Origin of the sequence: Devosia soli (assembly GCF_000970455.1) — a bacterium.
In the GTDB taxonomy this organism is placed as follows: domain Bacteria; phylum Pseudomonadota; class Alphaproteobacteria; order Rhizobiales; family Devosiaceae; genus Devosia; species Devosia soli.
On record NZ_LAJG01000014.1, the window covers coordinates 566,357 to 622,061 of the forward strand.

Consider the following 55,705-nt stretch of genomic DNA (forward strand, 5'->3'; position numbering starts at 1 on the left):
AATTATGACGCCGCCAGTGTCGAGGCAGCTGCGCAGGCGGCAACCAAAGCAGGCCTTAAACCGGCCATCATGATCGATGCGAGCCACGCCAATTCGTCCAAGAAGCCGGAAAACCAGCCCCTCGTCCTCGCCGATATCGGCGCTCAGATGGCTTCTGGCGACAAACGCATTATCGGCGTCATGATCGAATCTAACCTCGTCGCCGGCCGTCAGGACCTCGTCCCCGGCCAGGATCTGGTCTACGGCCAATCGATCACCGATGGTTGCATCGATTGGGAGACGACCGTCACGACGCTCGAAGCTCTCGCTGACGCAGTTGAAAAGCGCAGTGCAGCGACCAATCAGGCTGTCGCGTAGTTTCTCCCGCGCACGCACTGCACCTCCCCTTGGATGGGGGTGGTTGGAAGGGGGTGAACGGCGATCTCCCTTGACCCCCCGTCCCCATTCCTGTTCTCTCCGCGCATGGCCAGAAACCCGCTCACGCTTGTCCCGAACGTCATCACCATCGCCCGGATCGCATCCATCATCCCAATTGTCGGGTTGGTGATGAGCGGCGACAGCACAATGCGCATTGTGGCCGTGTTGATCTACGTCGTCGCGGCGGCGAGCGACTGGGTAGATGGCTATCTCGCGCGCGCCTGGAATCAGTATTCCGACCTGGGGCGCATGCTTGATCCCATTGCCGACAAGTTGCTGGTTGGCATCCTGATCACGGCGCTTGCCTGGAGCGGCAGTTTTTCTGGCTGGGACATGGTCCCGGTGGTCGCCATTCTCTTCCGCGAATTCTTCATTTCCGGGCTCCGCGAATTTCTTGGCAGCACCGCCGTGGTTCTGCCGGTCAGCAAGCTGGCGAAATGGAAGACGACAATCCAGCTCGTCGCCCTTGCGGTCGTGCTGGTCGAGCCGCTGATTTCTGGCATCGGTCTTGTCTCGGATCTCATCCTCTGGGTCGCAGGCGCCATCACTCTCTGGACTGGGTGGAACTATCTGCGGGCGTCCTGGCCCAATCTGTCCGGCACCACCGCCAAATGAAAGTCCTTTACTTCGCGTGGCTTCGCGAACGCCTCAATCGCGCGAGCGATGATATCAACCTGCCCGACGATATCACCACCCTGACCGAGTTGGTCGCCTGGCTCCGCGCCAACGACGAAGCCCTCGACTTGGCCATGGATAATCCCAAGCAGTTCAAGCTCTCGCGAAACGCCCGCATCGTTTCGTGGGACACCGCCATTACCGATGACGATACGATTGCAATCCTGCCGCCGATGACCGGTGGGTGAGCATGATCGTCATCTCTTCCCTGCCCTTCGATCCCGGCAAACTCCTGCACGATTTTCAGTCCGATCACCCCGATGCCGGCGCCGCTGTCACCTTCACGGGCATGGTGCGATCGACAAAAGACCGGCCAATTTCGGCGCTGATCCTTGAATGCTACCCGGAGCTGGCGGAAAACGAGATCGCCGCGATCCGTACTGCTGCAGTCGACCGCTTTAGCCTTATCGATGCGGCGATCGTGCACCGCTACGGTCGGTTGGTGCCTGGAGAGCCGATCATGCAGGTGATGACTCTCGCTTCGCATCGTCAGGCGGCTTTTGACGGTGCTCAGTTCCTGATGGATTACCTCAAGACCGACGCGCCCTTCTGGAAGCAGGAAGAAACAGAGGCGGGCACGGCATGGGTCGAGGCCAAGGCAGCAGACGACGCAGCGCGCGAACGCTGGACGTGAAAAAGGCCGGGTCTTGAACCCGGCCTTCGTACTTTAGCTATACTTATTCAGCTGCGGCGCGCTTTGGCTGCACGGCCACCGAATAGGCATCGATCAACGTGCGGCAGCCTTCGCCTGGCGTGAAGACATTGTCGCCGATCAGCGAAACGGGTGTGACCTCGGCGGCAGTGCCGGTGAGGAAACATTCGTCGAACTGTCCAAGCTCTTCTGGACCGATATGCCGCTCGGTAACGGTAAAGCCGTTCTCCTTGGCCAGCGCAATCAGCGTTTGGCGCGTAATGCCGTTGAGGAAGCAATCGGGCGTCGGGGTCGTAATGTCCTTGCCCTTGATGAAGAACACATTGGCGCCAGTGGCTTCAGCCACATAGCCGCGATAATCCAGCATCAGCGCGTCGGCATAGCCATTGGCCATCGCGTGGTCCTTGGAAAGCGTGCAGATCATGTAAAGACCCGCAGCCTTGGCGGAGGACGGAATCGTCTCGGGCGACGGGCGCTTCCACTTGCTCCATTCGAGGCGAATGCCCTTGAGCTTTTCCTCGACCGAGAAATAGCTTGGCCAGACCCATGCGGCGATCGCGACATGAACCTTGTTGTTGCGCGCCGGTACGGACAACTCTTCCGAACCGCGCCAGGCGACCGGACGCACATAGGCGTCAACGAGGCCATTCTTGTCGAGCAAGAGGCGCTTGGCCGCTTCGATCTCATCGACCGAATAGGGGAAAGGCATGTCGAGCGTTGCCGCCGAGCGGATCATGCGTTCGGTGTGCTCGCGCGACTTGAAAATTTCGCCGCCATAAGCGCGCTCGCCTTCGAATACCGAGCTGGCGTAATGAAGCCCGTGCGTCAGCACGTGAATCTTCGCGTCCTTCCACGGTATGAGTTCGCCGTCGAACCAAATCCAGCCATCGCGCTGGTCCATGGGCACGCCTGCCATGATCCTCTCCAAAGTCTTATTGCCGTTCTCACACGTAACATGCGTCCATTCGATCATGCCCCAAGGGCCATGCCCTTGGCAAACCACAATGTCTTTGGGATAAGACGGAACGCCGGTGTGATGGAGCGACAATGCCAGAGAACCAAAAAAATGTCAACAAGGCTGACATAAATTCTGGTCATCTGGCACAGTCTGGTTTGCCACTTGATATCATGGGGCTCTTCTTCTTCGCCTATCGCGACTTCACTGGAGACGCGGACGCTCTCCTCGAGCGACAAGGCTTCGGAAGGGCGCACCACCGCGTGCTTTACTTCGTTAATCTTCGTCCAGGCATGCCCGTCGCGGACCTACTGGACATCCTAAAAATCACCAAGCAAAGTCTGGCCCGCGTCCTCCGGCAATTGCTCGACAACGGGTATGTCGAGCAAAAGACCGGCCATTCCGATCGCCGGCAGCGACTCCTGTTTGCGACGGACAAGGGCCGTACATTCTTTGCAACGCTCTCGGCGACGCAGGCTAGCCGCATCGACGCGGCGATCGGGGCACTGCCGCCTGAGGGTGCAAGAATGGTCCGTCAGTTCCTCGTGGCGATGGTCGACCCAAGCGATCACGCTGTGCTCGACCGCTTGAGCCTGACGATCAATCTTCAGTCACCACTGACGAAATAGGCTTGTCCATCAGCACCTTGTTCGGCACTCTTTCCAAGTTGCGACGTCTTTCTCAGGGCGCAACGTTAAGGAGTTGTCTATTTTTAGTCTGGACGAGTACTTGAATGAGGCGCATCGCCTTGAAGACCAGGGCGAAATAGTCGAGGCAATCTGGAGCTACGAAACGGTCCTGCGGGATCCGGCCATCAAGCAAAACCTGCAAATCCTGCGCGCCGCAAGTCTTGGGCTAGGCGCTTTGCTGCTCAGTGAAACAAAGACGGGCGATGACACGCAACGCATTGATCGCTTGATCAATCGAGCGATCAACATTCTCACCTTTGCCGATGCGCATTATCCGACAGATGCGTCCATCGGTTTGGCGCTGGCCCACGCGCACGCCGAGCGGTTCGAACTGAGGCGGCGCCCAGCGGATCTGCTGGCTGCCAACATGCTGCTCGACACCATTCCCAACCGGACCGATGGCCGCGAGCCGCTGGTGATCCAGCATATGGAAGCGCTGCGCACGCGGCTTGCTAACCAGCGAAACGCCAAGCCGCGAGCTTAGCCCCTGCCGAGCTCTTCGCTGCGCAACCGCGCCGCCGTAACTGCGCGCTCCATGAGCGGCGCGAGCCCGTCCGGCGCCATCAACACCGCCAATGCCGCGGCGGTTGTGCCGTTGGGCGAGGTGACGTTTTGCCGAAGCGTACTGGCCGGGGCGGGATCAGCTTCCAGCAAAGCCGCCGAGCCGATCACCGTTTGCCGTGCCAAAATCATCGCGACACCCGCCTCGAGCCCCTGCGCGACGCCGGCGGCGGCAAGAGCCTCTACGAGATTGAACACATAGGCCGGACCCGATCCTGAGACGGCGGTCACCGCATCGAGATCGCCTTCCTTTTCAAACCATACGACGCTTCCGGCCGCCTTGAGCAGGGCTTCTGCAGCGCCCTTGCCCGCACTATCGACCCCTGCTCCCGAAACGACGCCCGTAATGCCCTTGCCGACCTGTGCCGGCGTATTGGGCATGCTCCGAACGACGCGATCGGTCCCCGTCCCTGCCGCCAATTGCGCCAACGAAATGCCGGCCGCAATGGAAACGATGAGCGTCTTGGGGCCGATGACGGATTTCAACCCCGCCATGACCTCGTTGATCACTTGCGGCTTGACGGCGAGCACCAGGACATTTGGCATAAGTCCCACTGCTTCGGGGTGGATAGTCAGCTCATAGTCGGCCGCGAAGTTCTTTGCGTCTTCGGTCGGCCGCGGATCGACTAATACGAGATTGGTTGGCGGCAAACCAGCATCGAGCCATCCTGCAGCGAGAGCCGTACCCATCTTGCCCGCGCCAACCAGCATGACCGGGCCAATCGATCGCAGATCAGTCATCAGGCTTCGCCCACCGTTTCGAACATGACATGGCTCAGCGCATCGGCAGCCGATTTACCGGCCCAGACGACGAACTGAAACGCCTGGTAGTAAAGATCGCAGCTATCGGTGGCTGAACGCAAGAGCGCCTCGCACTGGAGCGGCGAGACATCCGCCCCGCCGGTCAGGAGGTGCGAATTGCGGAAGAGCACGACGCCTTCCTTGTTCCAGATATCGAAATGCCCGATCCAGAGCTGTTCGTTGATAAGGCTGATCAGCTGCCGCACTTCATTGCGCCGCCCGTCAGGCACTTTAAGATCGAAGGCGCAGGCGATGTGGAGGGATTCGAGATCCTCCATCCAGTTGAACGAGACATGGTAATCGCTCCAGCCGCCACGCACGGAGATGGAAATCTCATCGGCGTCCTGTCGCTCAAAGGTCCAGTCGTTGATCGAAGCGATATGCTCGACCAGGTCCACCGGGTGGGACAAACGATCGGGCTCGAATTCAATCAGGGACATGGGCCGGTTCCGTGCTGGCAAGCGGACCTCGCTCGAGCGCCCTCCCGGCCTTCGAATCGTCCACTCCCAGAAGCCTACACGTCATTGATGATTCAGGGAGCGGTGCGGGGCAATCTCCTGTGGATGATGGTAACCATCCGTTAACCATAATTGTGGCGAGGGGAGCGCTGAGCCCAAACTGTCCGGACGAACTCAGCCACGTGAAAGAGCGCACGAGGTCATCAAGGACGGCTCCGTGCGACAGAAGGCTTCGACATCCGCAAGGATCGGAGAATTAGGCGGGCTTGGCAGCCTTGAGCGTAGCGATTTCCTGCCGCAGAGCATCGATCTCTTCGCCTTGCACCTGCACGAGTTCGCGAAGCGCGTCAAAATCCTCGCGCTTGACCAATTCCATGTCAGCAACAATGCGCTGGGCCTGGGACTTTGCAACGGTCTCGACTTCACGCCGCACGCCATCGGCGACACCCGCAGCTTCGTTCATGATCCGGCCGATGCCGTCGAAAATCCTGCTGGTGCTCTGCGTCATGGCTCTATCCGGTTTTGCTTTTGCCGATGGCTTCTATGTAAGGCAGCTTGCTCGACTTGACCAGTGCAGCGAATGGCCGCGGCTGGACCGAGACTTGTATTCTAGCCCCTCCTCGGCCATCAACTTCTGGGGAGAAACGACATGCCGATCATCATCACCGACGCAAATCCTTCATGGCCCGACGAGTTTCTGGCGCTGAAGCCCAAACTCCTGACCCTCGCGCCTCAAGGAGCCTATTTGCATCACATTGGCTCCACGGCCGTGCCAGGCCTAGCCGCCAAGGACGTGATCGATATCCAGATAACCGTCGAGGATCTAGAACGCGTCGATTTCGCGGCTTTTGTCGGTGCAGGATTTCGCCGGGGCGGGCACACGTCCGATCATTGCCCGCCATTTATGGATTTGCCTGCGGCGCAACTGAGCAAATGGCTTTTCGTGTCTGAGGAGCCACGGCGCGCCCATATCCACATTCGGCGGCGAGGCGCTTTCAATCAGCAGTTCCCCCTCCTCTGCCGCGATTATCTCCGCTGTCATCCCGTAAGCGCGGGAGCTTATGAACTGATCAAGCAGCGGCTAGCGGGTTTCTTCCCGGAAGACCAGGGCGCCTATTATGACATCAAGGACCCGGTCTTCGATCTGATCTACGAGGCTGCGCTGGAATGGAAACAGCGGACATGCTGGACCGAACCGAGTCCCGATTAGCCTGCCTCTGAACCGAAACGTTTCGCCATCCGTAGCTTCGGTAAGCGGAGGTAGCAATGAGCGAAACGATTATCATCGTCGGCGGCACAGGCGGCATCGGTTCTGCGCTTGCCCGCAAGGTTGCAGCCCGAGGACAGTCGCCTCATCTGATCGGCCGCAAGACCGACCAGCTCGCTAGTCTTGCTAGCGAGTTAGATGGCACGTGGTCTGAGGCAGATGTCACAGATGTGCAGGCCCTGACGAGCGCGGTTCAGGAAGCGTCCGGTCCGGTTGCGGGCCTTGCCTATTGCGTCGGCACGATCAATCTCAAGCCTTTGGCGCGCCTTAACGCAGACGAATTCGCTCGGGATTTCAGCATCAATGCGCAAGGCGCAGCGATCGCCATTCAAGCGGCGCTGCCAGCCCTCAAAGTGTATGACGGCATTTGCTCCATTGTATTGTTCTCGAGCGTCGCCGTAGCGCAGGGTTTTAGCGGTCATGCGTCCATCTCCATGGCCAAAGGAGCGGTTGAAGGGCTAACCGTAGCACTCGCGGCGGAGCTAGCTCCCAAAATCCGCGTCAACGCGATTGCGCCGTCCTTGACGGCAACTCCACTGGCCGAGGCGCTGACATCGAACGAGGCAATGGCAAAATCTATTGCGCAACTGCACGCTCTTGGCCGGCTCGGCACCGCGGAGGACAGCGCCGCAGCAGCAGACTTTCTCCTTTCTGATCAATCCGGTTGGATCACCGGGCAGATCCTCAGGGTCGACGGCGGGCGGTCAAGCCTGCGCACCAACGGCTAAGCCCACGATCCGTCAGCGTAAGAGACCAATTCAAGAGGGCAGTTCCGGGCCTTTCTTTGCCTGCCCTCTTGCGACCTCAGCAGACCAAGGCTAGGGCTCTTTCACCCTGCACCCGCGCTGCCGGAAAAGGAAAAGCCTTGCCCTTTCCCAATATCGATCCCATCGCCTTTTCCATCGGTCCGATCGCCATCCGTTGGTATGCCCTGGCTTACCTCTTCGGCGTGATCCTTGGCGCCGGCTATGGGTATCTGCTGTTGCGCAATGAGCGGCTATGGTACAAGGGCGCCCCGCCCTTCCCCGCAAAGGACATCTGGGATTTTGCCTTCTGGGCCATGATCGCGATCGTGGTTGGGGGACGCACCGGCTATGTGCTCTTCTATAATCTGCCCTACTATCTTTCTAACCCGCTCGAGATCATCAACACCCTTGACGGCGGCATGTCCTATCACGGCGGTATGGTCGGGTTAATGCTGGCCGCCATTCTGTTCACGATCTCGAAGAAGGGGAATTGGCTCTCTTCCCTCGATCTTCTTGGTGCCGTTGCCACTATCGGCATCATGCTCGGGCGCATCGCCAATTTTATCAACGCCGAGCTTTATGGCGCGCCGACTAACCTGCCGTGGGGCATCATCTTTCCGACTGATCCGCTCGCGGTACCGCGCCATCCAAGCCAGCTCTATGAGGCTGCCCTAGAGGGCCTTCTGCTCTTTCTTATCATCCGCATTGCAACGCACGTCTTCTACGCCCTCCGCAAGCCGGGTCTCGTGGCCGGCATCTTTGCCATCGGCTATGCGCTGGCGCGTATCTTGGTCGAGTTCGTGCGGTTGCCGGACGTGCAGATCGGCTACCTCTACGGCGGCTGGTTGACCATGGGCCAGGTTCTCAGCCTACCCATACTCATTGGCGGACTCATTCTCGTCCTCCATGCGATCACGCGTCCTGTCAGCAAGTTGCGTGCATAGGAGCCCCACCGTGCCGACCGAACTCACTCTTGCTCAACAGATCGACCTGCAGATTTCGACCAACGGTCCGATGTCTCTCGCGACCTATATGGGGCTCTGCCTAACCCATCCGACCAAGGGATACTACAAGGGTTCCGACCCACTCGGAGCCAAGGGCGATTTCATTACCGCGCCCGAAATATCGCAGATGTTCGGGGAACTCATCGGCTTTCACCTCGTCAATCTCTGGCAACAGATGGATGAGCCGAAGAGCTTCAATCTTGTCGAGCTCGGGCCGGGGCGCGGAACGCTCATGGCCGACATCCTGCGCGTTGCTTGCAGGGCACCCGGTTTCCGCGATGCGCTGAAGTTGAAACTCTTCGAGACCAATCCCGCCCTGACGGCACAGCAGCGGAATCGGCTTGAGAGCTATGAGCCGCAATGGCTTGAGAACTTTGAGCAATTTGACGATGGCCCGGTGCTCATCGTTGCCAACGAGTTTTTCGACGCATTGCCGATCCGCCAGTTCGTGCGCAAGGATGACGGCTGGCACGAGCGTCTGGTGGGCCATTCGGACGGCAAGCGCGTGTTCGGACTGTCGCCAACACCGATACCGGCCACATCAATGCCGGATGTCATCGCCAACGCCGAAAATGAAAGCGTTTTCGAAGTCTGTTTTGCCGCAAGCGAAGTCATGTCACGCCTTGCCAAGATTGTCGGCACGCAGGGCGGCTCAATCCTGGCCATCGACTATGGCTATGCCCAGACCCAGACCGGCGAAACGCTGCAAGGCGTGCGCAACCATGCCTTTGCCGACGTGCTCGAAAATCCCGGCGAGACCGATCTTTCTGCCCATGTCGATTTCGGCATTCTGGCTGCGGTTGCGCGTGAAGTCGGGCTGGCTGTCGAGCCCTTGGCAACGCAAGGCGAATTTCTCACTCGGCTCGGCATTGCCGAACGCGCCAAGGCACTGACTGGGGCAAATCCGGGTTCTGCCGACGACATTCGCGTCGCTTACGAGCGGCTGACCGCGGACGACCAGATGGGCAAAATCTTCAAGGCCTTTTGCGCCCATAGCCCAGGCCTCGTCCCACCGGGTTTCGTGTCGTGATCAGCTTCGCCCAGGTGCCATCGCTGAAAAACGCTGGCGTGCAGCACGGCTTTTTCGGCCGCAGCGGTGGTGTGTCGAGCGGCGAGTTTGCTGGCCTCAACGTCTCCTACGCAACTGGCGATGTGCCCGATGCAGTTGATCGAAACCGAGCGCTGGTCAGCGAGGCTTTAGGCGGAAAGCCGCTCGTGACGGTCAAGCAAGTCCATTCCAATCGCGTTGTCACGATTGCCGATGGCGCACTGCCTGAAAAGACTGTGGAGGCCGATGCTCTGGTGACGGCCCGTACGGACATGCTCCTCGGCATCCTCACTGCCGATTGCGCTCCCCTGTTGCTGGTCGACCCGGCGGCAAGGGTCGTTGGCGCGGCGCATGCTGGCTGGCGCGGCGCCGTTGACGGCATTCTAACAAATACCGTCCTGGCCATGGAAGCGCTCGGCGCCCAGCGGACGCAAATCCACTTCGCCATCGGCCCGACGATCAGCGGCAAAAATTATGAGGTTGGCCAGAGCTTTGAAGAAGAAGTCTTGACTCTCCATCCGAAGGCCGAGGCATTCTTTTCGACCCCGCCATCGGGCAAGGCGCACTTCGATCTGCCGCGTTATCTTGCAAGCGAAGCGGTCGATCTTGGCGTCGCTGACGTCGTCGACACCGGACTATGCACCTATGCCGATCCGGAGCGGTTTTTCTCGCACCGCTATGCCACCCACCAGAAAACGCGCACCGGCCGGCAGATTGCAGTCATCGGCCTTGCTTAGGCCTAAATTTACGCATGAGACCATTGGGGCGTTGCAGTCAGAAAAATGACTCGATAAAGCTGCCCGCGAAACTGGAAGGTCCTGCCTCCCCGGGACTGGTTGAGACAGGATCGACTCATGAAACTGGTGACTGGCAATTCCAATCGTGCCCTCGCCCAGGCTGTCGCCAGCTACCTCGAATTGCCCCTGACCGATTGCACGGTGAAGCGTTTCGCCGACAAGGAAGTGTTCGTGGAAATTCACGAAAACGTCCGCGGCGAAGACGTCTTCATGCTGCAGTCGACAAGCTATCCCGCCAATGACAACCTCATGGAGTTGCTGATCCTGACCGATGCGCTGCGCCGCTCGTCCGCGCGTCGCATCACCGCAGTGCTCCCCTATTTCGGCTATGCCCGTCAGGACCGCCGCGCCGCCGGCCGCACCCCGATTTCAGCCAAGCTTGTCTCCAATCTGATCACCGAGGCTGGCGTCCATCGCGTCATCACGCTCGATCTGCACGCCGCGCAGATTCAGGGCTTTTTCGACATCCCGACAGACAATCTTTATGCCGCGCCGATCATTACGCGTGACATTCTCGACAACTACAAGCTCGACAACACCATGATCGTGTCGCCCGACGTTGGTGGCGTCGCCCGCGCTCGCGCCGTCGCTCAGCGCCTCGGCACTGATCTCGCCATCGTCGACAAGCGTCGCCCCAAGGCCGGCGTTTCCGAAGTCATGAACATCATCGGCGACGTTTCGGGCCAGGCCTGCATCCTCATCGACGATATTGTCGATTCTGGCGGAACCCTGGTCAATGCCGCCGAGGCGTTGCTGAAGGCCGGCGCCCGCGAAGTTTCCGCCTACATCACCCATGGTGTGCTTTCTGAAGGCGCCGCAGAGCGTATTGCCGCCTCAAAGCTCAAGGAACTGGTGGTCACCGACTCGATTCAGGAGACCGAGGCGACAAAAAACGCCGCCAATATCCGCCGTATCGCCATCGCGCCGCTAATCGGCGAAGCGATCGCCCGCACAGCCAGCGAACAGAGCGTTTCGAGCCTTTTCGACTAGGCAAACCGATAAATATTTTCGTCTATCCGAGACGGAAATAACGTCGTGCCTTGCTCCCCTTCCGCCTTTCCTCTATAGCCCAGCCTCATGAAGCGCTCGTCACCCCTGGAGGACGGGCGCGTATGCCGTTGTGATGACGCCATACACCAACCCAATGGATGCTTTCCATGGCTGAGACCAAAGTGCTCAAGGCACAGGCGCGTAACGGAGTGGGCAAGGGGGCCGCTCGCGAAGCTCGTCGTCAGGGACTCGTTCCCGCTGTTATCTATGGTGACAAGAAGCCCCCCGTCACCGTTTCCGTGGCCTATAAGGACGCGCTGAAGTTCATCTATGCCGGTGGCTTCAAGTCGCACGTGCTCGACCTCGACGTCGATGGCACGATCCACAAGGTCATCCCGCGTGACTACCAGCTCGACGTCGTCATGGATCAGCCGATCCACATCGACTTCCTGCGCGTCGCCAAGGGCGCCAAGATCAACGTTCAGGTTCCGGTTCACTTCGAAAACGAAGATGCGAGCCCCGGCCTGAAGCGTGGCGGTACGCTCAACATCGTCCACCACACGCTCGATCTGACCGTCGATGCGGACAACATCCCCGAATTCGTGACCGTTGACCTGACGGGCCTCGAAATCGGCGACACCGTCCACATCTCCAACATCAAGCTGCCCAAGGGCACTGCCGACCACAGCCACGAAGAAGACGTGACGATCGCGACCGTTGTCGCTCCGTCCGCTCTCAAGTCTGGCGGCGGCGTTGACGGCGAAGAAACCGCAGCCGAAGGCGAAGCTTCCGCCGAGTAATCGGCCCCAGGCTTTCCAAGCGTTCAGGGCGGCCTCCGGGTCGCCCTTTTCTTTTGCCCCTTTTGTGCGTTATGCCAGAACGCAATCCAGAACGAGCATGCCATGAAACTGCTAGTCGGCCTCGGTAATCCGGGCGGCCAATACGAAGGCAATCGCCACAATATCGGCTTCATGGCCATCGACGCCATTGCGCGCGCGAACGGCATTTCCGGCTGGAAGTCCAAACACTCCGGCCTCCTTGCTGAAGGCTCCATCGGCTCCGAGCGCGTGCTGCTGCTCAAGCCGCAGACCTTTATGAACAAGTCCGGCGACAGCGTGCAAAAGGTCGCGACCTTCTACAAAATACCGCCCGCCGACATCATCGTCTTCTATGACGAACTCGACCTTACGCCGGGCAAGGTGCGGGTCAAGGTCGGCGGCGGCAATGGCGGTCACAATGGCCTGCGCTCGATCGACCCGCAGATCGGCCTCGACTACAAGCGCGTCCGCCTCGGCATCGGCCACCCAGGCAAGGAATTCGTCACCCACCACGTCCTCGGCGACTTTGCCAAGGCGGACAAGGCCTGGCTCGAGCCCCTCCTCGACGACATCGGCCGCCACACCGGCATGTTGCTCGCGGGGGACGACGCCGGCTTCATGAACAAACTTGCGCTAGCGGCAAAGGGCGGCGAAGAGACAAAACCAGCGCCCAAAGCCCAAAGCCACATCCGCCAGGCCCGCACCAGCAAACCGCAAGTCGAAGTCCCGAAATCCGGCCCAATGGCCGACATGCTCAACAAGCTGTTCGGCAAGGGCGAGTAGCCCTAGCCTCCCTGGTGGCTCACCTTCCCCTACCGCCAAAACTAGAGACCCCGACGCTTATGCGCCGAGGTCCAATCACGATCTCAGGTCCCCAACAGCGGGAATGACGCAGAAAAAGCACCAGACCCCATCCCACCGTCATTGCCGGGCTTGTCCCGGCAATCCATTCCGTCTCCGCATCGACCACCGGGACAAGCCCGGTGGTGACGGTTGCGGTTAGTCGGCGCCTTAAGCCACGCGCTGCTTGCGCGGCCCACGGGCCCACTCAGGCAGCATGGTCCCGTGAGATTCGAGAAGATCGTCGACGAGGTTCCAGATCTGATCCAGATCGAGCTCGGCGGCCGTATGCGGGTCCATCATGGCGGCGTGATAGATATGCTCGCGGTTCTCCTCGATCAGCGCGCGGACCGTCAGCTCCTGCACATTGATATTGGTGCGGATCAGCGCGGTGAGCTGCGGCGGCAATTCGCCGATATAGGTCGGCTGCAACCCATTGTCGTCGACGAGGCACGGCACTTCAACCGCCGCATTATAGGGCAGCGAAGTGATGACCCCATTGTTGCGCAGGTTACCGTAGATCACCGAAGGCTCACCGGTCCAGACCGAGTTGACGATGGATGAGGCATATTCCTTGGACTGCTTGACCTCGATCCGGTCGGCCTTCTTGTAGTCTTCCGAAGTCTGCTTCCACTTGGCGATCTGCTCGACGCAGCGCTTGGGATATTCGTCGAGCGGAATGCCGAACTTTTCGATGATGTCTTCGCGGCCTTCCTTGATGAAGTAGGGCGTATATTCAGCGAAGTGCTCGGAGCTTTCGGTGACAAAATACCCCAGGCGCGTCATCATCTCGTAGCGCACCTTGTTCGGGCAGCGCGGATTCCAGCCTGGCTTGGGCGCGCGGCCTTCGCGATAGGCCCGGTGCAGTTCGGGATAGAGATCCTTGTAAGAGCCATCCGGCTGGCGGTGCTCGAACTTGAGATAAAAGGCCATGTGATTGATGCCGGCCGAGCGGTAGCGGATTTCCTCGTAGGGGATGTCGAGGTCGTGCGCCAGCTCCATGGCCGTCCCCTGCACCGAGTGGCAGAGGCCCACCTGCTTGATCGTCGGATACTTTTCCGAGATCGCCCAGGTATTGATGGCCATTGGGTTGACATATTGCAGCATGATCGCGTCCGGCGCGACCTGCAGCATGTCTTCGCAAATGCTCCAAAGATGCGGCACGGTGCGCAGCCCGCGCATGATGCCGCCGACGCCGAGCGTATCGGCGATGGTCTGGCGCAGGTTGTATTTCTTCGGCACGTCGAAATCGATGACCGTCGATGGCTCGTATCCGCCGATCTGGAAGCAGACGACGACGAAATTGGTGCCATCGAGCGCCTGGCGCTGGTTCGAGAACGTCTCGACCGTAGCCGGGACGCCGAGCGTGGCGACCAGCTTCTTGGCAATGATGGCGCTTTCTTCGAGCCGCGTCGGGTTGATGTCCATGAGGCGGATCTGGGCGCCGGCCAAGGCCGGGCGCTGCAGGATATCGCCGACGATGTTCTTCATGAACACCGAAGAGCCAGCACCAATAAAGGTGATCTTTGGATTTGCCATTTGGGAAAGTACTCCAGTCGTCAGGCGGCAATTTCGAATGCGGCGCGAACCAGCCGGGCCGTATACTCGGTTTGGGGGTTGGTGAGGACTTCGCTGACGGGCCCCTGCTCCACGATCTTGCCGTGTTGCATCACCATCACACGATGGCAAAGGGCCCGCACGACTTTGAGATCGTGCGAAATGAAGAGGTAGGAGAGACCCTTCTCGTTTTGCAGTTTGCGCAGAAGATCGATGATCTGCGCCTGAACCGAGAGATCGAGCGCCGAAGTGGGCTCGTCGAGAAGGATGAATTCGGGCTCGAGCGCGATAGCTCGGGCGATGGCGATACGCTGGCGCTGACCGCCCGAAAATTCATGCGGGAAACGGTTGAGAATGTTGTCCGGCATGCCGGCATCGCGCAGCGCCTGCCGCACGCGATCGGTCCGCTCGCGGCTATTGGCGCCGATACCGTTGACGATCAGCCCCTCGGCAATGATCTGCCCGATCGACATGCGCGGATTGAGCGAAGCAAACGGATCCTGGAACACGATCTGCATTCGGCTCCGAAGCGGCCGCATCGCCGCGCGGTCCTTGTCGTGGATCGGCTGCCCGTCGAAGAATATCTGCCCGCCCTGATTGCCAATGAGGCGGATCAGCGCCTGGCCAAACGTCGTCTTGCCCGAGCCGCTTTCGCCCACGATCCCCAGCGTCTCGTGGCGCATCAGTTTGATGTCGAGATTATCAACGGCCTTCAGTTCGAAGAAATCGGGATTGAACAGTCCACCGCGCTTAAGCGTGAAGGCAACCTTGACCTCCTTGCCTTCCAGCACCGTGTCATGCGCGCCGTCCGTCAGCGGCAGCGCCGTCCCTTTGGGCTCGGACGCGAGCAGATGCTTGGTATAGGCATGTTGCGGATTGGCAAACAGCGCCTCGGTCGCATTGTGCTCCTGCACGCGGCCGTTCTGCATCACATAGACATAGTCCGAAAACTGTCGGACCACGGTCAGGTCATGGGTGATCAGGATCACCGCCATGCCATACTTGTCTTTCAAGTCCTTGATCAGATTGAGGATCTGCGCCTGCACCGTCACGTCGAGCGCCGTCGTCGGCTCGTCCGCAATCAGCACATCGGGCCGGTTCGCCAGCGCCATGGCGATCATCACGCGCTGCCGCTGCCCACCCGAAAGCTGGTGCGGATAGTTGTTAAGACGCGCCCGCGGTTCGGGGATTTGCACTTCCTCGAGCAGCTTTTCCGCCCGGTTCATCGCCTCTGCACGCGAAACGCGATTGTGCAGATGAATGATCTCGCAGATTTGCTGACCGATCGTATAGACCGGATTAAGCGAGCTCATCGGCTCCTGAAAGATCATGGCAATGTCATTGCCGCGTAGCTTGCGCATCTGCTTGTCGCTCATGGCAACGACATTCTTGCCAGACAGCGTGATGCGCGTGTTCTTGCCGATGGTAGCCCGCTTTGTCAGCAGCTTCATCAGCGTCCGCGCCGTCACCGACTTGCCCGAACCGCTCTCCCCCACCAGCGCGATCGTCTCGCCCTTGTGCAATTGGAAGGAGACGTCGCGCACGGCATTGACGACGCCGCCCTCGACCTTGAAATCCACCTGCACATTGCGCGCGTCAAGGATCAGCTCGCGCCCATGGTTACCAAGATCGTGCCGTTCCGGAGGCGCCAAATCGATTGAAGTCATGGTCGCGTCCTCAATAGGGGTCGATCGCATCGCGCAGGCCATCGCCCAGCGCGTTGAAGGCAAAGACGGTGATGAGCACGAAGATTACCGGCGACAGGATCCAAGGATAGGAGCCGATCACCGAGAAGGTGCCGGTATCCTGCAGCATCAGCCCCCAGGAAATCAGCGGCGGCTTCACCGCAAAACCTAGGAAGCCAAGGAAGCTTTCAAGCAGCACGACGCTCGGTATCGCGAGTGTGATGGAGACGATGATGTGGCTCAACACATTGGGCAGAATATGCCGCGTGATGATGCGGCCATCCGACGAACCCACCGCGATGGCGGCGCGAACATATTCGATCCGCGCGAGGGACAAAGTCTTCGATCGCACCTCGCGGCTCAGCTGGGCCCAACCCAGCACCGCCATCACGAAGATCACGAAACTGAGAAACACATTGGAGGGCGCCGTCACCGGAATGAGCGAGGTGAGCGCGAGATAAAGCGGTAATTGCGGGAAGGCCAAAACGAATTCGACGAACCGCTGCACCCAGGCATCGAGCCGTCCGCCGATATAGCCCGAGGTGATCCCGACCAGCGTGCCGACGATCGTTGTCAGCGCCACCACGACAAGCGCAATGGTCAGCGAAATCCGCGAGCCGACAATCCCACGCGAAAGGATATCGCGGCCGAATTTATCCGTCCCGAGCAATTGCAGCGGCCGGCCATCGGTCGACCCGAAGAAATGGATGTTGGACGGAATGAACCAGAGAAAATTGTAGGAATAGCCTTGGACGAAGAACCCCGTCGGCGTCGGATTGTCGAGCACCGGCCCCGTCAGGGGCTGGAAGGTGATCGGGTCGAATTCACCCGTGTCCCCGATCGGATAGACATGCGGGATCAGGCTGAAACTGCCGCTTTGATCTTGAAAAGCCACGACATCGGGCGGCGCGAAGGGCAGGTTTGTTGCCTTGGGGTCCATCGGCGCGAAGAAATCGGCGAAGATGGACACAAAGAGCAGGAGGCCGACAAGAACCAGTCCGATCACCCCCATCGGCGAGCGCTTGAACCGGCGCCAGACGAGCGCAGCGTAAGTCTCGTTGCCAGAGCCGAACCGGCCAACGACCGGCGCGACATCGGCTTCTTCGGCCGGGGTCGGCACGGGTCCGCCTGCGGTATCGGTCGGCAGCGGGATCGAGGAATGGATATCGGTCTTGCTCATTCCGCTTTACCTCCCAGGCGAATACGCGGATCGAGGGCGACAAGCAGCAGATCGGCGATGATATTGCCGATGATCAGCGTCGTCGCCAGCACCAGCATGAAGGTGGCGGTGACATAGACGTCGCCCACACCCATCGAGCCCACAATCGCCGGTCCGACGGTCGCGAGCCCGAAAACGATGGCGACTTCAATTTCGCCGGTCAGCATGTAAGGCAGAACCACGCCCTGATAGGCCACAAGCGGATGCAATGCATTCGGCACGGCGTGCTTCATGATCACGGCGCCTTCCGGCAGGCCCTTGGCGCGCGCGGTCTCGACATATTGGGAATTGAGCACGTCGAGCAGGTTGGCCCGCATCACGCGCATATTGTATGCCAACCCGCCGAAGGTCGCGATGAACACCACTGGCCAGACATGCCGGACGAGGTTGACGAATTTGTCCCAGCTCCAGGGCGCCCCGCCATAGCGGGCCGAAAAGAACATGCCCACTTCGCTGACGTTGAGTTTGAAGACCAGGAGATAGAGAATGATGATCGCGAGCAAAAACCGCGGGATCGTCATGCCGAGAAAGGACACGATGCCAAGGAGCGTGTCGGCCCAGGAATATTGGCGCGTTGCCGCAACGATACCGAGACCGATGCCAAGCACCGAGGCCAGCACGTGGCACACCAGCGCCAGCGCGATCGTGGCCGGAAGCCGTTCCATCACCACCTGCCCGACGGGCTTGTTGTAAAAGAACGAGTGACCGAAATCGAAGCGCGTCACGATGCCGGTAATCCAGCGGAAATATTGCACGATGATCGGATCGTTGAGGCCATTGGCCTGGCGATAAAGCTCAGCCTGTGCTTCGGCCTGTGGCGCAGGAACGCCGCCCTGATTGATGAGCATCGAGCGGATCGTATCGCCATAGTCGCCCGGAGGCGCCTGAATGATGGCGAAGGTCACGACGCTGAGCAGGAACAGCAGCGGGATCGCGCCCAATATTCGGAATGCTAGAAATCGAAGCATGAAGGCCTCTTGGAAACTTCAGGACCCATACTCGGCGGCAGGCGAACCCGCCGCCGAGGGGTAATGGAGGGGCAGACCGCGCCGCCCCTCGCCGCTTGGGTCAGACGGGACCTGCGCCGCCCGGCTTGCCCGGCAGGGTTTCCGGATGCAGCTCGTAGTCGCCCTGCTTGTCTTCAGGCACGAAGACGCGCTCGCGGATGATGTTGTCTTCTGCCCAATTGAACATGAAGATCGGTGCACCAGCCGGGATATTGGCAAAGCGCTTGTTGATGATCAGTGCACCCGGATACTGGGTCAGACCCACCGAGTAGACGTTCTCGGTGTAGATCCGCTGATACTGCTTCATCAGTTCGGCGCGTTCGGCATTGTCGCTGGTCGCGATGAACTTGTTGACCACATCGACCAGTTCCTGCTCGAAGGGCAAAAGGTCCAGCGTGCCATCGGTACCGGCGCGGTGGAAGTAGCTGGTGCGCGGACCCGTCGGGGCCAGCGAGGCAGTGCCCTGTACCACCGAGACCATTTCCGAACCCTGGCGCTCGACGCTCCAGTCGAACTGACCGGCCTGAGCCATGTCGTCACGTGCCGTACCGGACTGGAAGTTGGCGATCACGCGGATTCCCAGCGCTTCCATCTGCGCGATCACGCCTTCAGCGAGGTTGGTGTCCGTGCCGTAGTCGGTATTGGCGAGCAGCGTGATTTCCACATCAGCGCCGCCAGCGGTGCCTTCGGGGAAGTTGCGGATGCCATTGCCATCGGTATCGACGAGGTTCAGTCCATCGAGCAGCGTGTTTGCCGCTTCTATATTGTACGGATAATAGACCGTCGATGCCTTATCGTAGTAGGTCGTCCCGGCATAGAGGCCGCCCGGATAGATGGCGGTGAAAGGACCGCGGACCAGCGATTCACCCAAGCGCTGGCGGTCAACGGCGATCGTGACGGCCTTGCGGAAATCCAAGTTGCGATTGAGTTCGCGGACGGCTTGGCCGCGCGCGTCGGGTTCACCCCAGCCATTGGCCGAGAAGTTCATGCGCAGTGCATAGCCGATAGTACGTGCACCGAACTGGAGACGCGCTGGAGCGGTGTCTTCTGCCGAGCGACGCAGCGCTTCGACATAGCTTTCGGCCTGTTCGAGGTTCGAGAAGTCGCCTGAACCGGCAACGGCCTGAACGTCGCGGTCGGCCCATGTCGAGAGGCGATAGTGCATCTCGTTGAGATAGGGCAACTGGTTGCCGTTTTCGTCGACCTTCCAATAATAAGGATTACGCCGCATGACGATGATGTCATCCGGGCGATATTCGACGGGCACCCAGGCGCCCATCACCGGAATATTCATATATTCGGGCGGGAAGGCGTTCTTGTACTCTTCGTAGGTATTGTCTGGATTGTATTTGGGGTGCTGCGGCTTGAGGATATGGCTCGGGCCGGGGCAGAAAGTGCCATAGGCCATCGCATAGAGATATTGCGTCGGCCGGACGTCCTTGAAAGTCCACTTGATGGTATAGGGATCGACTTCTTCAAGCGTCGTGCCGACACCGAAGGTTTCTGGCGTCGCGCCGTTGAGCGGAGACACGTTGGGATCGTTGACGTTGTCGTTCCAATAGAACATCACGTCTTCCGCATCGAACGGGTCGCCGTCAGACCATTTTGCGCCCTCGATGAGGTGCATGGTCAGTTCGTGCCCGTCCTCGGACCATTCCCAGCTCTTGGCCAGGTTCGGCATCGGCTCGAGTTCTTCGGCTTTGACCTCGAACAGGGGCCCCGTGCGCGTCAGACATTCGGAAAGGCCGATATCGATGCCGCCCCAGCCCTGGCTCTGCCCGCCGATATAGTTCCAGCCTTCCGGCCGGCCGCCGATCACGTGGCGCATCGTGTCGCCATAGACCCCGATTCCATCGGGCATATTGCCCGCCTTATAGACCATCGGCTCCTTGGGTAGGCGCTCGGCCACCGGCGGCAGCGTGCCGGCCTCGACATATTTCGAGGTGACCCAGTCGGGCTCGTGATATTCCGGCAGCGCCTTATATTCGAGAATGTCGCTGATGGACACAAACACCGGCTCGCTCTGCGCGGCGAATTCCGGCGGATCCGGCAGCTCGCCCGTCAGTTCCTGTGCGGGCAGCGCCAGCATGGAGACGGATAGCAAAAGGCCTGCCCCGCCAAGGGCATAGATTGGCTTTCTCAATAGAACCTCCCTTCGCAACAGGGCAGCTTGATGCGCAACGAGCCAGTCACTCCCACTAGCCCACGACCCCGTGCATGATCCCAACCTACGACTTGCCAGCGCCGAAGCAATCCGGAATGATAGAGACTAATTCCGGTTTTCTAAGAACCTGTAGGGATAAGTATGATTGTTGGCGATCTGCCGGCGCCCACACGCCAGCGCGAAAAGGCGCCCCGCCCGACCCCGCGCCCGGACCGCAGCTTTTACGCTTCGGGTAAGGCCTTCGGCCGCTTCGGAATTCGAGCTTTCCCGCCTCAGATCATGGCGGCGCCGCATAGCCATGGTCATATCGAGTTCAACTGGCTGACCAGCGGGCACATGGACTATGTCTTCGATGGCGGACCAGTCACGGTCGAGGCCAATCGGCTTGTCGCCTTCTGGGCCGGCATCCCGCACCAGACCGTGGCGCTGCACGATATCGGCGAGGGCCGGCAGCTCAACATCTACCTGCCGATGGACGCGTTTCTCGAAATGCCGCAGCTCGGCCGGCTGACCGAAACGCTGATGGGCGGCGGCGTCATCCAGTTAACCCCCGAATGCATCGGGCTCGATACGTTGGAACGCTGGCACGGAGACTATCGGAGCGGCAGTTCACTCCGCACCGACCTGGTGCGCGCCGAAATCGGCACCATGTTTCGCCGCGCGGCAATCACAGGTTGGGATACCCTGCTCCCGGCCTGGCTCGAAAAATCCGGTACGCGCACGCGAACCACCACGCCGGTGCGCTACGTGGTTCGCATGGTACGGCACATCGTCGAAAACATCACCGACCCGCTCTCAGCCGAAGATATTGCCCGCGTCGTCGGTCTTCACCCCAATTACGCGACGAACCTCTTCACCAAGGTCATGCACATCTCAGTGCAGAAGTTCGTCACGCGCATGCGCCTGATTCGCGCGCGCAGCCTCTTGTTCGATGGCAGCCTCTCCATCGCCAATGTCGCTTTCCAGTCTGGCTTTGTCAGCCAGACCCAGTTTTACGAGCATTTTCGAAAGGCCTATGGCATGACGCCGAGCCAGATGCGTAAAGATACGATCGGCTAGACCCGCTCTTCCCAGATCTTTGCCACCTCGACGATTGTGGCGACGGCCTTTTCCATATCCTGGCGGCTGATCCATTCGAGCGGCGAATGGAAGGCATGGCCACCGGCAAAGATATTGGCTGTGGGAAGACCCATGAAGGAGAGCCGCGAGCCATCGGTGCCGCCACGAATCGAGCTGAGTTTCGGCTCCATGCCTGCCCGGCGAACCGCTTCCACAGCGTTTTCAACGATCTGCGGATATTGGTCGAGAACCTGCTTCATGTTGCGATACTGCTCGCGCACGCTAATCGCGTAGGTGGAACCAGGATAATTGGCGAGCACAGCCTTGGCGATATCCTCGACCATGGCGTGCTTTTCGCGCAGTCCTTCTTCGGTGAAATCGCGGACGATCATCGCGATGTCCGCCTTCTCCATCGATCCGCTGATAGCGACCGGATGGACGAAACCGTCGCGGCCTTCCGTTGCTTCCGGCGAGACGTTACGCGGCAGGCGCGCGACGATTTCCCCGGCAATCTTGATGGCGTTTTCCATCCGGCCCTTGGCAAAGCCGGGATGCATGGCGACACCCTTGATGGAAATATCGAGACCATCGGCGGAGAAGGTTTCGTCTTCGACGGTGCCGGCGGTTTCGCCATCCATGGTATAGGCAAAGTCCGCGCCCAGGGTCTTAAAATCGACCTTGTCGACGCCGCGACCGATTTCCTCGTCCGGCGTAAACAGCAGTTTGATTGTACCGTGGCGGATCGACTTGTCCTTGAGCAGGATTTCGGCGGCCGTCACGATCTCGGCAATCCCCGCCTTATCGTCGGCGCCGAGCAGGGTCGTGCCGTCCGTCGTGATCAGGTCATTGCCGAGCTGATTGGCGAGCTCCGGATGATCGGCCACACGGATGACCCGGCTCGTATCACTCACCAGCGTGATGTCGCCGCCGGCATAGTTGCGGATGATCTGGGGCTTGACGCCAGTGCCCGAAAAATCGGGCGCCGTATCGACATGAGAGCAGAAGCAGATGACCGGCACGGTCTTGTCGGTATTGGCCGGGACGGTCGCATAGACATAGCCATTCTCGTCCATATGCGCATCGCTTAGCCCGATCGCCTGCAGCTCGGACACGAGAAGGCGCAGCAGATCCTTCTGCTTTTCGGTCGAGGGCTGGGTAGGAGACGCTCCATCCGACTGGGTATCGATGACCACATAGCGGAGGAAACGATCGAGGACGGTATCGGTCATGGGGCATCCTGGCTAAATCACTGGTGCAAGACTTAGCCCGGCAAAGCGCGCCCGGTCCAGCCGGGCGCGTGAACGATTATAAAGCTGCCTGGTAGATGGCGAGGATATCGGTCTGGGTCATCGGGCGCGGATTGTTGTCGATCAAACGCTTGATGGCGAAGGCTTCCTCGGCCCAAAGCGGAAGCTGGGCCTCCTTGGCCCCATGGTTCTTGAGGCTCATGTCGACACCGAGAGACCGGCAATAGTCGTGCGCCCTATCAACAACAATGCGTTCATCGGCAGGGCTCGAAAGCCCGAGAGCTTTTAGTACAGCCGCCGTCTTTTCAGGCCGAGTGCCGGCATTGAAGGCAAGGACATGCGGAAAGATGATCGCATTGGCAAGGCCGTGCGGGAGCTTGAGACGCGTGCCGAGCGGATAGGCGAGCGCATGGCCGCCGGCCGTGTTGACCGGCCCAAGGCAGATGCCGCCATAGTAGGAGGCGAGCATCATGCCCGCGCGCGCTTCGGTATCGGTGCCATCGGCAACGGCGCGCTTGAGATATTTCCCCACGAGTTCGATCCCGAGGCTCGCATAGCCATCGATCAGGGGATGAGCCTTGATACTGGTATAGGCTTCAACGCAGTGGGCGAGAGCATCGACGCCGGTGGCGGCAGTCACGGCCGAAGGAACCGAATAGGTCAGTTCCGGGTCGAGCACAGCAATATCGGCCAGCATATGTCGGCTTTCGATCGCGAGTTTGGCCAGCGTCTCGGGATTGGTGACGAGCGAACGGATGCCCGCTTCCGAACCCGTTCCGGACGTGGTGGGCACCTGGGCGAGCGCAGTGCGGCGGCCGTTGACCTTATTGACGCCGACGACGTCGAGCACGGTTTGCTCGCTGTCCCAGAGGACGGCGACGAGCTTGGCGACGTCCATGACAGACCCACCGCCAAGGCCAATGACGAGATCGGGCCTTAAGACACGGGCGGCCTCGAGCACGGCGTTTACTGCCGGAAGATCGGGCTCGGGTGGAATATCGGTAAAGGTTTCAACGGCGCCGTTAAGGCCGATGCGATCGACAAAGCCGACCGTTGGTGCCATGGCGACAACGAAAACGCGGCCGTACCCTTCGGCCCAATCAGCAAGGCGCGAGACGGCGCCGGCGCCAATTTCAAGGCGGGCTGGCTGCACCAGCGTGATCGGCCGTGCCATGGAGAGGATCGTGTCAGGCATTTTCCTGCGCCTCCAGCTCAGCCATCTTCGCCCAGACCTTGTCGAGTTCGACACCGGTCAGTTCAACCAGCGGCGGACGGACGCGCGTCCAGCCGGCGTGGTTGCGGCGCTTGGCGAGCATGGCCTTGATGGTCGGCAGCTGCACATAAGCGTTAGAGAGATCGCGCCAGGCATTGATGCGCGCCTGTGCGGCGTCGACTTCTGCCGATTTGGTTTCGTCGAACCAGTTGTCGAAGACGACGCGCAGATGTTTGCCGATAAGATTGGAACTCGAGGTGATGCACCCTGCCCCGCCCGAGCGCAGCAGCGGCAGCATGAACGGGTCGGCGCCAGCAAGGACGGAGAAATCCTGGAAGGCCGTGGCGAAGGCCTCCATGCTTTCGATCTTGCCCGAAGAATCCTTGACGCCGACGATGACGCCGGGAAACGCCTCGCGGAGGCGCGCCGTCAGTTCAAGCGAAATGCCGATCTGGGCGATGGGCGGGATGTGGTAGAGAATGACGCGCAGGTCATCGCTGCCGACGCCTTCAATGAGTTCGGCATAGAAGCGGAAAAGGCCTTCGTCGCTTACCCCCTTGTAATAAAAGGGTGGGAGGACGACGCAGGCTTTTACACCGGCTTCGACTGCGTATTTTAAGAGCGTGACGCTATCCGGAACATTGGTCTGCGACGTGCCGGGGAGCAGGCGCTGCGGATCAAGCCCCGCTGCGATGACCTTTTCCAAGAGTTCTTGGCGCTGAGCGATGCTGAACGAGTTCGCTTCGCCGGTAGTGCCGAGAAGCGCAACACCATCGCAGCCTTCCTCGATCAGCGCCCTGCAGTGGGCGGCGAAGGCGGCGTGGTCGGGCGCGCCATTTTCAAGGACGGGCGTGGCCGAGGCGCAGAAGACGCCGGAGACGGGGAGGTTCTTGGCGGGATTCATGACTTCTTCCCCGAAACGAGCCGTCGCGCATAGGCGATGGCGGACTGCATATTGGTGTGGTTGGCCTTGCCGGTGCCGGCGATGTCGAAGGCCGTGCCGTGATCGACCGAGGTGCGGTCGATCGGGAGGCCGAGCGAGACGTTGACGGCGGTGTCGAAGGCGACGAGCTTGATCGGGATGTGGCCCTGATCGTGATATTGCGCGACGACGAGGTCGAAGGCGCCGTTATAGGCGCGGTGATAGACAGTGTCGGCCGAGATCGGGCCGACGACATTGATGCCTTCGGCTTTGGCCTGCGCTACGGCGGGGACGACCTGCAGATCGTCTTCATTGCCGAATAGACCGCTTTCGCCGCAATGGGGATTGATGCCTGCTACGGCAATGCGCGGATTGTCGTAGCCGATGCGCTTGAGGTGGTCGTTGCCCATGCGGATGGTGGCGAGGATGCGCTCGGGCGTGGCGCGGTCGATGGCGGTTTTGAGCGACACGTGGGTCGAGACGTGGATCACCTTTAGGCGATCCGAGCCAAGCAGCATCCAAGCGGTCTTTTGACCGGTCAGGTGCGCCAACATGCCGGTGTGGCCGTCATAATGGTGACCGGCAAGGTTCAGCGCTTCCTTGTTAATCGGGGCAGTGACGATACACCCGATCGCACCAGCCTCAGCGTCGCGGACAGCTTTCTCGATGAAGCGGAAGGCGGCGTCGCCACCGCGCGGATCGAGCTTGCCCCAAGGCAGAGGGCCGCCTTCGATGGGAAGGTCGACGACGAGGCCTTGGAGATCGAGCGCCACGCCAACGGCATCGCGGGCTTTTTCAAGCGTCGCCAGATTGCCGTATAGGCGGGTGCGGGCGCGGTCTTCGGCGCTCATTTCTGCGAGCGCCGTGACCGAAATCTCGGGACCGACGCCAGCCGGGTCGCCCATGGTAATGCCGATGATGTCGCTCACGAGTGTTCTCCGTCGATCCATCCCGCGGGGAGACGGACATATTTGATGGCGCGCCGGAAGTAGGTGTAGGCGACGTGCAATGCGCCGTCCGCCCCTTCCAGCAGATAGGGATAGGACAGTTCCTTATTCCGCCCATCGACGGAATTGTTCGAAAGGCACGTGCCGGGGCTGTCGTCGATGATGCGGCGGATGGGCCAGGTGAGGCCGCCATCGGTCGAGACGCACAGAGTCATGGGCGCGCGGGGCACGCCCCAAATCGGCGAGCAGCCGCCGGTAGCGTCAGGGCGGTCGTCGCCTTCTTCGATTTCGTCATAAAGCGAGGCGCGGCGATCCGATGAAGTGGCTGATGAAATCGGGTTGCAGACCATGGCAAGGCGGCCATCGGCCAGGCGAATGACGTTGATGGACGAATTGTTGTTGGGCACATCGGTCGGCGCTGGCGCGGACCAGGTCACGCCACCATCGAGGCTTTCAGACCGATGCACGAAGTCGGACTGGCGGCGGCGGTAGAAGGCGACCATGTGATCGCCATCGAGCGGCACGATCGTCATGTGCACAGACCCTATCGAACCGGAGACCTCGGACATGGTCCAAGACTGGCCTTCGTCGGTGCTTACGGCGACGGCGGCCGTGTCGTGGCTGCCGTTCCAGCGTTGGCCAGGACGTGAAATGCAGCGGAAGATTGGCATCATCCAGGCGCCGTCACTGCGGCGCACGAAGCGGCCGCGGATGAAACTGCCGAGGGGCAGGTCCAGATCGCGCGGCTCAGCGCCGGACAATGCGCCGTTTTCGACCGAGATTGGGCGGGCGCGGAGGAGGCATTCGTCCTGATTGCCTGAGGGTTGGGCGGTGTGAAAAAGCTGCCACTCACCCTTGCCGTTGCGCCAGAGGACGGGATTCTGTTCCGAACGATCGGGATCGTGGCTGAGGCGCACTGACGGACCCCAGCTGTCGGCACCGGAGGCGAGGGTTGTGCCATAGATGGAGATGTCGGATTTGCCTTCGAGCGTGCCGCCGAACCAGAGGCAGGCGAGCGCACCGTCGTCCAACAATTCGATGAAGGCAGCATGGTTCTGAACCATGGGCGAAGGCAGGAAGGCTTCGAAGCGCCCACCGCCAACATCGGTCAGGCGACCATCCATCCGAGCCGCGATTTCGTCCGGCGACATGCCTCTCCCCTTCTTCTAGTTGGGCCGCAAACTTCACTCACCGTTATATGTTGTCAAGTTCTTATTAGAACCATTTGACAATCTACAATGGTTTGAATCAGGAAATAACCTCTATTTTGCAACGCTTTAGACTGAGTTATAAAACAGATTTGGAAAGCCTTAAAATTTTGGTTTGACAACTATTGGCACAATGGAGTTAGTTTTGTCCAAGGAAGGACGCAGTCCATCCGGAGGATATTTGCATGGGCGCTCCCCGCAGCGGCGCCTGTGACGCGTCTAGCTGCGACGGGAGGTTACATTGTTGCTTAAGCCGATTCTGGTTGGCGCCCTGCTGGCGTCGACGACCATCGCCCCTGCCCTCGCGCAGGCTGATACCGACATCACCGTGGTGCTGAGCGAAGAGCTCGACCTCGTCGAGCCCTGCATGGCAACGCGCTCAAATATCGGCCGCGTCATCCTGCAGAACATCAGCGAAACGCTCACCGAACTCGACGTCCGCGGCGACAAGGGCTTGATGCCGCGCCTTGCTGAATCATGGGAAGATAAGGGTGACGGCACCTGGCAGTTCAAGCTGCGCGAGGGTGTGAAATTCTCCGACGGCACGGACTTCGACGCCAATGACGTCAAGCACTCGTTCGATCGCGTCTTCTCGGACCAGATCACCTGCGAAAGCAAGCGCTACTTCGCTGACACGGCCCTGACCTTCAACGTCGTCGATGACCATACGATCGATATCAAGGCCGAGCCGGCTCAGCCCGTTCTGCCGCTGCTCATGAGCCTTGTGACCATCGTTCCCTCGGAAACGCCGATGGAATTCGTGCGCGATCCGATCGGTACCGGCCCCTATAAGCTCACCGACTGGACGGCCGGCCAGCAGATCGTTCTCGATCGCCGCGACGACTATTGGGGCGAACAGCCCGAAGTCACCAAGGCGACCTATGTGTTCCGCTCCGAGCCAGCCGTTCGCGCCGCAATGGTCGAAGCCGGCGAAGCCGATATCGCGCCGCAGATCACGGCGGAAGTTGCCACAAATCCGGCAACTGACTTCAGCTATCTCAATTCCGAAACAGTCTACCTGCGCATCGACAACCAGGACGCGCCGACCAATGACATTCGCGTCCGCAAGGCGATGAATGCCGCGATCGACCGCGAAGCCTTCATCGGCACCGTGCTGCCGGAAGGCACTGAACTGGCCGTTGCCATGGTGCCGCCGACGACCCTTGGCTGGAACGCTGAACTGAGCCCGCTGGCCTATGATCCGGAACAGGCCAAGAAGTGGCTGGAAGAAGCCAAGGCCGATGGCGTCGATACGAGCCTGCCGATCGAAATCATCGCCCGCACCGAAAACTTCCCCAACGTCACGGAAGTCGCCGAAGCGCTGACTCAGATGCTGACCGATGTCGGCTTCAACGCCACGCTGCGCATGGTGGAAGTTGCCGAACACGAGCAGTATTATTCCAGGCCCTACCCGGAAAGCGAAGGCACGCGCCTGGTTCTCGCCCAGCACGACAATAGCCGCGGCGACCCGGTCTTCTCGATGTTCTTCAAGTATGACAGCCAGGGTACGCAGTCCGGTGTGAATGACCCCAAGGTCGACGACCTGATCGCCCGCGCTTCGGCGGCTACCGGCGACGAACGTGCTGCGCTCTGGTCCGAACTGTTCAAGTATGTCCACGACGACATCGTCGCCGACGTCCTCCTGTTCCACATGGTTGGTCTCAGCCGCGTCAGCGAACGTCTCGACTTCACCCCGACCATCGCAACCAATCAGCAGCTGCAGCTGAGCGAAATCGGGTTCAAGTAAGGCCCGTTCCAAGGTCTTGATCTGGAAGTGCCGGGGGTTTCTCCGGCACTTCTGCAATTGAAAGCAAATCTTGGGTGACCGGCATGACCAAAATGATCGGACAGCGCGCAATAGCCAGCCTTCTCTCCCTTTTGGGTTTGATGATCCTGGTGTTTTTTCTCTCGCGCTTGACTGGTGACCCGGCTGTTCTCTTCCTGCCGATCGACGCGACCGAAGAGATGAAGCAGCAATTCCGAGCTCTCCACGGGCTCGACCTGCCGCTGATCGAGCAATTCGCCCGCTATGTCTGGGACCTTCTGCATTTCGATTTCGGCGAGAGCCTGCGCAAGGCGCGACCGGCCATCGACGTCGTGCTGGAAGCCTATGCTTGGACCCTGCCGTTGGCGCTGATCACCATGGGCCTCGTCATCACGACAGCAATCGTTCTTGGCTCGCTCGCGGCCTTCAATGTCGGCGGGTTCTTCGATCGGCTGGTGTCCATCGTGTCCCTCGTCGGCGCTTCGGCTCCGGACTTCTGGATCGCTATCGTGGCCATTGTCGTCTTCTCGATTGGCCTTGGCTGGGTGCCGACATCGGGCGTCGGTACGCCGCTCCACTGGGTTCTGCCGATTGCCGTTCTCTTCATCCGCCCCTTCGGCCTCGTCGTGCAGGTGGTGCGTGGCTCGATGCTGTCAGCGCTCGGCGCGCCCTATGTGAAGACGGCCCGCGCCAAGGGCGTCAAAAACCTGCCGCTGATCTTCGTTCACACGCTGCGCAACGGCATGCTGCCCGTCATCACCGTGATCGGCGACCAGGCCGCCGCGCTTCTGAATGGAGCGGTGATCGTCGAGACTATCTTCGGCTTTCCCGGCGTCGGCAAGCTGATGATCGACTCCATCCTGCAGCGCGATTTCAACGTGGTGCTCGCCGCCATCATGGTCACTGCCGTCGCCATCTTCATCATGAACATCCTGATCGATCTGGCCTATGGGCTGCTCGATCCGCGGATTCGGCACTAGGAGTGCATCATGGCTGACCTTTCGATCGCCAAGCCCGCTCCCGAAACCGCGCGCGGACCCAATCTGTTCTCGATGCTCTGGCGCGACAAGCTGGCGTTTGTCGCAGCCGTCGTTCTGCTGCTGATCGTGCTGTTTGCACTCTTCGGGCCTTCCTTGCTGGGAGATCTGGCGACCAAGCAAAACCTGCGCGGCCGCAATTTCCCGCCCTTCAGCTTCGAGCGCGGCTGGGAATTCTTCCTCGGCGGGGATTCGCTCGGGCGCCCCATGCTGGCGCGCATGATCGTTGCCGCGCATTCGACCATACTGATTGCCGCCGGCACGGTGCTTTCTGCGATGGTCGTGGGCGCGGGGCTCGGGCTTGTTGCCGGCTATATGGGCAAGACCACCTCGCAGGTGATCATGCGGCTTGCCGACGTCATCATGAGCTTCCCTTCGCTCCTGATCGCCGTCGTGGTGCTCTATGTGCTGGGGCCCTCGATCCCCAACATGATCCTCGTCCTCGCCATCACCCGCATCCCGATTTACCTGCGCACAACGCGCGCTGAAGTTTTGGAAGTGCGCGAGCGCATGTTCGTGCAGGCGGCAACGGTCATGGGCGCGAGCCATGCCCGCATCATTCTGCGTCACATCCTGCCCGTCGTCGCACCGACGCTCGTCACCATTGCAACGCTCGACTTCGCCTTCGTCATGCTGGCCGAATCCTCGCTTTCCTTCCTCGGCATCGGCGTGCAGCCGCCCGATATCACCTGGGGCCTCATGGTGGCGCAGGGCCGGCCCTATCTCAACACCGCTTGGTGGCTGGCCTTCTGGCCGGGCCTGATGATCGTCATCACCGCCCTCTCGCTCAACCTCTTGTCCAACTGGATGCGTGTCGCGCTCGACCCCGCGCAGCGCTGGCGCCTTGAAACAAGGAAGACCAAGAATGTCTGAGCCCCTGCTGAGTGTAAAAAATCTCTCAGTCGATTTTCACACCGCCCGCGGCACCGTCCATGCAGTCAAAAACGTCTCCTGGTCGATCAGCCGCGGCGAAACGCTCGCGATCCTCGGGGAAAGTGGATCCGGCAAGTCGGTTTCGGCCAATGCGGTGATGAACCTTCTCGATATTCCGCCCGCCGAGATCGTCTCGGGCGAAATCATCTATGAGGGCAAGGACCTATTGAAGGTCGACTACGAGACGCACCGGGCGCTTAATGGCAAGAAGATCGCCATGATCTTCCAGGACCCGTTGGGCCATCTCAACCCCGTCTATACCGTTGGATGGCAGATCGTGGAAATGATGACAGCCCATGGCCGACCTGCCGACATGGCGCGCGCCCGCGCCCTGGAGCTGATCAAGCGTGTGGGCATCCCTGAGCCTGAAAAGGCGATGGGCAAGTATCCGCACCAGTTTTCCGGCGGCCAGCGCCAGCGGTTGATGATCGCCATGGCGCTGATGCTCAAGCCCGATATCCTGATCGCTGACGAGCCGACCACGGCGCTCGATGTGACTATCCAGGCCGAAGTGCTGGCGCTGCTCAAGGAATTGCAGGCCGAAACCGGCATGGCGCTGGTTTTGATCACCCATGATCTCGGTGTCGTCGCCGAAATCGCCGATCGCGTCGTCGTCATGAACAAGGGCGAAATCGTCGAGGCAGGCCTAACCCGCGAGGTCTATCACAATCCCAAGCATGCCTATACGCGCAAGCTGATCGATGCGGCGCCGGGCAAGGGCGAAATTAAGCTGCTCGATCCGGCGGCGCCGCTGTTGCTCGATGCGAAAAAGCTCAACAAGACCTATGGCAGTTTCGCTGCGCTTAAGGATGTGTCGCTAACGCTGGCGCGCGGCCAGAGCCTCGCGGTCGTCGGGGAAAGCGGTTCAGGCAAATCGACCCTGGCGCGCACGCTTCTTCGGCTTGAAGAGGCCGATAGCGGCGAAGCGCTCTGGAAGGGCCGTGATCTCATCACTATGGGCCGCAGCGAACTTCTGGGCGTGCGTCGGCAAATCCAGATGGTGTTTCAGGACCCGACGCAATCGCTCAATCCGCGCATGTCCGTCTATCAGCTGATCGCCGAAGGCTGGGATATTCACAAGCTGATGCCGGACAAGAGCAAGCGCCGGGCCAAGGTCATAGAGCTTTTGGAACAGGTTGGGCTATCCGCCGAACATGTAGATCGCTATCCCCATCAGTTCTCGGGCGGTCAACGCCAGCGCATCGCCATTGCCCGCGCCCTGGCGCTTGAGCCGGAACTGATCATCTGCGACGAGGCGGTATCGGCGCTCGACGTGTCGATCCAGGCCCAAGTGATCGCGCTGCTCGACGATTTGCGGCAGCGGCTGGGGATTTCGTTCTTGTTTATTGCGCATGATCTCGGCGTCGTGCGTGATTTTGCCGATACGGTCATCGTGATGAAATCGGGCGAGATCGTCGAGCGCGGTCCGACAGCCCAGATTTTCGAGGCGCCGCAGCATCCCTATACGCAGCGTCTGCTGGCCGCCAATCTCGATCCTGATCCGGATGTGCAGGCCGAAAGGCGTGCCAGCCTGACCCATGGTTGAGCGGGTAATCATTGCCGACGACTTAACCGGCGCGCTCGATGCCGCAGCACCCTTCGCAATGCGGGGAATGTCGACTTCGGTAGCACTGGGCGTCGCTGCCCTGTCCGAGGCGATCGCGTCGGGCGCACATATCGTCGGCATCTCGACTGATAGCCGCGAAATGGCGCCGGAGGCCGCCCGCGATACGGTCCGTGGTGTTGTCGGTGCCTTGCCGCCTGGTACGCCGCTCTTCAAAAAAGTCGACTCCCGCTTCAAGGGCAATATTGCCGCCGAGCTTGACGCAATTCCCCATCGACGCAGTCTGGTCGTGCCAGCCATTCCCGCCTTTGGGCGCTGGATGAAGGGCGGCAAGATCGGTGGGTTTGGGGTCGCCGAGCCGATCGACGTAGCAACACGTCTCGGCCGTCATGCCGCCAAGGCCTTGCTGCCCGATATCTTGGGCCAGGACGACATCGAACGCGCCATCGAGCAGCAATTCGACCTCCCTATTGGCGCGCGCGGTCTCGCTGAAGCCATGGCCAAGGCGATGGCACCAAAAGGCCAGCAGCCGGATATTTCGCTACCAAAGGGACAAGTATTTTGCGTTATCGGCTCGACCGATCCGATAACACTCGCACAACTCGACCTGCTTCGAGCGCAGCATGCGGACATCCGCTATCTCGCAGCGCCGAACGGGCATGGCAAAGAGGCGCCAGGCGCGACGGCCATTACGATCGTCCAGGCAACGCCCGGCCAGGCGCCGGTAGACGGCAAGTCCGTGGCGACGGCGCTTGGCGAAACGCTCGCCCGCCTGTCCCCTGCCGACGGTTCAATGCTGATCCTTTCCGGCGGCGCAACGGCTCAGGTCATTCTTGAGCAGTTGGGCATCGGTGTTCTCGAAGTCCTGGGGGAAGCTTTACCGGGCCTGCCCATTGCCAGGGCCGGAGGCTTGACTGTGATCACTAAATCGGGCGGTTTTGGCGATCCGGATTCGCTCGTCCGATTGACCGCCCCATATCTCAGCGCCGGGAGCTCAGTGCAGAACCATGTCTGATAGTCTGACCGGGCGCCGCAACCTTGCCGATACGGTATTTGAACGCATCCAGCGCGCCATAAAATCCGGCGCCTATGGCGTCGACGAGCGCCTACCGACCGAACATGCCCTGGCCGCCGAATTCCAAGTGTCGCGGCCCGTCGTGCGCGATGCGCTGCAGCGGCTCAAGGATCAGGGCCTCATCTATTCGCGCCGTGGCGCCGGCAGTTTCGTGCGCGAACAGGGCATTCGCGAGCCGCTCGGCTTCGGGCAGATGGAGAGCCTCTCCGACCTCCAGCACTGCTATGATTTCCGCCTGACCATCGAGCCGCAGGCCGCAGCCATGGCGGCAACGCGCGCGACTCCCGAAGCGCTGGAAAAGATCCGCTCTGCTCTCAATCTCCTGCGCGATGCGACCAACCGGCAGGCCCACCGCGCCGATGCTGACTTCATGTTTCACCTCAGCATCGCCCAGGCCTCCGGAAACCCCTATTTCGTCACCGCGATGCAGGCACTTGAAGAGCATATCGCTGTCGGCATGCGGCTCCATGGGCTGTCGCTCAAGAGCACCCAGGGCGGGCTCATGCATGTGCTTGTCGAACACACGGCAATCTTCGAGGCTGTGCGCGATCACAATGCCGATCTCGCAATGCGGCTGATGCGGGAGCATCTGGCGGGTTCGCGCCATCGCCTCTTTGCGACAGAAATCCCGTCTACGCCCTAGGCGCTGGTCTGCTAGTCCTCGTTGTCATCGAGCCGCGTCGTCGCGATGAACACGATGCCACCAGGATCGAAGATGATCTCGGCACTGCCGCCGGTTTCGGCCGAAAGCAACCGCTGGATCAGCTGGGTACCAAAACTGGTCTTGGTTGGCGCTTCGACTGCCGGCCCCCCGATTTCGCGCCACACAAGGCGCATCAGGCCCATGTCGTCTTTGGACCAGTCGACGTGAACGCGGCCACCGTCTTTCGAGAGCGCGCCATATTTTGTGGCATTGGTCGCCAGTTCGTGGAGCGCCAGGGCGAAAGCGGAAACCGACCGATGCGGCAGGCTCAGATCGGGCCCATTGAGATCAAATCGTTGCCGATCGTCGATCCCGAACGGCGCGAGGGTCCGTTCGATAAGAGCGCGAAGGGTTGGATCCCCAAAATCTTCGCTGATCAACAGGTCCGTTGCTGCCGCCATAGCTTGAATGCGCGCCGAGAGAACCATATTGGCGTCCTGAAGCGACGTCGCGCGCCGCAGGGTTTGGGTGGCGATTGCCTGAAGCGAAGCCAGCGTATTCTTGACCCGGTGGCTCAGCTCGCGCGCGAGCAGTGCCCGCTGCGCCTGCGCTTCGCGCCGCTCAGTGATGTCCTGCGTCGTGCCAGTGAGGAACATCGGCGTTCCGTCTTCGGCATAGCTCGCCTGCCCCCGGATCTGGACCCAGCGCATCTCGCCCGAGGGCCAGAACAGGCGATATTCGGCATCGAGCAGACTTCCGTCCGCAATGGCACTATCGATGGCCTCGAAGTGGACGACCCGGTCGTCGGGATGGATGGAGGCGCGCAATTCCTCGAGCGACAATGGCTCCTCGGGCGTACGGCCACAGATCTGCTTGCAGATATCGGACGCCGTCAACTCCATGGTTTGGAGGTTTATTGTCCAGATACCAAGCTTGCCGGCGCTCAGCGCAATGCGCAATCGCTGCTCACTCGCCTGCAATTCGGCACTGCGGCGATCTACCTCAATCTCGAGCGCATCGCGATCGCGCTGCAACTGCACGAGACGCTCGCGCTCGAGCGTCACATCGAGCTGCGAAGCAAAGAAATAGGTGAGCTGACCATCATCGCCAAACACAGGCGAAACAAGGAGGCGGTTCCAGAATCGCGTGCCGTCCTTCTTGTAGTTGAGCAGATCAAGTTCGATCGCCTCGCGCGCCCTGATGGCCTCGCGCAGGCGGGCGACATCCGCCAGGTCCGTGTCTGGCCCTTGGAGAAAGCGGCAGTTCTTTCCGATGATCTCGCTGCGGCCATAGCCGGTCAGCAGAGCGAAAGCCGCGTTGACAAAGACGATCGGATTGTCGGGCTGCCGCGGATCGGTAATGACCATGGGCATGCGCGTTGTGCGGACCGCCGAAGAAAACGGATCGGGACCGTTCCCGGCCCGCAGCAATTCGCGGACGATCCGGGCCTCTTCGGTGAAATCAGGCACGCGCAGCTCTTTTCGGTCGGCCAATTCGGTCCGTTTGAATTCTATAGCAAACGATCGCGCCGCTCCAATGTGGATTTGCCCCAATATTACGCGCGCATTTTATCGAGCCGCGATTGCATTGTTCGCCGCGACAGCGGGTGTCCCTCGGCTTGCCCAGCATTTCAGGAAATGCGACAAGTAAGGTTGACGTATAGGGAAATACGATGACCAATCCTGTCACGCAAGACCGGCGGCATTTTGAGGATCTGTCCGTTGGGGAAATCATCACGCTCGGGCATGCGACTGTGACCAGGGAGATGATCTTCGCCTTCGCGCGCGAATTTGATCCCTTGCCCTTTCACCTCGACGAAGCCGCGGCGAAAGCAAGCCTCTTGGGCGGCCTGGCATCCAGCGGATGGCAAACAGGCGCCCTGAGCCTGCGCATGCTGGTCGACAGCTTCCTCTCCAAAATCGCATCCTGCGGCGGGCTGGGTTTTGAAAATCTCAAATGGAAGAACCCGGTCATGGCCGGCGACACCATTGGCGGCACCGTGACGATCGCCGCCTTGCGCCGCTCCGGCAGCCACCCGCGATGGGGGATTGTCACGCTCGACTTCGATATTCGCAATCAGAAGGATAAGCAGGTTCTGACCATGCGGCTCGCCAACCTCGTCGAATGCCGCGAGGTCGCCGCATGACCCGCTGGTTCGAAGACATCGTCATCGATGAAGTGTTCCCGCTCGGCGCCCACACTTTCGGCAAAGAAGAGATCATCCGCTTCGCCCAGCTCTACGATCCGCAATATTTCCATACAGATCCCGGCCTGGCCAGGCACAGCCACTTCGGCGGGCTGGTCGCGAGCGGCTGGCACACGGTTAGTGTCGGCCATCGCAAGATGGTAGACGCGCTGGATGCCGAAGCCGGCCGCCTGCGCGCGGCAGGTCAGGAGCCCGGCGTTTCCGGCCCATCGCCCGGCGTCAACGCCATGGAGTTCAAGGTTCCCGTTCGCCCAGGCGACACCGTGACCTATGAACTTGCCGTGACCGACAAGCGCCCGTCCAATTCTCTGCCCGGCTGGGGCCTGCTGTTCAACCGGCTGACCGCCACCAACCAGCGGGGTGAACTCGTCTATCGCGCGGAAATCGTGGGCTTTTCGAAGCTGCGCGACTTTCGCATGCCGCTAAAACTGAAACTGTTGCTGGCACTCACCAATCTGCCGCTCATCGGACCGCTTGTGCGCCGGAAGGCTTGAAAGCGAGGGGACGCATCGGCACTCTCCTTGCATGCGCCGATTCGCCCTTGCCCTTTTGCTGTTCCCCGCCCTGTCCGTGCCGTCTATGGCGCAGATCTATCAGGGCAACTGGTCCTGCCGGGATGCCTCGACCAATCGCGTCGGTATCCTCACGATCTATGGCAATGTCTATGGCTGGGCCTCGCGCACCGCAGGCGACCCCAATTCGGGCACCGGTACGTTGACACCCTATCAGGATGGCGTCGGCATCAACGACGGCAACCTGCGCACCAATGCGGGAATCCAGGCCGCGCGGACAGTCGAAGACCCGGTCAATGGCGTCGCGGTTCAGCTCGAAACCGCCGACGCCATCGTCATGCTGTGTACGCCACGCTGACCTTTCCAAGATTTCATCTGCCGGTAGCCATCCTGTCAGGCTCCGGCCGCTAGTTGAATGCCTCAGGCGAGGCGCATGTCCTCGATCTGTTTCACTGCAGCGAAGGGACACACTAGATGCATCACGACCAGGAAGACCACGATCTCGGATTTCACCACGACCTGCCGCGGCTCGTGAGCCGTCGACAGCTCTTGGCAATGTTCGGCGGCGTCGGTGCAGTGGCCCTGTCCGGCCTGCCTGCATCGGCGCTCGAATGCATCGCCCTGCCTTGGGAAACCGCAGGACCCTACCCGGCCGATGGCTCCAACGTCCGCAGCGGACAGGTCGTCAACGCTTTGACCGAAGAAGGCATTATCCGAACCGATCTACGCCCTTCGTTCGGCACGTTGACCCCGGTCGCGGATGGCGCGCAGCTCGACCTCGAACTGACTCTCGTCAACGCCGATGGCTGCACCCCACTTGCCAACCATGCCATTTACATCTGGCATTGCGATACGACCGGCAATTATTCGCTCTATGACACGCCGGACGCCAATTATCTCCGCGGCGTGGGCATTGCCGATGCCGATGGGAAGGTGCGTTTCACCACCATTTTTCCCGGCTGCTATGATGGACGTTGGCCGCATATCCATTTCGAAATTTTCCAAAGCGCCGAGAGTGCCGTGGCCGGAGACGCATCGCTCCTCACCGCCCAGATCGCTCTGCCGGAAGATGTCTCTGCGGATGTCTATGCGGCCGACAGCCGTTACAGCAACGGCACGCGCAATCTTTCCCGGATCAGCATCGCGAGGGACATGGTCTTTCGCGACAACACGGATGCCGAACTCGCCCAACAGACGCTCGCTGTTACCGGCGATGCGGCCAGCGCACTTTCGGGGACCGTGACGATTCCCGTCGACCTGACGGCCGCAAAGCCAGCCTTCCGTAGCGCGCCACCAGCCGGCAACCCACCTGCAACGCCGCAGAACTAGGGCTCATTCGCCGCATCTCTGCTCCTAAAGAGGGGGCTTGAACTTTTCTGCGGTTTGCGCATTTTAGAGGGGCAGCGCCGGGCCCCTCTGGTCATGGTCCCCCATGGCGATGTCGGAGCTGCTCCACCAAGTCACATGGAGAAGGTCCGGCGAATGGATTCGCTTATTGCCGCCCTATCGGGCGATTTTCTCGGTACACCGATATATTTCTGGGTGGCGTTCATTACGATCGTCATCGGTCTTCTTGTCTTCGACCTCGGCATTCTGCACAAGGATGAACACGAGATCGAAGCCAAGGAGAGCCTGCTGCTCTACGGCTTCTATGTTCTCATCGCCGTCGCCTTTGGCGCCTGGGTCTGGTTCCAGCGCGGCTCGCAAGCTGGGCTTGAATTTTTCACCGGCTACCTGATCGAGCAGTCATTGGCGATGGACAATATGTTCGTCATCGCCACCATCTTTGGCTTCCTTGGCATCCCCCGGCTCTATCAGCACCGCGTGCTGTTCTGGGGCATTCTGGGCGTCATCGCCTTCCGCGCCATCCTCATCGGCGTCGGCGCGGCGCTCGTCTACCAGTTCAACTGGATTCTATTCTTCTTCGGCGCCTTCCTGGTCTTCACCGGGATCCGCATGTTCCGCCACGAGGATGCAGAGCCGAACATGGAAGACAATAAGATCTTCCAGTTCCTCAACAAGCGCTTCCGCATCACGCGCGAACTGCATGGCCGGGCCTTCACCGTCAAGCAGCCGCATCCGGTCACCGGCAAGCTCGTGACGTGGCTGACCCCGCTCGCCGTAGCGCTGATCATGGTCGAAATCGTCGACCTCATCTTTGCCGTCGACTCCGTGCCGGCCGTGTTCGCGGTCACGCAGGATACGTTCATCGTTTACACCTCGAACATCTTTGCCATCCTCGGCCTGCGCGCCCTTTATTTCGCGCTTGCCGCGGCAATGAACCGCTTCCGTTATTTGCAGATTTCGCTCGCCATCATCCTCGTGCTGATCGGCATAAAGATCTGTCTCGTACCGCTCGGCTACCATGTGCCGACCGCGATCTCGCTGACCATGACGATCGGTATTCTCGCCGGCGGTATCTTCTATTCGCTGTGGAAGACCCGCAACGAGCCCAATATCAGCGCCGAGGAGGACCCGAAACAGGGTCAGCTCGAGCCCTGATCGGGTCAGACAATCCAAACATCGAGGCGGCCGGGTTGACCCCGGCCGCCTTGTTTTTTATTCTCGTGCGGCAACGCTCCTTTGGAGGCCCTGTCCGCAAATGATCTGAAACCACGCATCGGACGCTTCTGGCCTGTCTCGGCATCTCCGCATCGGGGACCGGCATGTCATGATGGCGCGTGTTGCGATGGTCGATCTTCGGACGGCTTAGTTCTTCTCCATATTCTCAGCACCGCCATCGGCGTCGTCAGTTTTCCGCATCCGCGCGGCAGCCTTTTCGTGCGTGTCTTGCCGCGCCAACTTCATTCACCTGCGCAAGCCCTGGCTTGGCGGGAAGGATTCCCCATGCCCAAAAACATGTTCCAACGCCCACAACCGATCAATCACAACCGCAATGTGCCGCGCCACGGCACGCAACAAGGCCAGCTACCGGCAAAGGCGGCCAAGCCCGCAGAAGCGTCGGTTAAGCCGGCTCTGCCTTCGCTCGAAAAGCTTCTGCACAAAGGAACGCGACATTGATCGAACGACCCGGCGCTGTGGCGCCGGGTCACCCCGGAAAACCGAGGCCCGGAACTTGCCGCATTTGATGGTTACCGAAATGTGACAACGATAAAGGAGAAGCGCAAATGGGTGTGCTCCACGAAATCGTCTTCGATTGCGACAAGCCTGCCGATCTCGCCCGTTTCTGGGCCACCATTCTCGACGGCTATGAGGTGCGGCCCTATGACGGCGAAGAAGTTGCCCGGCTCGCCGCGCTGGGCCTTACGCCGGAGACCGACACGACGGTCATGGTCGATGGCCCTGGCCCGACGCTCTGCTTTCAGAATGTCGATGGCCGGCGTTATGACAACAACCGCGTGCATCTCGACGTCGAGGTGAACAATCGCGGCGCAGAGGTCGAACGGCTCGTCGAAGCCGGGGCGACGGTCGACCGCGTTCTACCCACCTATACCGTCATGCGCGATCCCGAAGGCAACCAGTTTTGCCTCGTCGACCCGCGGATCGCCACCATGGCAGCCGCCTGATTTCGGGGTGCTGACACGTCCTGTCAGCGCCCCATCGTACTTTTGGGTATTCCTTGCTGGAGAGACCCATGACGCTGACTGCCACCTGCCATTGCGGTGCCACGCGCATCACCCTGCCCCGTTTGCCGACGGAGGCCAAGACTTGCAATTGCAGCTTTTGCCAGCGCACCGGGGCTGTCTGGGCCTATTTCAGCGAGGGCGAACTCGATTTCGGCTCGCTCGAAGCCGACAAGCCGTATTCTGCGAGCGGCGGGCTCAATCAGCACCACTTTTGCTCCAATTGCGGCATCCACACCTGGGGCAGCTCGCCTGATTGGTCGTCGGCCTACAATGCCGATGGCTCGCCCAAGGGCGATCCCGGCGTCGTACCGACCACGCGGATCTATGCCGTCAACCTCAATACAATCGACGACATCGATTGGTCCGGGATCAGGATCGAGAAGATGGATGGACGGAACAACTGGTAACTGGCGTCCGTCTGAGCAGTTCTCCGCCTCCCACTAGGAGCGCGGCCTAAAAGTTCACGGCTTCAAAATATCGATTGCTTGGACAAGCCAAGCATTGGAGAGGCGCGGTACGGCGGGCCTCTTCTTCAGTGTCCTTCGAACGCCATTAGTGACGCCACATTGACCTTTTCCGCACGCAGCTTATCGGCACCACCGAGATCGGGCAGGTCGATGACGAAAGCGGCATGGTCGCAGACCGCCCCGGCCCGGCGGATCAGGCTAACTGCCGCAATGGCCGTACCACCGGTGGCGATCAGATCGTCGACGATCAGAACCTTATGGACGTTGCTCAACACGTCGGCATGGATTTCGATAGTGTCGACACCGTATTCGAGCGCGTAGTTCTGCCCGATCGTATGGCCCGGCAGCTTGCCGCGCTTGCGCACGGGTACGAAGCCGACGCCGAGCGCGATCGCCACACCGGCACCGAAGATGAACCCTCGCGCCTCGATGCCTGCGACATGCGTAAAGCCCATGCCACGATGGGCTTCCGCCAGACGCTCGACGCTCTCCTTGAACCCATCAGGGTGCTCGATCAGCGTGGTTATGTCCCGGAAGAGGATGCCCGGCTTGGGATAGTCCGGAATCGTGCGGACGAGCGACTTCAGGTCGAGCGACATGGAGGGCCTATGGACTGGGAAAAATCAGGGAGTGCGGCGTCCGACGATGTGACGAGCGATAACGCCGGCATTATAGGCAACATTGCGCGTGGCGGTGACGGCAGCTTCGCGAGCCTTGGGATTGTTGGCCACCGCATGGATGCCCGCGCGCACGACGGGATGGCGGCTCATGGTCACGGCGGCAGACACGACAGTGACAGCCAGGCGAATGGCGGACAAGGCAAGCTCCTCCAGATAACCGGTTTGTGCCTCATATTGCGGCTGGGGACGGGAATGACAAGAGGCTAGAGCCAATGTGAGGGTAAAAAGCGAGCGACAAGAAGAGGCCCTCCCCCACCGGCTCGCACCACTGTCACGAAGGCATCGATCTTGCCAAAGCAATAACGAGCTACTGCCAAGTTTCTTCCCCTCCAGTCGGGAGCATTCACTTTGGACCCATGCGGCCTTCCCGATTTCCACCGTGTCATCCCCGAGAAAGCTTGGACCTCCGTTTGAAACAAGGTTTCCGCCTTCTCGGGAATGACACCGTGGTTGGGAAGGCATGCTATCGACAATCCCGGTGCACAGTGCCCCTCCAGAGGGAAGATAGGCGGGGACATGCCGCCCAAATTGGCCAACCACACACGGTCCACCAGCAAAAGAAAAGGGGCCTCGCGGCCCCTAATCCCAACTTTACCCAAATCCCGGTAAACCGAGTTCTTTGGACTATCCCGCCCGAGACCGCCCCATCGGGGCGATCCCGCGTGGCCGGTGGTCAGTGCTCGATACCAGCCCAAAGCTTGCGCTTGGTGCCCCACATGAGGCCAGCAAACAGCACGAGGAAAATCAGCACGACGAAACCGGTCTGCTTGCGCGAGACGAGGTGCGGTTCGGCCAGCCACATCATATAGGCCGAAACGTCGCTCGAATACTGCTCGAGCGTTTCTGGCACGCCGGCGCCGTTCTCGGCCTCGGCATAGTCCACCGAACCATCGGCCAGCGGCGGCGCCATTCCGATGGCGTGGCCCGGGAAGTAGTCGTTGTAGTGCTTGCCCTCGGGAAGCTGGAACGGCGTGCCGTCCGAATTGTGCGGCGCGTCTTCCGGCACTTCCTCATGGTAGCCATTGAGGAGAGCGTGGATATAGTCCGGGCCGCCTTCCTGATAGGCGGTGAAGTAATTGAAGATCCAGGTCGGGAACGGATCCTTGACGCCGCGGGCCTTTGCCAGAACCGAGAAGTCCGGCGGCAGCGCGCCGCCATTGGCGTCACGGGCTTCCTGTTCGCTGGCAAATGGCGATGGCCAGCGATCGGCCGGAACGGCAGGGCGACGACCGCTTTCGGTCGTGGGGTCCGCAACTTCGTATTCGGCGGCCAGCGCACGAACCTGGGCCTCGGAGAATTCCGGGCCGCCCTCTTCCATCAGGTTGCGGAAGGCGAGCAGGTGCGCACTGTGGCAGCTCGAGCAGACTTCGCGGAAAACCTGGAAACCGCGCTGGAGCTGGTTGGTGTCATAGGTGCCGAAGATTCCGCCGAAGGACCAGGCCTGGCGTTCCGGCTGCGGGCCCGCTTCCGCCGCGTGGGCGGGAGCAGCCATGGCGAGGCCGGCGACGAGAGCGGCGGCAGCGATGATGAGCTTATGCATGTTCATTTTCACTGACCCGATCACGCGTGTGCCTTATTGCCGAGAACGCTCTCGGAAATGCTGGTGGGCAGCGGCTTGGGCGTTTCGATGCGCGACAGGACCGGCAGGATGACGAGGAAATAGATGAAGTAGTACGCCGTGCAGACCTTGGCGAGCGTCGTGTAGGGCTCCGCCGCTTCCTGCGCACCGAGGTACATCAGGGCGATGAAGTTGATCACGAACAGGCCATAGAACCACTTGAACATCGGGCGGAACGTGCCGGCGCGCACCTTGGAGGTGTCGAGCCACGGCACAATCAGGAGGCACAGCATGGCGCCGCCCATGGCGATGACGCCACCGAGCTTGGAGTTGATGAACAGCACATTGAAGTCGATGGCGCGCAGGATGGTGTAGAACGGCAGCAGATACCATTCGGGCACGATGTGCGCCGGCGTCACCTGGCTGTTAGCCATGATGTAGTTGTCGGGGTGCCCCAGGATATCGGGCGCAAAGAACACGAACCAGGCGAAGGGGATCATGAAGACCACCATCGCGAAGAGGTCCTTCATCGTATAGTACGGATGGAAGGGCACGGTATCGCGGCTGTCCTTGACGTCGACGCCGACCGGGTTGTTGTTACCCGGAACGTGCAGCGCCCAGATGTGCAGGCCCACCACTGCCGCGATGATAAACGGCAGGAGGTAATGCAGCGAGAAGAAGCGGTTGAGCGTCGGATTGCCCACCGCAAAGCCGCCGAGCACGAGCTGCTTGATGCTGTCGCCGACGATCGGGATCGCCGAGAAGATGTTCGAGATAACCGTCGCACCCCAGAACGACATCTGGCCCCAGGGCAGGATATAGCCCATGAACGCGGTCGCGGTAGTGAGAAGGAAAATCACGACGCCGAGGATCCAGAGGATCTCGCGCGGCGCCTTGTAGGAGCCGTAGAAAAGGCCGCGGAACATGTGGATATAGAGCGCGACGAAGAACATCGAGGCGCCGACCGCATGGGTCGCCTGGATGACGCGGCCGCCATTGATGTCACGGCGGATATGCTCAACCGAGTCGAAGGCCAACGCCACATTTGGCGCATAGTGCATGGCAAGGATGATGCCGGTGACGATCTGCACGCCGAGGCACATCACGAGAATGGCGCCAAAGGTCCACCAGTAGTTGAGGTTCTTCGGCGTGGGGAAGTCCATGAGATGTTCTTTGGCGAAACGCACTACCGGCAGGCGGTCGTCCAGCCACTTCTCAACGGCACTTCCCGGAACGTAAGTCGAATGTTCTGACATCGGAAAAGCCCCCACTAACCGATCTGGACCAGCGTATCGCTGAGAAATTCATAAGGCGGCACGACGAGGTTTGCCGGTGCCGGACCCTTGCGGATGCGACCCGAGGAATCGTAGTGCGAACCGTGGCAGGGGCAGAACCAGCCGTCGAAATCACCGGCCTGGCCGGTGGGAATGCAACCGAGATGGGTGCAGTTTGCGATCATGATCAGCCACTGTTCGTGGCCTTCCTTGACGCGCGACTCGTCGGTCGCCGGATCCTTGAGGTCGCTCAGCGGCACGGCGCGCGCTTCCTCGATTTCCTTGGGCGTGCGGTGGCGCACGAAAACCGGCAGGCCACGCCACGTGATGGTCACCGACTGCCCTTCGGCAATCGGGGACACGTCATACTGGATGCTGGCGAGAGCCAGCGTGGACGCGTCCGGATTAAGCTGGTTGATCAGCGGCCAAACCACCGCGGCGGCGCCGACAGCCCCGACGGCACCGGTGGCGACGAAGAGAAAATCCCGCCGGTTGGTGGTTGTATGTTCTGCTTGCGTGGACAAGTCCGTTTCCCCGTACGATGCACAAATGACGGAACCGGCCCCAGCCCTCGACCACTTCAAGCAGAATCGACAAGCCAGCCGCCCTCAAGCGGTCCGTCAGTTGCGGTTCTTTTTGCACTCTCGGATGGGCTTGTCCAGTGCACGGCGGATGACAGTTTGCCTTGATCGCACTATATCGTAGCGCTGTTCTGCGCCTCAGGGTCCGGCCAGCGCCGGATATAGAGCTTCTTGTCCCTCGACCTTGCCGTCTACCAGCCCGATTTTCCGCACAATACCGGCACCCTGATCCGGCTTTCCGCCTGTTTGGGCCTGACATTGCACGTTATCCACCCTGCCGGCTTTGCCATCACGCCGAGTAACCTTGCCAAGGGCGGTCTCGATTACGTCGATCAGGCCGCCATCCGTCAGCACGACAGCTTCCAGCAGTTCGACGCCTGGCGAAAGGACGAATCCCGGCGCCTTGTCCTCCTGACGACGAAGTCGAGCAAATCGGCTTATGAGGCAGAATATAAGAGCGGCGATATTCTCTTGCTCGGGCGAGAAAGCGCTGGCGTGCCGCAGGCCGTGGCCGATCTCTGCGAACTCAAGGTGCGCATTCCGATGCGTCCCGGTTTGCGCTCGATCAATGTTGCGCTTGCCGGCGGAATGATAGTTGGCGAGGCCATGAGACAGATTGGCCGCTTTACAGAGCTTTCCTGAAAGTCCATTTCCCCATTATGACCCTCCCCGCCGATATCGACACCAAGAAAACCACCGCCTCAGCCTGGTTCCGCACGCTTCGCGACTGGATCTGCGCCGCCCTCGAAGGGCTTGAAGCCGATGTGACCGGTCCCAACGCCGACATGCCACCGGGAAAATTCGTCCGCACGCCGTGGGATCGTGCTGCGGGCGGCGGCGGGGAAATGTCGATGCTCCATGGCCGCGTTTTCGAAAAGGCCGGCGTCCACATTTCCACCGTCCATGGTCATTTCTCGGAAGATTTTGCCAAGCAGATGCCGGGAACCGAAGCCGGTGCTGGCTTCTGGAGTTCGGGTATCTCGCTGATCATCCACCCCTGGAATCCGCATGTGCCGGCCGTGCACATGAACACGCGCATGATCGTCACGGGCAAGCAATGGTGGGGTGGCGGCGCCGACTTGACGCCCGTGCTCGATCGTCGGCGCACCCAGGACGATCCGGATACGGTCGAATTTCACGCGGCCATGAAAAAGGCCTGCATTAGCCATCCCGGCGTCGACTACGACCGGTTCAAGGCCTGGTGCGACGAGTACTTTTTCCTGCCCCACCGCAACGAGCCCCGGGGCATCGGCGGCATCTTCTACGATCACTTCAATTCGGGCGACTGGGACGCCGATTTCGCCTTCACCCGTGCGGTGGGCGAAGCCTTTGCCGGCATTTATCCCAAACTCGTGCGCCGTAATTTCGAGACTCCCTGGACGGAAGCCGATCGCGATGAGCAATTGGTGCGTCGCGGACGCTATGTGGAATTCAATCTGCTTTACGATCGCGGCACGACCTTCGGGCTTAAGACTGGCGGCAATGTGAACTCGATCCTGTCTTCCATGCCACCAGCAGTGAAGTGGCCGTGACGTGACCCTCGCGGCGCTCGAAATCATCGGCTATCGCTCGGTGCGCCGCATCCGCTTCCCATTGCGCCAACTGACCGTGTTGGTTGGCGGCAATGGCGTTGGCAAGACCAACCTCTATCGCTCGCTTGAACTCCTTCAATCGGTGGCCGAAGGCACGCTCGCCCAGGAGCTTGCGCGCGAAGGTGGCCTCGCTTCGGTCTTCTGGGCGGGGGGCAGAAATCTCACCGAAGACGGCAGCTTCGACCCCATGTATCGTACCGATGGCTATCGTGCCGGCGAAAGCAATCGTCTTGTTCTCGAAGCCGAGTTCGAAGAGATCGAAGGCTTTGCCGAAGGTCCGCGCTATCGCGTCGAACTCGGCTTCGCACCCGCCGAAGCGGTCGCAGCCTTTCCCAATGAAGTGCAGATCAAAAGCGAACTGCTTGCTCTGCGTCACCGCGGCAAGTCGGTGTCTTTGATGGAGCGGAAGGGACATATCGCCTGGGCGCGTGATGCGGAGGGCCGTCGCGAGGTTGCGGACGAAGATCTCCTGCCCAGCGAACCTGCCCTCGCCCGGCTTGGTGGACGCCCGGAAATAGCACGCCTCCGCGATACCATGCAGGACTGGCGCTTTTTCCACGGCTTCCGCACTGATATCGATTCGAATCTGAGGCGGGCCTCTCATGCCATCACCGCACCGTCCCTGGCCTCGGACGGCGGAAATCTCGGCGCCGTCTTCGCCACGCTTCGGCATATCCGGCAGGATACGGTCGATCTCGATGCCGCCATTGCCGATGCGTTTCCTGGCGTGGAGCTGTTCGTGCCACCGGTGGGCGACTATGCCAGTTTTGGTCTGCGCTATCCTGAAATGCCCAAGCGCATCTTTGGACCGCACGAATTGTCCGATGGCACACTTCAGTTTTTGGCCCTGGCCGGTGCGTTGATGTCCTACCGTCTGCCGCCATTCATTGCACTGAACGAGCCCGAAACGAGCCTTCATCCCTCGGTCCTGCCGGTGCTGGCGCGCATGATCGTCAAGGCAGCGGAGCGCAGCCAGATTTGGGTCGTGACCCATGATCGGAGCCTTGCCGACGCGATCGCTGCCGAAAGTGGCGTACTGCCGCGCGAAGTGGTGCGCGGCGAGGATGGCACCTGGCTCGAAGGCCTCAGCCAGATGGGCACCTTTATCGACGATTGACGGAACCGACGCGCTGAGCGGGCCGTTGAGGCTGACCAAATGAGCGAAGGAGGAAGTGCAATGAAGCGCTTTGATTCAGGTACCCTGATCCCCGGCTCGACCTGGAAGGCCGAGGCCGAAAGCGAAGCAGAAGTGGTGCGCCGCGCGGTGGAGAACCTCAAGAATTATCATGGCGAAACCGAAGTGCGCCCCGACATGGTCGAGCGCATAAAGGAACGCATCGTCGACGTCGATAGCGGCGCGACCAAGCACTAAGTTTCAAGAGCTGCTGCGAGCAGCTCTTCTTTTGTCAGATCGAATGCGCTGTCGACCCACAGCGCTTCGAGCCGGGCCAGAGTCACTCCGAGGTCTGGCCCGGCTTTCAATCCTCGAGCGATCAAGTCCTTGCCGCTGACCGGCAGGTCAGGGTTCGGCAGGCGTCCGAGTTCACGAGCTGTTTCCATCAGCCGCTCACGCGGCCAGCCATCCTGTGACGCGGCCGCCGCCAGTCCCTCGATCGCATCTTCTCTGAAACGGTAAACACCAAGCGCCACTTTTTCGTCGGCCACGAGCGACGCCGCATCGGCTATACGCCTGGCCTTCTCTGTGATGGCTTTGGAGAGACGCCAGGACACCTGCCAGTTATCGAGGTCGCTACCGCCGAGAATGGCAAGGCGCGTCGGCGCACTCTGACCGCCGAGCGTCTCATAGCGAACCAACGCTTCAAGGGTTTCGCGCTCGAGCGGCAGGAGGCCAATCTCGCTCATTACCCCCAGCGTCACTGCCACCTTCGGAATGCCGAGCATCCGCATCATTTCGCTGCCGACGCGCTCGGCGGAGAGATGATCGAGTCTTGTGCTGGCCGCTCGACAGGCGGAAAGTCCATCCGGGTCAAAGCGCTGGCCGCCATGGCTCGCGGAAAACCGGAAGAAGCGGTAGACGCGCAGACCATCCTCGGCGATGCGCTGGCTGGCCTCGCCGATAAAGCGCACGCGCCCGTTGATCGCGTCCCCTGCCCCGCCCAAAGGATCGAACAAGCGTCCATCGGGCCCGGCATAAAGCGCATTCATGGTGAAATCACGCCGCTCTGCGTCTTCACGCCAGTCCGTGCCAAAGGCGACCTGGGCATGCCGGCCATCGGTTTCGACGTCACGGCGCAATGTCGTGACTTCGACACTTGTCTCATTGAGCTTGAGCGTGACCGTGCCATGATCGATCCCGGTCGGATAGGCCGCAATGCCTGCAGCTTTCGCGCGCTGCATCACGGTCACCGGCAGAAGCTCCGTTGCCATGTCGATGTCGGTATCGGGCCGCAGCCGTCCCATCAGGCTATCCCGAACGATACCGCCCACAGCGCGCGTTTTGCCCTCTGCGCCATCGAGCATGGCAAAGATCGCCTGCGTCTCCGGGCGCTCCAGCCATTCTGACGCGGGCAGCTTGTCAGGAATCACGCGGCGTCCTCGCCAAGCGCCAGGTCGCGGAATTTCCGCGTCAGATTGGCCGTGATGCCCCAGATAGTGTGGCCATCATGGTCGATCTGCCAGGTAGAATGCTCTTTGCCCCCACGGCTGATGCGGAAGTGGCCATAGCTTTTGGAATCGAGAATGCGCTGCAATGGCACCTCGAACACCGAATGCACCTCCCCAGGATTGGGCACGAAAGGTCCCGATGGATCGATCTCTGCCACGACGGGCGTAATCAGATAATTGCTGCCGGTGAAATAGGTCTCCATGTAGCCGATGATTCGCGCTTCCGCGGGCAACAGTCCGACTTCCTCATTCGCTTCCCGCAGTGCCGCTGCACCGGCGTCGGAATCCTCGGCATCGATCTTGCCACCGGGAAAAGCGACTTGGCCCGAATGCGAGCGCAGGTCGGGCGAGCGCTCGGTATAAAGAACCGTATGTCCTTCGGGGCGGCGCACAAGCCCGATCAGCACCGCGGCAGGCTTTGGCGGACGCGAAAACGGCTCGAGCGGCTCCCAATCAGGCACGAGCTTGCCTAGCGCAGGCACGGCCGGAGGAGCCTCGAGCAGGCGCTCGGCGAGAAATTCGATGATCGATGAATGGGGCGGGAAGTCTGGATGATTCAGCATCGCACGCAGGAGTTTATGCGAGGAAACAACGCGATGCATTCAAATTAGTGCCCAAGCCCTTGCAGCTAATCACCCTCGGGTCGACCCGAGGGTGCAACAGATGCGGCAAGGAGAGCCCGGAGCTCAGGGCCAGCAAGCGCTCGCCGAGAAAACCTACTTGCCCGCGTCAAACGCTGCGATTGAACCCGTCAGCGTCTTGGCCAGGTCCGGATCGTCGGCCAAAAGCAGGACGCGGCTTGTATCGACCGGACCGGGAAACTGGATATTGCCAGGCGTCGTCGGCACCCAGCCGAGCGGGCAGTAATAGTCTTGATCGCCAACGAGCAGCACGAAGTGCCCTTCGCCGCGCGCCAGGGCACGCTTCGAGACTTCCCTGGCCAGCAGCTTGCCGGCACCGCGCTTGCGAAAGTTGGGGTGGGTGGCAAGCGGCCCCAGGAGATAGCCCTTCATCCCGCCGACGCTGATCGGCGTCATCCACACCGAACCTGATGGCGTCCCATCGACTTCCGAGATCAGGCTAAGCGTCGGATCGATCGGGAAGCGTTCCCGCACCCGAAAGGCGGTACGAGCGAACCGGCCTGGACCGAAGGCGATCGCCTGAAGATCTTCGACGAACGCATCGTCGGCCGGTGTTGCCGGGCGAACAACGGGCTGGCCGGAAGGAGCAGACAAAGGAGCGACGGCATCAGCCGCAAGGGACGTGGTCATAGGTTTCTTCCAGGAAAGGTATGCGCAGGGACAAGCGGCCGAGCCCGAGGGCACCGCATTCGATACGACCAACTAGGATCGTCGGCTAACCTGCAAAACCTTCACCATCCTGGACGCCTCCACGTCTGAATCCGCATTAGCATCGGCCCGGGGTGACGTAAATGGGATATCTGCATCATGGGAGAAATTCCTGCAGCGGATGGTTTCGGTGTAACCAAAATGCACAACGCATTGTTGCACCCGCGATGGCTTATCGCGCCCGCCTTCTCCTCTTAAGTGATGGACAAGACGCAACCGCGGCGTGTGTCACGCACTTGAGCCGTGAAAGCCGACAGCAAAATGACCGAAAGGGACCAGTTATGGGACAATTGATCGACGGCAAATGGTCGAGCCAGTGGTACGACACCAGCAAGACCGGCGGAAAGTTCGTCCGGTCTCAGTCCGGCTTCCGCAATTGGGTGACGGCCGACGGCAGCCCCGGACCATCGGGCGAAGGCGGCTTCGCAGCCGAAGCCGGGCGCTATCACCTCTATGTGTCGCTCGCCTGTCCCTGGGCCCATCGCACCTTGATTTTCCGCAAGCTCAAGGAGCTGGAAAGCCTGATCTCGCTTTCGATAGTCTCTCCGAAAATGCCCGATGAAACCGGCTGGAGCTTCAAGCAGGACGAAGGCTCGACCGGCGATACCCTGCTGAGCAAGGACTTCCTCTACGAGGTCTATACCGCCGCCAAGCCCGACTATACCGGCCGCGTGACCGTCCCGGTTCTCTGGGACAAAAAGACCAACACGATCGTTTCAAATGAAAGTGCCGAGATCATCCGCATGTTCAATTCGGCATTCAACGAGCTGACCGGCAACACCGACGACTACTACCCCGAAACCCTGCGTGGCCGGATCGACGCGATCAACGCCCGCGTCTATGACGACATCAACAACGGCGTCTACAAAGCCGGCTTCGCAACGACCCAGGACGCCTATGAAGAAGCGGCCAACAAGCTCTTCGCGGCGCTCGATTGGGTGGAGGGCCTGCTGGGCGACAACGCCTACCTGACCGGCGACAGCATCACCGAAGCCGATTGGCGCCTGTTCACGACCCTTGTGCGCTTCGACGCGGTCTATTACGGCCACTTCAAGTGCAACATCCGCCAGATTGCGGACTATCCGAACCTCTCGCACTACCTCAAGGCGCTTTACGAGGTTCCCGGCGTCAAGGAAACGGTCAACATCGACCACATCCAGACGCACTATTATTGGAGCCACACCACCATCAACCCGCACCGCATCATCCCGGTCGGGCCCAAGCTATCGTTCATCGACTAGCCGTCATTGCCCGGCTCGTCCGGGCAATTGACCCTGCCCTCTAATATCCCCAGATCTCCCGCTTCGGCGCGCCGTCGAAAACCTCGTCGATGCGCTGGGATGTCGCCGGCGTCACCCCCTCCGGCAATTTCGTGATCTCGAACCAGCCGCATTCGGCGATCTCGTGATCCTTCTTCCGCTCGAAGACGAATTCGTGCGAGCGGGCGATAAACAGCAGCACATGATCCCGGTTCGTAACCGAGCTCGAATTGTGATAAACCCCGAAAAGCTCCATCGGCCCGGTGATCTTGTATCCGGTCTCCTCGAGCGCCTCCCGCGCAGCCGAGGCTTCTGCCGTTTCGCCCGGCTCGATCCCTCCGCCAGGAAATTGCCAGCCGGGAACAAGCGTATGGCGGATCAGAAAGACCTTGTTGCCATCGATCATCATCACCTTGGTGCCGATGGTCATGCGGCGCCACAGCCCCATGATGGTGAGAAACACCTTGGCGCGCACGCGCTGGAATCGGTTCATCATGGCCGGCTCTCCGAAGACTGACGCGAGGGGTAGCGAGTCTGCCGGAAAAGTCGAGAGTGCTTTTTCGGCCCGAACATGCAGCCAAGCCGCGATCCGGGGCGTTGGGAACCACTTGCATGCGGCCGGAGCAGACGATTGCGGGAAAATTCAACCCCTTCAGATCGATTGACCGTTTCCTCAAGTAGAAGCTTCTGGCAAAACCCCTGCCGATGATAACGCTCGCTCACATCTCAGACCTGCACCTAGCCCCCCTTCCCCAGGTCGCGTTTTCAGACCTCGTTGGAAAACGCCTCACCGGCTACCTTAACTGGAAGCTCAAGCGCCACGGAGAACTCAATACCGAGACCTTGACCCGGCTCGTCGCGCACATGCGCGAACAGAACGCCGACTTCACCGCGGTCACCGGCGATCTCGTCAATCTCGCCCTGCCCGCCGAGGTTGAGCGCGCGGGCGAATGGCTCAAGCTTTTGGGCGAAAGCGATCGCATCGCCGTCTGTCCGGGCAATCACGATGCCTATGTGCCCGGCGCGCTTGATCTGGCTGTCGATAATTGGGGTGACTATCTCAAGGGCGAAACGCTTGAAGGGGAAACCTTTCCCTTCGTCCGCCGCGTCGGCGATCTCGCCATCGTCTCATGTTCGAGCGCCGTGCCCACGCCACCCTTTCTTGCCGTCGGCAAGTTCGAGGAAAAGCAGGCTGCCCGGCTCGATCGCATGCTGCAGATTCTTGGCGACGCCGGCTATTTCCGCGTCGTTCTCATTCATCATCCGCCCAATGCCGAACTCCAGCATCCCTCCTTCGGCTTGAAGGGACACCGCATCTTCCGCAAGGTTATCGCCAACCGTGGCGCCGAACTCGTGCTCCACGGGCACACCCACCGCTCCTCGATCCACCATATCCCGGGCAAGGATCATGAAGTCCCGGTGATTGGCGTTGCGGCGGCAAGCTCGGCCCAGGGCGGCACGCTCGACGATCCGGCGCGATACAATCTCTTCCGCATCGAAAAGGTCGGCAACGGCTGGTCCTGCACCATGCGCGAATATGGCTTCCAGCGCATCGGAACAGATATCGTCATGCGCATGCAGATGCGGATTTACTGACGCGATAACTGCGGCAAGCTCCTCGCCACTTTTTGGCACTCATCGAGGCCGAGGGCTGATTTGCCCTAACCGACTGTCTGTGTTGCTCTTTATCGGGCAAGCACACTCACTCGGAGAAAAGAATGGCAGATCGTGCGTTTCTCAAGCAAATGGAAGGCTATGGCCTGACCACGGCCAAGATTCATTATCACCTGCCTGATCAACCCTCGCTCCTGCAGATCTATGTCTGGCAGGAATACGACCTCGCCCCGCGCTTTCCCGAACTTAAGGGCTTCCTCGATTTCTGGGCCCGCCAGATCGAGGGACGCCTGCATTCGGTGGTCGTGGCGCATAGCCGGCTGATAGCGCCCATGGAATTGCGCAACGCCACTTTGGTCGGCGCGATCCACTGAACTTGAACATCTGAAACGCCGTTCACGATCGGGCCTACTGGCATTGCCACAAATCACCTATATGGTTTGTGAAAGCCGCGTGAGTTGCCCGTGACCGAAACGTTTCATATCGATCGCCCCAGTTTTGACCCTGAGAGCGGAGAAGCCCGCTTTTCCTATCGCCTGGGCGATCTGACCTTTACCGAAATCCTCGGGCTGCCGACCGTTGCGGAGCGTGAGCGGGCAGCAACGCCGGCGTTCCGCAAGCTGCTCGATCTGACGGCCTTCGTCCTCGGCGTCAGCTATTTCAAGCTGCGCGCCCCCTTCGACATCGCCGCCGGTCTGCCGCTAAGCGAAGCTGAGCGTGCGTTCGTCATCGATGTCTATGAAAATGGGCTCGGCGAATTCTACGCACGCAACGACCTGGCGCGCTTTGGCCGCTTGCGCCTCAGTGTTCCTGACGACTCCGTCCCGCGCAAGGAAGCGCCGGGCTTGGCCGAACGCACGCTGCTGCCGATCGGCGGGGGCAAGGATTCGCTCGTCAGCGTTGAATTGCTGAGCCATGTCGGGATGGATTTCACGCCTTTTGCGGTCAATCCCAAGGGTCCAATCCTGACATCGGTCGAGGCGATCGGCCGCGAGCCGCTTTATGTGACGCGCTCGCTCGATGCGGAAATGATCCGACTTGGCAAGGAGCCTGGCTATTACAACGGCCACGTGCCCTCGACCGCCATCAATTCGATGATCGCTTCGCTCTGCGCCCTGCTTTTCGGCTACGATCAGATCGTCCTCAGCAACGAGCGCTCCGCCAGCGAAGGAAACGTCGAGTTCGATGGCCGCGAGACCAACCATCAATATTCCAAGTCTCTAGGCTTTGAACTGCTGATCGCCGATACGCTCGCCAATGCGACTGGCGGCGCCCTCAAATATTTTTCGCTGCTCCGCCCTTATTCCGAGGCACGGATCGCATCGCTTTTCGCGCATGGCGACCGCTTCGACGCAGTGTTTTCGAGCTGCAATCGTAATTTCCGGCTTTCCGGTCACGATGGTCCGCTCTGGTGCGGCGAATGCCCCAAATGCCACTTTGTCTTCCTGATCTTTGCGCCTTTCATGGCCAAGGAACGGTTGTTGCGCATTTTCGGCAAGAACTTGCTCGATATCCCGGCGAACGAACGCTCGTTCCGCGAGCTCGCCGGCCTTGCCGGTCAAAAGCCCTGGGAATGCGTCGGAGAAATTCTCGAAGCGGCGGCGTGCTTCTATACGCTGACCCGCCATGCCGATTGGCATGAGGACGCGATCGTGCGGTCGATCAAGGCGGACCTTTTTGCCCAGTATGGCGAGGAAAAACTGCAGCTTGCCATGGCCGAATGCCTCACCGACAGCCGGGACCACCACATTCCTCCAGCCCTTGCCGCAAAGGTAGCCGCCTATGCGGTTTGACCAACCGGTTCTGCTTTATGGCGCAGGTCGCGAGGCTCTCTCGACTCGGCAATTCTTGAAGCGCATCCAGCCTGATCTGCCTGTCTATGTTACGGTCGACTCAGGCGTCGCCAACATCCCGGAAACCTCTGCCATCGCGGCGTCGGATCTGCCCGCAGCCATTGCAGCACGGCAGTTCGGAACGATCGTCAAGAGCCCAGGTGTATCGCGCTATAAGCCCATTTTTGCCGAGGCGGCCGCTGCTGGCATTCCGGTCACGTCCAACTTGAACCTGTGGGGCGCGACTTATCGCGCGAACCGCACCGTCATCGCCATTTCCGGCACCAAGGGCAAATCGACCACGGCGACGCTGGTGCATCTGATGCTGGCGCGCTCCGGGCTCGACGCTGGCCTCGCCGGCAATGTCGGCCTCGCCCCGCTCGAAATCGCCGACAAGCATGCCATCGTCGTCTTCGAACTATCCAGCTACCAGACTGCCGACATGGCCTTCCTGCCCGATATCGCGGCTATCACCAATCTCTATCCCGAGCACGTCGATTGGCATGGCTCGGTCGAACGCTACTATTCGGACAAACTCAATCTCGTCGACCGCGACGGCAGCTTCGCAGTCGCCCTGGGGCAGGCGGCTGCAGGCAATGCCCGTGT

61 protein-coding genes (2 of these 61 cut by a window edge) are annotated in these 55,705 nt (G+C 60.5%); 37 read left to right on the plus strand and 24 right to left on the minus strand.

Annotated elements, in window-relative coordinates; all coding sequences use genetic code 11:
* The 4 genes from VW35_RS06840 to VW35_RS06855 all read left to right on the plus strand — a co-directional run.
* A protein-coding gene (locus VW35_RS06840; RefSeq protein WP_046142207.1) for a 3-deoxy-7-phosphoheptulonate synthase crosses the window boundary here: on the plus strand, positions 1–357 show its end. It extends 717 nt beyond the left edge of the window; the window shows 357 of its 1,074 coding nt (coding positions 718–1,074); its start codon lies off the left edge, out of view; its stop codon occupies positions 355–357.
* A 105-nt stretch (positions 358–462) separates the two neighbouring features.
* The gene (gene pgsA, locus VW35_RS06845) at positions 463–1,032 is read left to right on the plus strand and encodes a CDP-diacylglycerol--glycerol-3-phosphate 3-phosphatidyltransferase (RefSeq protein WP_046142208.1); all 570 of its coding nucleotides are present in this window, start codon (positions 463–465) and stop codon (positions 1,030–1,032) included.
* Complete coding sequence (gene moaD / locus VW35_RS06850; RefSeq protein ID WP_046142209.1) at positions 1,029–1,280, plus strand: molybdopterin converting factor subunit 1; 252 nt, start codon at positions 1,029–1,031, stop codon at positions 1,278–1,280. The genes pgsA and moaD overlap by 4 nt, the downstream gene beginning before the upstream one ends.
* Before the next feature lie 2 nt (positions 1,281–1,282).
* Entirely contained in the window at positions 1,283–1,726 is a 444-nt protein-coding gene (locus tag VW35_RS06855; RefSeq protein ID WP_052951554.1) for a molybdenum cofactor biosynthesis protein MoaE, read from the plus strand.
* 43 nt (positions 1,727–1,769) lie between these two features.
* Here VW35_RS06855 and VW35_RS06860 read toward each other — a convergent pair whose 3' ends face one another.
* Complete coding sequence (locus VW35_RS06860) at positions 1,770–2,660, minus strand: branched-chain amino acid aminotransferase (protein WP_046142210.1); 891 nt, start codon at positions 2,658–2,660, stop codon at positions 1,770–1,772.
* 212 nt (positions 2,661–2,872) lie between these two features.
* Between VW35_RS06860 and VW35_RS06865 the strand changes: the two genes are divergently transcribed.
* On the plus strand, positions 2,873–3,328 hold the full coding sequence (locus VW35_RS06865; protein WP_083982558.1) for a MarR family winged helix-turn-helix transcriptional regulator: 456 nt from the start codon (positions 2,873–2,875) through the stop codon (positions 3,326–3,328).
* 100 nt (positions 3,329–3,428) lie between these two features.
* Complete coding sequence (locus tag VW35_RS06870) at positions 3,429–3,872, plus strand: hypothetical protein (protein WP_046142211.1); 444 nt, start codon at positions 3,429–3,431, stop codon at positions 3,870–3,872.
* On the opposite strand, the gene proC is transcribed toward VW35_RS06870, so the two are convergent.
* The 3 genes from proC to VW35_RS06885 all read right to left on the minus strand — a co-directional run bounded on the left by proC (position 3,869) and on the right by VW35_RS06885 (position 5,716).
* Positions 3,869–4,690, minus strand: coding sequence for a pyrroline-5-carboxylate reductase (proC, locus tag VW35_RS06875; protein ID WP_046142212.1), 822 nt, complete (start codon positions 4,688–4,690; stop codon positions 3,869–3,871). The two genes, VW35_RS06870 and proC, sit on opposite strands and share 4 nt — an antisense overlap.
* The gene (locus VW35_RS06880; RefSeq protein ID WP_046142213.1) at positions 4,690–5,190 is read right to left on the minus strand and encodes a type III secretion system chaperone family protein; all 501 of its coding nucleotides are present in this window, start codon (positions 5,188–5,190) and stop codon (positions 4,690–4,692) included. The genes proC and VW35_RS06880 overlap by 1 nt, the downstream gene beginning before the upstream one ends.
* 274 nt (positions 5,191–5,464) lie before the next feature.
* Complete coding sequence (locus tag VW35_RS06885; RefSeq protein ID WP_046142214.1) at positions 5,465–5,716, minus strand: accessory factor UbiK family protein; 252 nt, start codon at positions 5,714–5,716, stop codon at positions 5,465–5,467.
* 141 nt (positions 5,717–5,857) lie between these two features.
* On the opposite strand from VW35_RS06885, the gene VW35_RS06890 reads away from it, so the two are divergent.
* The 8 genes from VW35_RS06890 to pth all read left to right on the plus strand — a co-directional run bounded on the left by VW35_RS06890 (position 5,858) and on the right by pth (position 12,661).
* Positions 5,858–6,418 (plus strand): GrpB family protein, encoded by a 561-nt coding sequence (locus tag VW35_RS06890; protein WP_046142215.1) that lies wholly within the window; start codon positions 5,858–5,860, stop codon positions 6,416–6,418.
* A gap of 56 nt (positions 6,419–6,474) precedes the next feature.
* A complete protein-coding gene (locus VW35_RS06895; RefSeq protein WP_046142216.1) occupies positions 6,475–7,203 on the plus strand; it encodes an SDR family NAD(P)-dependent oxidoreductase in 729 nt (242 codons plus the stop codon).
* A gap of 137 nt (positions 7,204–7,340) precedes the next feature.
* Complete coding sequence (gene lgt, locus VW35_RS06900; protein ID WP_046142217.1) at positions 7,341–8,165, plus strand: prolipoprotein diacylglyceryl transferase; 825 nt, start codon at positions 7,341–7,343, stop codon at positions 8,163–8,165.
* 10 nt (positions 8,166–8,175) lie between these two features.
* Positions 8,176–9,255 (plus strand): class I SAM-dependent methyltransferase, encoded by a 1,080-nt coding sequence (locus tag VW35_RS06905; protein ID WP_052951555.1) that lies wholly within the window; start codon positions 8,176–8,178, stop codon positions 9,253–9,255.
* On the plus strand, positions 9,252–10,010 hold the full coding sequence (pgeF, locus tag VW35_RS06910; RefSeq protein WP_046142219.1) for a peptidoglycan editing factor PgeF: 759 nt from the start codon (positions 9,252–9,254) through the stop codon (positions 10,008–10,010). Before VW35_RS06905 ends, pgeF begins: the two co-directional genes overlap by 4 nt.
* Before the next feature lie 117 nt (positions 10,011–10,127).
* Positions 10,128–11,060: a ribose-phosphate pyrophosphokinase gene (locus VW35_RS06915; RefSeq protein ID WP_046142220.1), complete on the plus strand. Its 933-nt coding sequence runs from the start codon at positions 10,128–10,130 to the stop codon at positions 11,058–11,060.
* Between the two features lie 167 nt (positions 11,061–11,227).
* The gene (locus VW35_RS06920) at positions 11,228–11,860 is read left to right on the plus strand and encodes a 50S ribosomal protein L25/general stress protein Ctc (RefSeq protein WP_046142575.1); all 633 of its coding nucleotides are present in this window, start codon (positions 11,228–11,230) and stop codon (positions 11,858–11,860) included.
* A gap of 102 nt (positions 11,861–11,962) precedes the next feature.
* Positions 11,963–12,661: an aminoacyl-tRNA hydrolase gene (pth, locus tag VW35_RS06925; RefSeq protein WP_046142221.1), complete on the plus strand. Its 699-nt coding sequence runs from the start codon at positions 11,963–11,965 to the stop codon at positions 12,659–12,661.
* 228 nt (positions 12,662–12,889) lie between these two features.
* On the opposite strand, the gene melA is transcribed toward pth, so the two are convergent.
* The 5 genes from melA to VW35_RS06950 all read right to left on the minus strand — a co-directional run bounded on the left by melA (position 12,890) and on the right by VW35_RS06950 (position 20,275).
* Entirely contained in the window at positions 12,890–14,257 is a 1,368-nt protein-coding gene (gene melA, locus VW35_RS06930; protein WP_046142222.1) for an alpha-glucosidase/alpha-galactosidase, read from the minus strand.
* A 20-nt stretch (positions 14,258–14,277) separates the two neighbouring features.
* Positions 14,278–15,942 (minus strand): ABC transporter ATP-binding protein, encoded by a 1,665-nt coding sequence (locus tag VW35_RS06935; RefSeq protein ID WP_046142576.1) that lies wholly within the window; start codon positions 15,940–15,942, stop codon positions 14,278–14,280.
* A gap of 10 nt (positions 15,943–15,952) precedes the next feature.
* Complete coding sequence (locus tag VW35_RS06940) at positions 15,953–17,140, minus strand: ABC transporter permease (RefSeq protein ID WP_083982491.1); 1,188 nt, start codon at positions 17,138–17,140, stop codon at positions 15,953–15,955.
* Positions 17,137–18,147, minus strand: a complete 1,011-nt coding sequence (locus tag VW35_RS06945; RefSeq protein ID WP_046142223.1) for an ABC transporter permease — start codon at positions 18,145–18,147, stop codon at positions 17,137–17,139. Before VW35_RS06945 ends, VW35_RS06940 begins: the two co-directional genes overlap by 4 nt.
* A 100-nt stretch (positions 18,148–18,247) precedes the next feature.
* On the minus strand, positions 18,248–20,275 hold the full coding sequence (locus VW35_RS06950; protein WP_046142224.1) for an ABC transporter substrate-binding protein: 2,028 nt from the start codon (positions 20,273–20,275) through the stop codon (positions 18,248–18,250).
* Between the two features lie 216 nt (positions 20,276–20,491).
* On the opposite strand from VW35_RS06950, the gene VW35_RS06955 reads away from it, so the two are divergent.
* Positions 20,492–21,409, plus strand: coding sequence for a helix-turn-helix domain-containing protein (locus VW35_RS06955; protein WP_046142225.1), 918 nt, complete (start codon positions 20,492–20,494; stop codon positions 21,407–21,409).
* Here the strand turns inward: VW35_RS06955 and pepT are convergent.
* From pepT to VW35_RS06980, 5 genes are all read right to left on the minus strand, one after another.
* Positions 21,406–22,638 (minus strand): peptidase T, encoded by a 1,233-nt coding sequence (pepT, locus tag VW35_RS06960; protein WP_046142226.1) that lies wholly within the window; start codon positions 22,636–22,638, stop codon positions 21,406–21,408. The genes VW35_RS06955 and pepT overlap by 4 nt on opposite strands.
* A gap of 76 nt (positions 22,639–22,714) precedes the next feature.
* On the minus strand, positions 22,715–23,851 hold the full coding sequence (locus VW35_RS06965; RefSeq protein ID WP_046142227.1) for an iron-containing alcohol dehydrogenase: 1,137 nt from the start codon (positions 23,849–23,851) through the stop codon (positions 22,715–22,717).
* Complete coding sequence (locus VW35_RS06970; protein WP_046142228.1) at positions 23,844–24,773, minus strand: dihydrodipicolinate synthase family protein; 930 nt, start codon at positions 24,771–24,773, stop codon at positions 23,844–23,846. The genes VW35_RS06965 and VW35_RS06970 overlap by 8 nt, the downstream gene beginning before the upstream one ends.
* Positions 24,770–25,720 (minus strand): 4-hydroxythreonine-4-phosphate dehydrogenase PdxA, encoded by a 951-nt coding sequence (gene pdxA / locus VW35_RS06975; protein WP_046142229.1) that lies wholly within the window; start codon positions 25,718–25,720, stop codon positions 24,770–24,772. Before pdxA ends, VW35_RS06970 begins: the two co-directional genes overlap by 4 nt.
* Positions 25,717–26,889, minus strand: a complete 1,173-nt coding sequence (locus VW35_RS06980) for a sialidase family protein (protein WP_046142230.1) — start codon at positions 26,887–26,889, stop codon at positions 25,717–25,719. The genes pdxA and VW35_RS06980 overlap by 4 nt, the downstream gene beginning before the upstream one ends.
* 301 nt (positions 26,890–27,190) lie before the next feature.
* Between VW35_RS06980 and VW35_RS06985 the strand changes: the two genes are divergently transcribed.
* From VW35_RS06985 to VW35_RS07010, 6 genes are all read left to right on the plus strand, one after another.
* Positions 27,191–28,693 carry an ABC transporter substrate-binding protein gene (locus VW35_RS06985; RefSeq protein ID WP_046142231.1) on the plus strand — a complete coding sequence of 501 codons (1,503 nt, stop codon included), beginning with the start codon at positions 27,191–27,193 and terminating at the stop codon, positions 28,691–28,693.
* 83 nt (positions 28,694–28,776) lie between these two features.
* A complete protein-coding gene (locus VW35_RS06990; protein ID WP_046142232.1) occupies positions 28,777–29,691 on the plus strand; it encodes an ABC transporter permease in 915 nt (304 codons plus the stop codon).
* Between the two features lie 9 nt (positions 29,692–29,700).
* Positions 29,701–30,621, plus strand: coding sequence for an ABC transporter permease (locus VW35_RS06995; protein WP_046142233.1), 921 nt, complete (start codon positions 29,701–29,703; stop codon positions 30,619–30,621).
* Positions 30,614–32,227 (plus strand): ABC transporter ATP-binding protein, encoded by a 1,614-nt coding sequence (locus tag VW35_RS07000; protein WP_046142234.1) that lies wholly within the window; start codon positions 30,614–30,616, stop codon positions 32,225–32,227. The genes VW35_RS06995 and VW35_RS07000 overlap by 8 nt, the downstream gene beginning before the upstream one ends.
* Complete coding sequence (locus tag VW35_RS07005) at positions 32,220–33,260, plus strand: four-carbon acid sugar kinase family protein (RefSeq protein WP_046142235.1); 1,041 nt, start codon at positions 32,220–32,222, stop codon at positions 33,258–33,260. Before VW35_RS07000 ends, VW35_RS07005 begins: the two co-directional genes overlap by 8 nt.
* The gene (locus VW35_RS07010; RefSeq protein ID WP_046142236.1) at positions 33,253–33,963 is read left to right on the plus strand and encodes a FadR/GntR family transcriptional regulator; all 711 of its coding nucleotides are present in this window, start codon (positions 33,253–33,255) and stop codon (positions 33,961–33,963) included. Before VW35_RS07005 ends, VW35_RS07010 begins: the two co-directional genes overlap by 8 nt.
* Before the next feature lie 11 nt (positions 33,964–33,974).
* Here VW35_RS07010 and VW35_RS07015 read toward each other — a convergent pair whose 3' ends face one another.
* A complete protein-coding gene (locus VW35_RS07015; protein ID WP_046142578.1) occupies positions 33,975–35,432 on the minus strand; it encodes a PAS domain-containing protein in 1,458 nt (485 codons plus the stop codon).
* A gap of 203 nt (positions 35,433–35,635) precedes the next feature.
* Between VW35_RS07015 and VW35_RS07020 the strand changes: the two genes are divergently transcribed.
* The 7 genes from VW35_RS07020 (at position 35,636) to VW35_RS07050 (ending at position 40,675) form a co-directional block, all read left to right on the plus strand.
* Positions 35,636–36,109, plus strand: a complete 474-nt coding sequence (locus tag VW35_RS07020) for a MaoC family dehydratase (protein ID WP_046142237.1) — start codon at positions 35,636–35,638, stop codon at positions 36,107–36,109.
* Complete coding sequence (locus VW35_RS07025; protein WP_052951556.1) at positions 36,106–36,663, plus strand: MaoC/PaaZ C-terminal domain-containing protein; 558 nt, start codon at positions 36,106–36,108, stop codon at positions 36,661–36,663. Before VW35_RS07020 ends, VW35_RS07025 begins: the two co-directional genes overlap by 4 nt.
* 31 nt (positions 36,664–36,694) lie before the next feature.
* Entirely contained in the window at positions 36,695–37,039 is a 345-nt protein-coding gene (locus tag VW35_RS07030) for a hypothetical protein (RefSeq protein ID WP_152662510.1), read from the plus strand.
* A gap of 116 nt (positions 37,040–37,155) precedes the next feature.
* Positions 37,156–38,010: a dioxygenase family protein gene (locus tag VW35_RS07035; protein WP_046142239.1), complete on the plus strand. Its 855-nt coding sequence runs from the start codon at positions 37,156–37,158 to the stop codon at positions 38,008–38,010.
* 153 nt (positions 38,011–38,163) lie between these two features.
* Complete coding sequence (locus VW35_RS07040) at positions 38,164–39,183, plus strand: TerC family protein (RefSeq protein ID WP_046142240.1); 1,020 nt, start codon at positions 38,164–38,166, stop codon at positions 39,181–39,183.
* 626 nt (positions 39,184–39,809) lie between these two features.
* Positions 39,810–40,208 carry a VOC family protein gene (locus VW35_RS07045; protein ID WP_046142241.1) on the plus strand — a complete coding sequence of 133 codons (399 nt, stop codon included), beginning with the start codon at positions 39,810–39,812 and terminating at the stop codon, positions 40,206–40,208.
* A gap of 68 nt (positions 40,209–40,276) precedes the next feature.
* Complete coding sequence (locus VW35_RS07050; RefSeq protein ID WP_046142242.1) at positions 40,277–40,675, plus strand: GFA family protein; 399 nt, start codon at positions 40,277–40,279, stop codon at positions 40,673–40,675.
* A gap of 125 nt (positions 40,676–40,800) precedes the next feature.
* Here VW35_RS07050 and VW35_RS07055 read toward each other — a convergent pair whose 3' ends face one another.
* The 5 genes from VW35_RS07055 to petA all read right to left on the minus strand — a co-directional run bounded on the left by VW35_RS07055 (position 40,801) and on the right by petA (position 44,771).
* On the minus strand, positions 40,801–41,334 hold the full coding sequence (locus tag VW35_RS07055; RefSeq protein WP_046142243.1) for an adenine phosphoribosyltransferase: 534 nt from the start codon (positions 41,332–41,334) through the stop codon (positions 40,801–40,803).
* A 24-nt stretch (positions 41,335–41,358) separates the two neighbouring features.
* Positions 41,359–41,553: a hypothetical protein gene (locus VW35_RS07060; protein WP_046142244.1), complete on the minus strand. Its 195-nt coding sequence runs from the start codon at positions 41,551–41,553 to the stop codon at positions 41,359–41,361.
* Between the two features lie 535 nt (positions 41,554–42,088).
* Positions 42,089–42,955 (minus strand): cytochrome c1, encoded by an 867-nt coding sequence (locus VW35_RS07065; protein WP_046142580.1) that lies wholly within the window; start codon positions 42,953–42,955, stop codon positions 42,089–42,091.
* A gap of 20 nt (positions 42,956–42,975) precedes the next feature.
* The gene (locus VW35_RS07070) at positions 42,976–44,229 is read right to left on the minus strand and encodes a cytochrome b (RefSeq protein ID WP_046142245.1); all 1,254 of its coding nucleotides are present in this window, start codon (positions 44,227–44,229) and stop codon (positions 42,976–42,978) included.
* Between the two features lie 14 nt (positions 44,230–44,243).
* The gene (gene petA, locus VW35_RS07075) at positions 44,244–44,771 is read right to left on the minus strand and encodes a ubiquinol-cytochrome c reductase iron-sulfur subunit (protein WP_046142246.1); all 528 of its coding nucleotides are present in this window, start codon (positions 44,769–44,771) and stop codon (positions 44,244–44,246) included.
* 228 nt (positions 44,772–44,999) lie between these two features.
* Here petA and VW35_RS07080 point away from each other — a divergent pair, with 228 nt between their 5' ends.
* From VW35_RS07080 to VW35_RS07095, 4 genes are read left to right on the plus strand one after another with little or no spacing between them, the layout of a single operon-like run.
* On the plus strand, positions 45,000–45,470 hold the full coding sequence (locus tag VW35_RS07080; protein WP_046142247.1) for a tRNA (cytidine(34)-2'-O)-methyltransferase: 471 nt from the start codon (positions 45,000–45,002) through the stop codon (positions 45,468–45,470).
* A gap of 17 nt (positions 45,471–45,487) precedes the next feature.
* Positions 45,488–46,360, plus strand: a complete 873-nt coding sequence (hemF, locus tag VW35_RS07085) for an oxygen-dependent coproporphyrinogen oxidase (protein ID WP_046142248.1) — start codon at positions 45,488–45,490, stop codon at positions 46,358–46,360.
* Between the two features lies 1 nt (position 46,361).
* Positions 46,362–47,537 carry an AAA family ATPase gene (locus VW35_RS07090; protein ID WP_046142249.1) on the plus strand — a complete coding sequence of 392 codons (1,176 nt, stop codon included), beginning with the start codon at positions 46,362–46,364 and terminating at the stop codon, positions 47,535–47,537.
* Positions 47,538–47,597: 60 nt separating this feature from the next.
* On the plus strand, positions 47,598–47,792 hold the full coding sequence (locus VW35_RS07095; protein WP_046142250.1) for a DUF1059 domain-containing protein: 195 nt from the start codon (positions 47,598–47,600) through the stop codon (positions 47,790–47,792).
* Here the strand turns inward: VW35_RS07095 and VW35_RS07100 are convergent.
* From VW35_RS07100 to VW35_RS07110, 3 genes are all read right to left on the minus strand, one after another.
* Positions 47,789–48,967, minus strand: a complete 1,179-nt coding sequence (locus tag VW35_RS07100; RefSeq protein WP_052951557.1) for a CCA tRNA nucleotidyltransferase — start codon at positions 48,965–48,967, stop codon at positions 47,789–47,791. The two genes, VW35_RS07095 and VW35_RS07100, sit on opposite strands and share 4 nt — an antisense overlap.
* Positions 48,964–49,608, minus strand: coding sequence for a CoA pyrophosphatase (locus VW35_RS07105; RefSeq protein ID WP_161796868.1), 645 nt, complete (start codon positions 49,606–49,608; stop codon positions 48,964–48,966). Before VW35_RS07105 ends, VW35_RS07100 begins: the two co-directional genes overlap by 4 nt.
* A gap of 153 nt (positions 49,609–49,761) precedes the next feature.
* Positions 49,762–50,316, minus strand: coding sequence for a GNAT family N-acetyltransferase (locus VW35_RS07110; RefSeq protein ID WP_083982495.1), 555 nt, complete (start codon positions 50,314–50,316; stop codon positions 49,762–49,764).
* A 359-nt stretch (positions 50,317–50,675) separates the two neighbouring features.
* Between VW35_RS07110 and VW35_RS07115 the strand changes: the two genes are divergently transcribed.
* Positions 50,676–51,635: a glutathione S-transferase family protein gene (locus VW35_RS07115; protein WP_046142251.1), complete on the plus strand. Its 960-nt coding sequence runs from the start codon at positions 50,676–50,678 to the stop codon at positions 51,633–51,635.
* A gap of 40 nt (positions 51,636–51,675) precedes the next feature.
* On the opposite strand, the gene VW35_RS07120 is transcribed toward VW35_RS07115, so the two are convergent.
* Complete coding sequence (locus tag VW35_RS07120) at positions 51,676–52,149, minus strand: NUDIX domain-containing protein (RefSeq protein WP_046142252.1); 474 nt, start codon at positions 52,147–52,149, stop codon at positions 51,676–51,678.
* A gap of 209 nt (positions 52,150–52,358) precedes the next feature.
* Between VW35_RS07120 and VW35_RS07125 the strand changes: the two genes are divergently transcribed.
* The 4 genes from VW35_RS07125 to murD form a co-directional block, all read left to right on the plus strand.
* Positions 52,359–53,249: a metallophosphoesterase family protein gene (locus VW35_RS07125; RefSeq protein ID WP_046142253.1), complete on the plus strand. Its 891-nt coding sequence runs from the start codon at positions 52,359–52,361 to the stop codon at positions 53,247–53,249.
* Between the two features lie 122 nt (positions 53,250–53,371).
* Positions 53,372–53,641 carry an usg protein gene (locus VW35_RS07130; protein WP_046142254.1) on the plus strand — a complete coding sequence of 90 codons (270 nt, stop codon included), beginning with the start codon at positions 53,372–53,374 and terminating at the stop codon, positions 53,639–53,641.
* 90 nt (positions 53,642–53,731) lie between these two features.
* Positions 53,732–55,060, plus strand: coding sequence for a MurL-like N-terminal domain-containing (locus tag VW35_RS07135; protein ID WP_052951559.1), 1,329 nt, complete (start codon positions 53,732–53,734; stop codon positions 55,058–55,060).
* Positions 55,050–55,705, plus strand: partial view of a UDP-N-acetylmuramoyl-L-alanine--D-glutamate ligase gene (gene murD / locus VW35_RS20500; RefSeq protein ID WP_052951560.1) — the 5' portion only. Its footprint extends 646 nt past the window's final position; only the first 656 of its 1,302 coding nucleotides appear in the window; the start codon lies at positions 55,050–55,052; its stop codon lies off the right edge, out of view. Before VW35_RS07135 ends, murD begins: the two co-directional genes overlap by 11 nt.

Coding starts and splice junctions, on each gene's coding strand:
- VW35_RS07110 (WP_083982495.1), bottom strand. CDS start 50,316: ATGACCACGTCCCTTGCGGCTGATGCCGTCGCTCCTTTGTCTGCTCCT.
- VW35_RS06940 (WP_083982491.1), bottom strand. CDS start 17,140: ATGAGCAAGACCGATATCCATTCCTCGATCCCGCTGCCGACCGATACC.
- VW35_RS06880 (WP_046142213.1), bottom strand. CDS start 5,190: ATGTCCCTGATTGAATTCGAGCCCGATCGTTTGTCCCACCCGGTGGAC.
- VW35_RS06915 (WP_046142220.1), top strand. CDS start 10,128: ATGAAACTGGTGACTGGCAATTCCAATCGTGCCCTCGCCCAGGCTGTC.
- pepT (WP_046142226.1), bottom strand. CDS start 22,638: ATGACCGATACCGTCCTCGATCGTTTCCTCCGCTATGTGGTCATCGAT.
- VW35_RS07095 (WP_046142250.1), top strand. CDS start 47,598: ATGAAGCGCTTTGATTCAGGTACCCTGATCCCCGGCTCGACCTGGAAG.
- VW35_RS06990 (WP_046142232.1), top strand. CDS start 28,777: ATGACCAAAATGATCGGACAGCGCGCAATAGCCAGCCTTCTCTCCCTT.
- VW35_RS07030 (WP_152662510.1), top strand. CDS start 36,695: ATGCGCCGATTCGCCCTTGCCCTTTTGCTGTTCCCCGCCCTGTCCGTG.
- VW35_RS07050 (WP_046142242.1), top strand. CDS start 40,277: ATGACGCTGACTGCCACCTGCCATTGCGGTGCCACGCGCATCACCCTG.
- VW35_RS06860 (WP_046142210.1), bottom strand. CDS start 2,660: ATGGCAGGCGTGCCCATGGACCAGCGCGATGGCTGGATTTGGTTCGAC.
- VW35_RS06885 (WP_046142214.1), bottom strand. CDS start 5,716: ATGACGCAGAGCACCAGCAGGATTTTCGACGGCATCGGCCGGATCATG.
- VW35_RS06970 (WP_046142228.1), bottom strand. CDS start 24,773: ATGAATCCCGCCAAGAACCTCCCCGTCTCCGGCGTCTTCTGCGCCTCG.
- VW35_RS07040 (WP_046142240.1), top strand. CDS start 38,164: ATGGATTCGCTTATTGCCGCCCTATCGGGCGATTTTCTCGGTACACCG.
- VW35_RS06955 (WP_046142225.1), top strand. CDS start 20,492: ATGATTGTTGGCGATCTGCCGGCGCCCACACGCCAGCGCGAAAAGGCG.
- VW35_RS06920 (WP_046142575.1), top strand. CDS start 11,228: ATGGCTGAGACCAAAGTGCTCAAGGCACAGGCGCGTAACGGAGTGGGC.
- VW35_RS07055 (WP_046142243.1), bottom strand. CDS start 41,334: ATGTCGCTCGACCTGAAGTCGCTCGTCCGCACGATTCCGGACTATCCC.
- pgsA (WP_046142208.1), top strand. CDS start 463: ATGGCCAGAAACCCGCTCACGCTTGTCCCGAACGTCATCACCATCGCC.
- VW35_RS06980 (WP_046142230.1), bottom strand. CDS start 26,889: ATGTCGCCGGACGAAATCGCGGCTCGGATGGATGGTCGCCTGACCGAT.
- moaD (WP_046142209.1), top strand. CDS start 1,029: ATGAAAGTCCTTTACTTCGCGTGGCTTCGCGAACGCCTCAATCGCGCG.
- VW35_RS07045 (WP_046142241.1), top strand. CDS start 39,810: ATGGGTGTGCTCCACGAAATCGTCTTCGATTGCGACAAGCCTGCCGAT.
- VW35_RS07025 (WP_052951556.1), top strand. CDS start 36,106: ATGACCCGCTGGTTCGAAGACATCGTCATCGATGAAGTGTTCCCGCTC.
- VW35_RS06950 (WP_046142224.1), bottom strand. CDS start 20,275: ATGCTGGCGCTGCCCGCACAGGAACTGACGGGCGAGCTGCCGGATCCG.
- VW35_RS07115 (WP_046142251.1), top strand. CDS start 50,676: ATGGGACAATTGATCGACGGCAAATGGTCGAGCCAGTGGTACGACACC.
- VW35_RS07130 (WP_046142254.1), top strand. CDS start 53,372: ATGGCAGATCGTGCGTTTCTCAAGCAAATGGAAGGCTATGGCCTGACC.
- VW35_RS07005 (WP_046142235.1), top strand. CDS start 32,220: ATGGTTGAGCGGGTAATCATTGCCGACGACTTAACCGGCGCGCTCGAT.
- VW35_RS06855 (WP_052951554.1), top strand. CDS start 1,283: ATGATCGTCATCTCTTCCCTGCCCTTCGATCCCGGCAAACTCCTGCAC.
- VW35_RS07125 (WP_046142253.1), top strand. CDS start 52,359: ATGATAACGCTCGCTCACATCTCAGACCTGCACCTAGCCCCCCTTCCC.
- VW35_RS06865 (WP_083982558.1), top strand. CDS start 2,873: ATGGGGCTCTTCTTCTTCGCCTATCGCGACTTCACTGGAGACGCGGAC.
- VW35_RS07120 (WP_046142252.1), bottom strand. CDS start 52,149: ATGATGAACCGATTCCAGCGCGTGCGCGCCAAGGTGTTTCTCACCATC.
- VW35_RS06995 (WP_046142233.1), top strand. CDS start 29,701: ATGGCTGACCTTTCGATCGCCAAGCCCGCTCCCGAAACCGCGCGCGGA.
- VW35_RS06890 (WP_046142215.1), top strand. CDS start 5,858: ATGCCGATCATCATCACCGACGCAAATCCTTCATGGCCCGACGAGTTT.
- VW35_RS07000 (WP_046142234.1), top strand. CDS start 30,614: ATGTCTGAGCCCCTGCTGAGTGTAAAAAATCTCTCAGTCGATTTTCAC.
- proC (WP_046142212.1), bottom strand. CDS start 4,690: ATGACTGATCTGCGATCGATTGGCCCGGTCATGCTGGTTGGCGCGGGC.
- pth (WP_046142221.1), top strand. CDS start 11,963: ATGAAACTGCTAGTCGGCCTCGGTAATCCGGGCGGCCAATACGAAGGC.
- VW35_RS07065 (WP_046142580.1), bottom strand. CDS start 42,955: ATGCATAAGCTCATCATCGCTGCCGCCGCTCTCGTCGCCGGCCTCGCC.
- VW35_RS06895 (WP_046142216.1), top strand. CDS start 6,475: ATGAGCGAAACGATTATCATCGTCGGCGGCACAGGCGGCATCGGTTCT.
- VW35_RS06965 (WP_046142227.1), bottom strand. CDS start 23,851: ATGCCTGACACGATCCTCTCCATGGCACGGCCGATCACGCTGGTGCAG.
- hemF (WP_046142248.1), top strand. CDS start 45,488: ATGACCCTCCCCGCCGATATCGACACCAAGAAAACCACCGCCTCAGCC.
- VW35_RS06945 (WP_046142223.1), bottom strand. CDS start 18,147: ATGCTTCGATTTCTAGCATTCCGAATATTGGGCGCGATCCCGCTGCTG.
- VW35_RS07035 (WP_046142239.1), top strand. CDS start 37,156: ATGCATCACGACCAGGAAGACCACGATCTCGGATTTCACCACGACCTG.
- VW35_RS07020 (WP_046142237.1), top strand. CDS start 35,636: ATGACCAATCCTGTCACGCAAGACCGGCGGCATTTTGAGGATCTGTCC.
- VW35_RS07010 (WP_046142236.1), top strand. CDS start 33,253: ATGTCTGATAGTCTGACCGGGCGCCGCAACCTTGCCGATACGGTATTT.
- VW35_RS07070 (WP_046142245.1), bottom strand. CDS start 44,229: ATGTCAGAACATTCGACTTACGTTCCGGGAAGTGCCGTTGAGAAGTGG.
- VW35_RS07105 (WP_161796868.1), bottom strand. CDS start 49,608: ATGCTGAATCATCCAGACTTCCCGCCCCATTCATCGATCATCGAATTT.
- VW35_RS06935 (WP_046142576.1), bottom strand. CDS start 15,942: ATGACTTCAATCGATTTGGCGCCTCCGGAACGGCACGATCTTGGTAAC.
- melA (WP_046142222.1), bottom strand. CDS start 14,257: ATGGCAAATCCAAAGATCACCTTTATTGGTGCTGGCTCTTCGGTGTTC.